This is a genomic window from Lentisphaera araneosa HTCC2155 (assembly GCF_000170755.1).
Lineage (GTDB): Bacteria > Verrucomicrobiota > Lentisphaeria > Lentisphaerales > Lentisphaeraceae > Lentisphaera > Lentisphaera araneosa.
The window spans coordinates 1-50350 of sequence record NZ_ABCK01000035.1; the positions used below are offsets into that span (position 1 = coordinate 1).

Below are 50350 nucleotides of genomic sequence, written 5' to 3' on the forward strand. Positions count from 1 at the left end.
GCGCCACAATCACATAATTGAGTTTGGATACCTTTCCAAGCGTAAGATGCTTTGCGCTGACGCTTTTTCATCTTTGATGTCTTTCTTTTTGGCTGTGCCATGTTGTGTTCCTTGTCTTAACTTTAAAAAATTAGTCAAAATTTAGATTATCTAAAATATTGTCAAAAGAGCCACCATTATCCGGTTTTGAGCATTGGCAACTCTCTTTATTGAGGTTCGCGCCACATCCTGAGCATAGTCCTTGGCAGTCATCACTGCACAGGTAGTGTTGCGGAAAAGTGAGGAGTATATCCTCACGTATGTATTCTGTCAAATCAATAATGTCAGGACAGTTTTCAATATGATGACAAATTTCTTCTGACTCGAGAAGATGAGTGAAGTCTGAGTTGCAACGATCGCAATTGCATTGCATATCCACACTTACATGGCCCCTTATTAATAAGGTGTCCATTTGATCGAGTAAACTCACGTCCAACTTAGCTTGCATTGGGCCGTAAGATTTTTCACGATAAGAAGTGGGGAGTCCCATGATAGACGAATCGATTTCGTCTTCGATTTTCATCCCGAATTCGGGGATGTGAAACTTATTTATCTGTAGAGGGTGAAGGGGCATGGTATTTCTCCTTTAAAGCATCAGCGATAATTGGCGGAACAAATTTGGCGATGTCTCCACCCAGGCGAGCGATTTCGCGAATCATTCGAGAGGAAACAAAAGATGTTTCGGGGCTCGGCATTAAGAAAACGGTTTCGCATTTTGGATTGAGGTCGCGATTCATCATCGCCATGTGGATTTCATATTCGAAATCGGAAATTGAGCGTAAGCCACGAACGACGGCACAGGCATCAAAGTTGTTGAGTGCTTCAACGAGGAGACCGCTAATTGAATGGACTTCGATGTTGGGAATATGCTGACATATATCAATAATGTGACCGCGTCTTTCATCTAAGCTGAAGTGAGCTTGTTTTGAGGCATTGACAGCCACGAGTACAATGAGTTTATCGAAAAGCTTGGCGGCTCTTTCGATAACATCCAAATGCCCAAAGGTCAAAGGATCGAAAGATCCTGGGTAGATGGCTACTTTTTCTTCGGACATTTTAGGTGATTCCAAATTGTTTGAGTCGACGGTGCAGGGTGCGTCGGCTCATGCCAAGTCGTTCCGCTGCAAGGGTGCGATTATTGTTAGATTCTTTGAGGGCCTTCAAAATAAGTACTTTTTCGTTTTCTGCCACATCAAGTGCTTTGTCTTTGTCTTCTATTTTTGCAGTCTCGCTCAATTGTTGTTCACCGAGTAAAACGTGATCCGGTAGATTGGGGAGGTCAAGGTATTCTTGCTGAGATAAAACGGCCATGCGCTCCACGACATTGCGGAGTTCGCGAACATTACCAGGCCAATCATAAGTGCACAGGCGTGCCATCGCATCCGCGGTGAAGCCTTTGACATTCAATTGATTCTCAGTAACTGAAGAAATGAGCCAGTGTTGGAGTAGGGCAGGGATATCTTCTCGGCGATCACGCAGAGGTGGCAGTTCAAGGTTGATGACATCGAGGCGATAATAGAGGTCTTCTCGGAACTCGCCAGCTTGAACCATTTTGCGAAGGTCGCGATTGGTTGCGGCAATGAGTCGCGCATCTGAATAGAGTGTTTCGTTTCCGCCGACGCGTTCAAAGGAGCGGCTCTCGAGAATGCGCAGGAGTTTAACTTGGGTTGCGGCATCAATTTCACCAATTTCGTCGAGGAAAAGTGTGCCACCATCAGCGGCTTCGAAGCGACCAATGCGTTTTTCATTGGCGCCAGTGAAGGAGCCCTTTTCGTGGCCGAAGAGTTCACTCTCAAAGAGGTTGGCATTGAGAGCGGCACAATGAACGGCAATGAAAGCTTTTTTGGAACGAGTGCTCGCGGCGTGAATGGCTTTGGCAATGACCTCTTTACCCGTACCAGTTTCACCAGTGATTAATACTGAGGAACGTGCAGGCGCAATTTGCTGAACAGTACGCAGAACGTTTTCCATAGCCACAGATTGATAAATGATCTGTGGAGAATTCTTGGAGCCTTTTGCGGTTTGCGCAATTGCAGGTAGCTGAGCTGAAGTTGCTTTTTTGGTGCTCGGTAATTGAAAACTTGGGCTTGCTTGGACGGCAGTTTTTAAAACTCCGTCCAGGTCATCGAGACGAAAGGGTTTTGTGATGAAATCGTAAGCGCCTGCTTTGACGGCGTCGACCACTGTCTCCGTTTCGTTATAGGCACTCATGACAATCGCTGGAGTTTCAGGGCGAATGTTTTTGAGCTGACGTAAAAGCTCAATGCCATTCATTCCAGGCATTTTGACATCGGTTAAAATGATGTCGACTGGGTTGTCTTCAAAAATTTTAATCGCTTCTTTGCCATTGGACGCCGTAAAAGTTTCCCATTCATATTTGAGTGCGCGGGCTAAGCCTTGGCAGGTGTGGATCTCATCGTCAACAATTAGTATTTTCTTTTTATTCATCTGAAATCTCTTGATTTGTGTTGGTGCTAATCATGCGAATGCGTTTCCCCAAGCGTGGAAGGGAGATGGTGAGGATGGTACCTTTTTCTTCTGCGGAGCTTATATCGAGGCGCCCACCGTGTTCGCGGATAATTTTTTCTACAATAAAGATGCCGAGGCCTGTGCCACTATGGCGATCACTTTTGTAGGAATTAAAGATTTTCCCAATTTTATTGAGGTCAATACCTCCACCTGTATCGGCAAAGCTGATGTTAATGAAATCGTCGTCACCCGTGCAAAGTAGGGCAAGTTTACCTCCCTGAGGCATGGCTTGGATGGCGTTTTTCATGATGTTGAAAAAGGCTTGCTTGAGTTGAGTTTCGTCCCCTTCGATAGGAGGTGTTCTTTCCGGGATCGAGATTTCGAGCTCAATATTGCGATCTTCAATTTCTTTGGTCATGAACTGCAGCGCTTCTCGTAAAATGGAGGTGAGCTCAATGGCTTTCATTTCAGGCTTGTCGGAGCGAAGAGCACCTAAGAATTGACGAATAATGGTGTCGAGTCGCTCGATTTCTCCCGAAGCAACGCCGAGTAATTCCCGAGCTTCATCGCCCTCGTCGCCTTCGATCTGTTTCATGAGGCGGTTGAGCAGTTGTAGGTGAATATTTAAGCTATTGAGTGGATTCCCCAATTCGTGGGCGACTCCCGCAGCCAACATGGTGAGCAGGCGAAGTTGTTCGCTCTCGTTCTGTGATTGACTTTGATTGTGGAGATCTGTGTTGTCGTGAATGACGATGATGTAGCCGTCGATTTCATCTTGTTTAACAATGGTACAGATGAGGTGGCGAAATTCTGGATAAGAAATTTCGAGTTCCTGACGCTTGAAGCCATTCTCTGAGGGGATCATCTCATTGACTTTGAGTTCAGGGACAAATTTTGTGAGAGCTTGGCCCTTAGCATCATTGGTTAGTCCAAGCAATTCTTGGGCGGCTTGATTATGGTAAGTGATGTCGTAAGCTTCATCGAGAACGACAATGCCCTCGCGAATGGTATTAAAAATGGTATCGAGGGAGCTTTTTTCGCGCACGAGGTGAAGTAAGAAGGATTGTTCCTCTCCTAATTCTGAGTGCTTGAGTCTTTCGCTCAGTCGATCTATAATATCCGCTTTCATTTTTTATCCATAAAATTAGTTTTTTTACCTTAGCACATTTATTACAAATGCCCAAAAAATCTTTTATTTGTATTCGAAAGACTAGGAATTATACTTTTAAAAACCACTAATTTGGAGCCTATTTATCCATGACGACATATATACGACCTTTTGTAATTGTGTGCTTAAGCTTTTTGATTGCGCATAATACGACAACATCTTGTGGTATTTATACGACGCATGAACATGAAGAAGAGCACGAAGATGAAGAGTTCGAAAAACTGGCGGAAGAATGAAAAAATACTTTAGGCCGCTGTTTATCATTTGCTTAACTTTCCTCTTTGTGAGTACGACTTCGTGCTCATGCAAGATGTACACCTTTAGTGAAGAAGAGGAAGAAGAGCGCAAAAACGAGATAGAAGAGTATGAGCGCCTGGCCGAAGAGTAGTTTTTATTGACGTAACTCATTGAATATTAATATATCAATATTGATTTCGAAGGTTTTCTATTGTACCCTTAGTGAATAATTCAGTGGAGAGTGCAATGAAAAATAAATATTTTAGGCCCCTTTTTATTATAGGATTGGCTTTTTTATTCGTTAGTTCAACTTCTTGTGACTGGCACAGTTATGAGGAAGAAGAGGTAGAGTCTGAGATAGAAGAATACGAGAATGACCGCGAAGAAGAGTAAGCTCTCCCCCCTTTATTACCTTCCTGTTTTGATTTTAGTTATTGTGGCGGTTTTTCAACTGGCCATGAGTAACTTTAGTGACTTGAGCCCATGGAAAGGCGGTGGCTTTGGCATGTTCTCGAGTCTGAAGAACCCCGGCATGAGAAGGGTTCATGTCCGCCTCAATTTTGCCGATGGACAAGAAAAATTAGTCTCATCAAAACAATTTTCGAAAATGGCTGTTTATGATCAGCTTAGATCTTTCCCGAAAGAAGCCAAGTTACTTGAGTTTCTTGAAGAGATTAAACTCTTAAAGTGGAAACATCGTCATGGCGACAGTGATGAGTATTTACGTATTAATTCCTTAGGGCAAAGTGCCGTTGAAATCGAAGTTGATATAAATGAACTCATCTATGAAAAAGGTAGAGTGCGAGCCGAAAAAATCCTTAGCCATAAGTGGCGTGCCAAATGACTATGTTATTGCGAATGTCCTTATTATTAGCCCTTCTGGCGACCGCACCTAGAGGTCACGTTGCAGCTGCGTTCCATTGCTTGGTCTTACTGGCGCTATTTTTCCCAAAGTTTGGTAAGCACCAAGATTTCTGGCTCGCCCTAACATCTTTGCAGGGCTTCGCAATTTTTTATAGTTGGGGAAGTAGCGATAATCATAAATATCTAATTGCCTATTGGTTTTTTACTTTGTACTTGGCCTTATTGGCGACCAAGCAAAATAAAGACTTATTCAAAGATTTTTGTGCCCAGTCCGCACGTTATCTTATTGCCGGATCGATGCTTTTTGCGGTCTTAGCAAAAGCCATTCACCCTGAGTATATGAATGGAGACTTTTTTCGTTTCACCCTGTTGATGGACGGGCGCTTTAAAGTTTTTACCATACTTCTAACTGAAGTCGATAAATCAGTCTTAGAAGCTAATGCCGCCGCCATGAAACTGATGCGAGATTCGCAACAAAGTGAAATGCTTTTACAAGGACTTGCAGAAGTGAATGCCTTGGCACTGTTTTTGACTTGGTGGACAATTTTAATCGAAGCCATCATTGGAGTTTTATTTCTATGCAACAAAAAGCCACTGTTCAGTCACCTATGTTTGATGGTGTTTATGATCACCACTTATTCAGTTGCGACTGTAACTGGTTTCTCCCTCGTTCTTTGTTGCTTAGGCTACGCCCATGCCCAGCGACAAGATTTACCGGACAAGATAAAATTGTTCTACCCTTGCTTTTTTGCCTTCACCTTTGTTTTAGGCCTATCCTTCGGAGAAATAATTTAACTTGGCAGGTGCCCCGTTTTTACGAGGATCAAAGTTTCCTTTTCGACGCGTGGGAAGTGCTGACTATTATGCGGACTTCGCAACCAAGTGTATTTGGGGTAAGAGCCATGTTCATCAATGAACTCTCCACTAATGACAAAAATTTCTTCGCCTCCCATATGGCGATGTGGCTGAAAAACTTCATTAGCAGGCCATTTGACCAGGGCCGTATTATGCCCTAAAAAATTATGGAGGGGCATGACTTGTAGATTTCCTGCGCCTTGATGCCAGTCAGCTTTATGGGTGTCAACCCGTAGTGATTCACTATCGTCGGGGTTGAATTGATTGAGCTTTACGAAAATAATACAACCCTCTTTACTGAAGGGTTTATGCTTACTGCCGGGTGGGTTACGAATGTATGTCCCGGGTCCGAAGTTGCCCGTTTCATCCGAAAAAGTCCCTTCGAGAACAAAAATCTCTTCTCCCAGGGGGTGGAGGTGCTCATTGAAATAGGAGTTCGCTTCGTATTTCACGATGCTCGTCACATGACCGTGTTCAGCGGCTTCGCGCTCGAGTGCTTTGCGCCAAACACCTGCTAAGGGGCTTGCGAGCCAATCTTGCTCGTCCCAGTGAATGACACATTGTTTACTGAAGTCCATATTGAGCATAGGAAGGGAACCTTTTGTTTTTGCTTTGAAAAATGTATGGAACTTAAGGTTTTTCAAGTTTGTTTATTGAAGCGCAGTCAAGCTGAACTACACTTTAGCTACTCGAGTTTGTGTTAATGCTTCATATGAGAATGAGATGAGAAAAAATATAGAGAAAGATTTCCAAGATTTAGTTTCTTGGTCAAAAGATAATTATTCTCATTTGCCTTGGCGCAGTGAAGTACGTGATCTCTATCGTGTGCTCGTCTCGGAAGTGATGTTGCAGCAAACAACCGTGGCAACAGTTTTGCCGCGCTACGAAAGCTTTTTTGAAAAATTCCCTGACCTCGCGAGCCTCGCAAATGCCGACGAAAATGATCTAGCTTTAGCTTGGAAAGGCTTGGGTTATTATCGCCGAGCTCAAAATTTGTATAAGGCGGTAACGATGATTCATCAGTCTGGGGGCGAATTCCCCGATGGTGAAGAAGAACTCCAGAAAGTTCCTGGAGTCGGCCCATATACAGCGGCCGCCCTCACGGCGATTGGCAGAAATCAATTAGCGCTCGCGGTGGATGGAAACCTGCAGCGCGTCTTAAGTCGTTATTTTTTCATTGAAGTCGAGCAGGGACCCAAACTTCAGAAAGCAGTTCACTCTTTGATTCAAAATAAAACTTTTGCCAAGACGCTTGAGCTTTGCGGACCACGCAAATTTAATGAAGCGCTAATGGATTTGGGTCGAGCCATTTGTAAACCTCGCAATCCTAAGTGTGGTGAATGTCCTTTACAGAATTCCTGCGAAGCTCGGCTTAAGCATAAAGTTGAACTTGTTCCCGTGAAAAAAGAAAAGCAAAAAGTGGCGATTTCGGAACTCAAATTAGTGCGATTCTTAGTGAAGAATTCACAAGGTGAAATGCTCTTTTATAAAAAACGACAGGGAGAATGGCTCAAGGATCAATGGGAGTTACCCACCGCAATTGTGGAATCCGAAGATCAAAAGATTAAACAGTACCCTTTTGCGAATGTCGCAAATTATTCGGATGAGCAGATTACGACGGCGATTACCCGTTACCGCATTCGCAATTATTGGAAAGAAATGGAGGAACTCGACTTTCGTGACTTAGGAATTCTCAATGATCGCGACTTCGCTTTCCTGCCATGGGGTAAAACCCAAGAACATATTTCAAGCGCCAGTGAGAAAGTGCTAACGCTAATAAATGGTCGTAGTCAATGAATTCCTTAACTGAATCACTAAAAGAAAAATTTGGTTTTGGGCAATTTCGCGAAGGCCAAGAACAGACGATTAGTCAATTGCTTCAGGGGCAAAGTAGCTTGGCTATCTTTCCCACGGGCTCAGGCAAATCACTTTGTTATCAACTCGCGGCGTTGCACTTGCCCAAGCTCACCTTGGTGGTGTCTCCCTTGCTGGCTTTGATTAAAGACCAGGTGGATTTTCTTCATTCTAAAGGTATTGCGGCGTCGAGTATAGATTCGACTCAGAGTTTTGAGCAACAGCGTATGACTCAAGAAGGTATTCGACGAGGCGAAATTAAGATACTTATGGTGTCAGTCGAACGCTTCAAGAATGAGCGTTTTCGAAATTTTATTGAAGGCATTGAGCTCTCGATGCTCGTGGTCGATGAAGCACATTGTATATCGGAATGGGGACATAATTTTCGTCCAGATTATCTCAAGCTTCCCGATTACAGGAATCAGTTTCAGATTCCCTTAGTGCTTTTGCTGACGGCGACGGCAACGCGAAAAGTGAAAGAAGATATGTGTCGGAAGTTTTCGATTGATCCTCAGAATATTGTTCAGACAGGTTTTTATCGCAGCAATTTAGATTTGAGTATTTTGCCAACAGCGCAAAATGAGAAATTAAATAAGCTCGGCGAAATCTTGCAGGCGCAGAGTGGTTCGGGCATTGTTTATGTGACTTTGCAGAACAGTGCAGAAGAAGTGGCGAGTTTTCTCGCTCAGCGAGGGCTCAATGCCGTGGCTTATCACGCCGGTTTAGGCAATGATAAGCGTCAAATGATTCAGTCCCAATTTATGGAAAGTCAGGATCAAATTATTGTGGCCACTATTGCCTTTGGTATGGGGATTGATAAGTCCGATATACGCTTTGTGATTCATTTTGATTTACCGAAATCCATCGAGAATTACAGCCAAGAAATTGGTCGTGCAGGGCGTGATGGCTTGAAGTCCCAATGTTTAACCTTGGCGAATTTGGATGGTTTAACCACGGTTGAGAATTTTGTTTATGGTGATACACCTGAGCCCAGTGGCGTCGCTCATGTGATTAATGCGATTCAAAAGGAAAGTCTGCAGGGACGCTGGGAAGTTCAGCTCAACACACTCTCAAGTGCGAGTAATATTCGTCAATTGCCGCTAAAAACACTTTTGGTCCAACTTGAGTTGTTAGGTGTTATTAAATCACTCTTTTCTTACTACGCTGATTTCCGCTTTAAATTTAATTTAGAGGAAAATGAAATCCTTCAAAAATTTAAGGGTGAACGCCAAGAGTATTTGAGTAAGATCTTTCAATCATCGTCGCGAAAACGCGTTTGGTGTGAGCCTAATTTCCAACAAGTGAGCGGGGAGCGCAATCGCATGGTGACCGCGCTTGAATACTTACATGAAAAGAACTGGATTATCCTTGAGAGTAAAAAGATTACTGACGTCTATCAAGTGAATGAAACCGAACTCAATGATTCATCTTTAGTGGATTCCCTGTCGCAATACTTTTTGCAAAAAGAAGCGAGCGAAATCAAACGCATTGCGAATTTGGTGAAATTTTTTGAATCGCAGAAATGTCTGAGTTGTGGACTAGCCAAATACTTTGATGATCAAGATGCGGTGACTCAATGTGGGCATTGTTCTGTCTGTCGAGGTCAGTTAGCTAAGTTAAGTTATTCCCAAGCAGTTTCTTTGCCTAGCCAAGAGCAAGTGCAGCAATACCTAGAGGACTTCAAACAAAAGTTACCAAGTGGGAGTCAATACCAAATGAGTTCAGAGCTCTTTTGTCGCTTCTTGGCAGGGATTAAAGTCCCAGCCTTTAGCCGCAATAAAGTTCAGTCCCTAGAAGGATTTGCCGCCTGTGAAAAAGTGCCCTTTGCAAAGATTCGAGAGCTTATTGCCCTAGCTTTTTGATGTCGATTAAGCATTGAGTTATAGGGGCGATAGCTAGATTTTTTGCCATTTAAATGGAAGCGCATTGGGAATGCATATCGCTTGTTTGAGATAAAAACGCCAGAGCCTTTCGGCACCAGGGAAGTGCTTTTCTTTTGGCGTATCAAGGAAAAGTTCAGCCTTTCCAGTCATACTAATCAAGGTGGCATTTTCAAAATCTATGAATAAAAGCCCTGCGCGAGGGTTGATTAAGAAATTCCCCAGTGTGTTGAAGTGTCCATTTCCTGAGTAATCTGGAATGCAGAGCGTGGTATCATTTTCAATTTGGATGAAACCTGGATCTCCACCTCGGTGAGAAACATCCGCTCCGGATGATTTTTGGTCGTTGTGAGTTCCTGAACTACTTGCGACAAAGAAAGTGTCGGCTTGCTTAATTAACTTGCGCATAGATGAAGTGAAGAAATTGCTTTGGGTAGATTTTTCTTGTGGTGAATGATTTTTATTGCTAAGTAATCTTCTTTTGCTAATAAATTTTGGGCAATTACCAAAACTCTGTTTGACGCGGATTTGTAGCTGATCCTTATTGGCAGAGCTAATACGAGCGGACAGGCGGTTTCTGCGTCGATTCTCCAAATTAATTCCCAAGAGCCCGACATCGACTAAGCCTTGTTCGATTGATTTTGATAGTGGGTCTTCTTCATGGATTAGGTTTTTAATGGCTAATTCATTTTCATTAGGAGAACTTATGAAGTTTGTTTGGGAAGATAAAACGGATGCCCATAAATCTCCTTGTGGGTCTTGATGACCTAAAAAAATATAGGGCAGTTCACAATAAAATTTCCGATGTTGATCAGGCATGAAATCGCGAATGACTTTGCGCCCAAATGTGTCCATGCGTTGATCAATGCCTAGGCTTTTTTGTAAACTTATTTCGCCTTCATGAAATGGTGAGTTCATAGATGATCCTTAAAGACCTCTCCCCATAAATCAGGGGGAAGTCCAGTAGTTGATAGTTTATGCGGCGCTCGATGGGCGTTGACTGACTTCTTGATGCCAACGAGAAAGCTTGGGGTAGTCATTGAGAGTGAGCAAGTTTAAATGAAGTGCAAAGTCTAAAGAGCAAAGTAGGGTGATGTCTGCAATGGAATAGATTTCTCCAGCTAAGAAGGGATTATGCTGTAACTGTTTCTCCATGATCGCTAAATGCAGGAGTAGTTGACTTTGCTGATGAAGCCCCCACTCGTTGTTACGGTAACGATCGTCCCCAATGCCTTGGGTGGCATGATGAAAATATTGGCCAGTGGAGAATAAAACCCCCAATTCAGCGCGGCGTTGCCACATATCAATGGTCGCTTGCTCTTTTGCAGTTTCTCCAAATAGTTTTATGCCTGAGCTTAAACTTTCAAAATAGCGGGAAATTGAATGCGATTCAGTGATAAAACTCCCGTCATCAAGTTCTAGAACAGGAACAGTAGCATAGGGGTTTTTTGCTAAAAAATCAGCTGATTTATGTTCGCCGTCACCCAATTTCACCGTAATGAGTTCGAGATTTTCGAGGAGACCTTTTTCGGCAATAAAAATTCTGGCACGACGAGCGTTGGGGGCAATTTGTGTGTGATAAAGTTTCATGAGTTTTCCTTATTTTAATAACTTATCTATCAGTAGATAGATTAGCTACCTAGTGATAGATAATGCGAGTGTTGACTAAAAACAACTACAAATATCAAAAAAAGTAGATTTTTATCTATCTAGTGATAGATTTATAAAAAGTAGAGGTTTAAAATGAGCAAAAAAGAAGAAATTATTTTAGAGGCATGCCGAGCCTTGCAAGAAGGTGGAGTTAATGGCTTTAGCTTTCGTGACTTAGCCGACACAGTTGGAGTCAAGTCCTCCAGTGTGCATTATTATTTCAAAAATAAAAATGATTTATTTATTGCGGTTTTAGAAGCTTTTACAGAAGAGTTTACTCAAAATTTACAGTCAATTCTAGATGAAAGTTCGAGTCTACAAGATGTCATTGATGGAATCATTGATCAATTTATTGAAATTGCTCAAGAGCAGAAATTTTGTGTTTGTGGGATGTTGGCGATAGATCAAAAGCATTTGAGTGAAGAAATGATAAGTCGAGTGAATGAGACTTTTTGCGCTTTACGCAAATGGCTAAGCGAAGTAATCGCTCAGTATCCTCAGGAGAAGTTTTCGAACGAAGAGCTCTCTTCTATATTTATTAGTGCCTTAGAGGGTGCTTTAATGATGGACCGTCTCAGTAAAACGACGGAGTCACTAGAAAGCCTACGAAGCTTTATGCACCGCTTGGTATAAGGGCTTCTTTTAAACAAGCTTAGTTAGGCATAAGAATGGAGATGAATTCGCTTCATTATTAAGAGTTTAGTTAAGTCATGATATGTATCCTTAGGTTTGAGTCATTAAACCACAAACAAAAGGACATAAAATGAAAAGCAAATTTGATCACTTCTACAATTTAATGAAAAGCGCCTTGTTTTTACAAGGTAAAGCTCACAGGACAAGAGATTCCTACCTACGAGCTTTACGCCGAATCAATAAAATGCTTACTTTGGAATTAGATGAGATCACAGAAGAAGATCTTAAAAAATATTTTTTGAAGCTTTTGAGAACGTATGCGGTACCAACCGTAAAGAGTGATCGTTGTGGCTTAGCATTTTTTTATAAATATGTGCTCTCTCGAGAATTTAACTGGGGCAAGATTATACGAATTCAGACCGTTCATAAATTACCAAGTGTTTTGACACAAAAAGAAATCGCCCACGTGTTGAGTTACGTGAAACGGTGGCGCCATCGTGTCTGCTTGACGGCAATATATAGTATGGGGCTTCGGGTTAGTGAGGCATTAAAAATGAGGCCTAGTGATATTTGCGTTGAGCGCAAAATTCTTCATATTCGTAATAGTAAAGGTTGCCGGGATCGCTTGGTACCTTTGCCGGACTTAAGTTTGCAGATGATAAATGATTTTTGGCTCAGCCATCGAAGCCCCAATTATATTTTTCCTCAGATTAGGGATAAATCTAATATGGTTAATATAGATAAGCACATGTATATCGGCGCAGTTCAGGGAGCTTTTCGTATGGCGGTTTTGGAGAGTGGAATCATGAAGCGCGTAAGTGTGCATAATTTGAGGCATAGCTATGCGACTCATATGATGGAGAAAGGCGTTCCGATCATGGCCATACAAGAAATACTTGGGCATCGGGATATTAAGACGACGATGATCTATGCGCGGCTAACGGAATTAATCTATGAAAATAGACATGATCAAATTCGCAAGTTGATGTCGCCTTTGGAGTTTTTAAATAATTCATCAAATGAATCCTTGCATATATCATCTTATAGCTTGGAGGAAATTAATAGCTTATGTTTACAAAAGCTGAGCATAAATAATGAAAATAGTCACAAGATGTGATTATTTTTGCGAATGGAGTTATAAGATTGCTTTGGGCTCTGTTCTATAGGTGTTGAGATAGTTCGGTGTCGAATTAGTATAAAGAAAATTTTAGGAGCCATAAATGAAAAAACTGATTGTCTTATTTTTACTCATCAATTGTGCGGTGTACGCAAAACCGATGAACTTTGTGTTTATTCTTGCAGATGATTTGGGGATAAAAGATATTGGTGCTGAGGGGAGCATTTTTCATGAGACTCCTAACTTAGATGCTTTAGCAAAGAGCTCGGCGCGCTTTACGGATGGTTATTCCACTTGCCAAGTTTGCAGTCCTTCTAGAGCGAGTATCATGCTCGGTCAGTTTCCGGCGACACATGGCATTACTGAGTATATTGGAGCGCCTTCGGGCTTGCGTTGGAAACGCAATACAAAAGTTATGCCAGCGGAATATGTTCGAGCTTTACCTGCAGAAGATATGACGATTGCGGAAGCGATGAAAACTGCGGGCTATAAAACATTTTTCACGGGCAAATGGCATTTGGGCGGTGAGGGTTCCTATCCAGAAGATCACGGTTTCGACATTAATGTGGGTGGTTATGAAAGAGGTGGCCCTTACGGCAATGGTAAAGAAGCAGGTTTTTTCTCACCCTATGGCAATCCAAAAATGAAAGATGGGCCAGACGGGGAAAGTTTGAGTGTGCGTTTAGGCATGGAAACGGCGAAGTTTATTGAAGCGAATAAGGATGAGAAATTTTTTGCTTTCATGTCTTTTTATGCGGTTCACGCACCGATTCAAACGACGCGTTCATTATGGGAGAAGTACCGCGCGAAAGCCGAAAAAATGGGCTTGGTGGAAAACGATAAGCGTTTCATCTTTGATCGTACACAAGCGGTGCGCCAAGTCCAAGATAATCCGGTTTATGCAGGCATGATGGAGAGTATGGATGAAGGTGTGGGCGTGGTGCTTAAAAAATTAAAAGAATTAGGCTTAGATAAAAATACCGTAGTGATTTTCACTTCAGATAATGGTGGCGTTTCGTCAGGCGATGCCTACGCAACAGCTTGTTTACCTCTACGTGGTGGCAAGGGGCGTCAGTGGGAAGGGGGGATTCGTCAGCCTTTTTATATTCACGTTCCAGGAATTGCTGATGAGGAGAAGTTTATTGGAGTGCCAGCAACAGGCGCTGACTTTTACCCTACTATTCTCGACCTCGCGGGTTTAGAACTCAAGCCCGCGCAACATGTGGATGGCCTTAGTTTAAAGGCAGCGATGCAGGGCAAGGAAATGCCTAAGCGTGATTTGTTTTGGCATTACCCACATTACGGTAATCAGGGTGGTGAGCCTTCTTCCATTATTCGCTCAGGCCAGTGGAAGCTCATCCATTACTATGAAGATGGTCGCAAGGAACTCTACAAGATTTCTGATGATATTGGTGAGCAAAATGATTTGGCATCGAGTCATCCAGAGAAAGCTCAAGAGCTCGCTAAAAAATTAAAATCTTGGCTCGAAGAGAAGCAGGCAAAATTTCCAGAAAAAGACAAGCGTTATAATGCGCAAAAAGCTGCAGTAAGCCTCAAAAATAAAGAGCAAGGACAGATGAAAAGCTTAGAGAAGTCGCATGCGAATTACCTCAATAAAGATTATAAAGGTAATCCAAAACAGCGTTCGAATGGTTATTTAGAACCGCGTTAATCTTTAGGAACAATCGCTAAGCGAAAACCTAAGTTATATAAACGGCCATCAGCTGAGTACCAATCGCGTTTGGCGGAGTAGCAGTCGCCAGCGCCTTCGTGCCAACTAGCTCCACGCGAGGAGCGGACTTTCCCTGTTTCGGGACCCTTTGGATCGATAAGTTCATTGGCGTCATAGTGATCGTAGCGGTCTGAACACCATTCCCAAACGTTACCGTACATATCGTGCAGTCCCCAGCGATTGGCGTTCTTTTTTCCTACGGGGTGAGCTTGTTCATCTGAATTGCCATCAAACCAAGCAATCGTACTTAAATCCATAAGGGGTTTTGGACTGTAGTTGGCCTGGCAAGCGTATTCCCATTGGGCTTCCGTGGGCAAGGCAATTTTATATCCACTCGGAATTTCTTTGGCGTAATAACGATTGAGTTTGGCAATGAGTTCTTGGCATTCATTCCAAGAAACATAATAGATAGGGTGATGTGGGCCTACTCCGCGCAATGACCAATCGGGATTCGCTAAGTCACGTTGTTCTTGGATTGACTTATTCATGTAGCCCAGCCATTGCGCTTGAGTGAATTCAAATTTGGCGAGCCAAAAGTCTTGTGAAATAGTGATTTCTCTTACGGGTTGTTGATCGCTACTGCCTTTTGCAGTGCCCATGTCAAATTCACCCTTTGGGATATGTTTAAACTCCATTGAGGCGAGTTGTAGGTCTGGCTGCTGCAGACTTGTGCAACTGAAGAACAAGCTGATAAATACAAAAATGATGATGACGCGTTTCATAAATTCTCCTATTTTTTCTCTTTCGCATTGCGGAATGCAGCGTATTTATTTGAAATTTTGATGGCTTTTTGACGATCTGCTTCGCTATAATCCCAAAACTCATTAATGACTTGGTTAGCGATAAATTTTTCATGGTCAGCACCATTTTCTTGCCTCATTTGAGCGAATTGATCTTTTAGCTTCGCAATCAAGTCGGGGCTGGCTAGTTCATAGATATTATTTAATTCTTGGGGGTCTTTTTCGAGGTCATATAATTCCCAGGCTGGGGGAGTTTCAGGCTGAGAATCTTCGGGTTTGGCTCCGTAATAAAGGATGAGTTTATATTTTTTTGTGCGCATGCCAATGTGAGCGGGATTATCGTGATGAGCCATGTGCATCCAGTACTGATAATAAGCGGCTCGTTTCCAGTTTTTTGGTTCTTGCTTTGTTTCAAGAATTGATCTGAAGCTTCGTCCCTGCATGTAAGTAGGCGTTTTGACACCGGCATAATCGAGCATCATGGCGGGGTAATCAATATTTTCGATAATTGCATCAGATTTTGAACCCGCTTTAATCGCCTTTGGGTAGCGTACAATGAAAGGCATACGCATGGTTTCTTCATAGGCCCAGCGCTTGTCTTGGTAATCGTGCTCGCCGAGCATGAAACCTTGGTCACCAGTGTAGATGATGATGGTGTTGTCGTAGATCTTTTCTTGTTTGAGGTAATCCACCAAACGTTTCATGTTATCATCGATGCCCTTGACACAGCGCAAGTATTTTTTGAGGTAGGTTTGATAAGCTGTTCTTTTTGCTGTAGTAGGATCGCTAATGCCTTTCGCCCAAGTTTTAGCGTAATTACGTCGCGTATTGCGCATGCCAATAGAAGTTCCGATATGATGAATGAGTTCATCCTTGTGGCCTTTTGTCGCTAGTGAACCATTATTTTTGTTGTCCCAAAGACTGCTTGGCTCAGGGATTTTGACATCGGCCAGATAGCTTTCATAGCGTGGTGCATAGTGAAAGAAATCATGGGGAGCTTTAAAATGAAACTTGAGAAAGAAAGCTTGATTTTTGTGACGTTTGTTACTGAGCCAATCAATAGCTGAATCAGTGAGACAATCTGAGGAATGCCCTTTCATAACGACGGGTGAACCCTTTTCATCTCCCAAGCTGCCCTCGAAGAAATTGGGGTCAAAATATTTTCCTTGACCGGGTAAAACTTTGTAGTAATCAAAGGCTGCAGGACGCTTCTTTAAATGCCACTTACCAATCATTGCGGTTTGATAGCCCGCCTTACGCATTTCATGAGCGAGGTATTGTTGGTCAGAGGCAATGCTACCTTTGAGGTCAAGAACTCCGTTGATGTGAGCATATTGTCCGGTCATTATCGAGGCGCGACTGGGAGTGCAGATGGAATTTGAGCAGAAGGCGTTGGTCATGATGATGCCATCACGAGCAATTTTATCGATGTTGGGTGTAGGGTTGAGTGGAGCTAAACGTCCACCATAGGCCCCGATGGCCTGTGCAGTGTGGTCATCAGACATGATGAAAAGGATGTTGGGTTTTTCCACCGCAAATAAATGGAGGCAGGAAAGTATGAGCAAACAATATTTCATTGATGGATTCCTAGTTTATTTTTTCTTCTTTTTGAGAGGGGCTTTATAGTTTTTATAAGCATGAGAAAGTTCAATTGCCTTTTGTCGATCTTCACTGCTGTAGTCCCAAAATTCGTCAATTACTTTATTGCAGGCGAATTTAGGATCATCTTCTTTATATTTATGGCGCAAGTCTTTGAGTTCAGCTTTGAGCTTATTAATAATTTCTTGATACTCTGGATTGTCGTAGAGATTATTGCTCTCTTTAGGATCTTTACTGAGGTCGTAAAGTTCCCAGGCGGGTGGCGTCTGTGCCTGGTCGCTGTCTGTTTTCGCCCCATAGAAAAGGATGAGTTTGTAGCGTTTGGTGCGAATCGCAATGTGGGCAGGGTTATCGTGATGTGCCATGTGCATCCAATAGTGGTAATAGGCGGCTTTTTTCCAGTTTTCACTTTCGACGCCGGACTCAAGAATGGATCGAAAGCTATAGCCTTGCATGTACTTCGGTCGTGCCACGCCAGCATAGTCCAGCATGGTTAAAGGGTAGTCGACATTTTCAATAATGGCGTCGGATGCGCTTCCAGCTGGAATAGTTTTTGGGTAACGTACAATAAAAGGCATGCGCATAGATTCCTCATAAGCCCAACGTTTATCTTGGTAGTCATGTTCACCCAGCATAAAACCCTGATCACCTGTATAAATAATGACGGTATTGTCGTAGAGACCCTCTGCTTTGAGGTAATCAATGACACGCTTGAGGTTGTCGTCGACGCCTTTGACACAGCGTAAGTATGCTTTTAGGTAGCTTTGGTAAGCTTGTGATTTAGCTTGCTTGTTACTTAAATCAGGATCTTTTGCCCATTTTTTAGCGTAGTTACGGCGGTGGTTTCTACGACCAATAGAAGTTCCGATTTTGTTGATTAATTCATCTTGATATCCGCGTGTGGCAATGGAACCATTATTTTTATTATCCCAAAGGCTCGCTGGTTCCGGAATATGTGTGTCCGCTAAGTAAGATTCATAACGAGGAGCATATTCAAACATATCATGGGGTGCTTTGAAGTGAAATTTGAGGAAAAAGGCTTGGTCTTTTTTGCGGATGTTTTTAAACCAATGAAGTGTTGAATCCGCAACACAATCAGAAGAGTGACCTTCCATTTTTACTTTCTCACCTTTAGTGTCGCCAAGTTTACCTTCGTAGAATTCAGGGTTGAAGTACTTGCCCTGGCCTGGAAGAACTTTGTAGTAGTCAAAAGCGGCAGGGCGGTGTTTGAGGTGCCACTTACCGATGACAGCCGTTTGGTAGCCAGCTTTTTTCATTTCATTAGCTAGGTATTGATGTTCAGAATCTAGCTTGCCACCCAAAGTGGTGACGCCGTTCACCGCACTGTATTGCCCCGTCATAATGGCAGCTCGACTTGGAGTGCAGATGGCATTATTACAAAAGGCATTGGTCATAATTATACCCTCTTGGGCGATGGAGTCGATTGTTGGTGTGGGATTTAATTTTGCGAGACGACTATTGTAAACACCCACAGCTTGGGAGGTGTGGTCGTCAGACATGATGAAAAGGATGTTGGGTTTTTGTTCTGCAAGTAATGGCAGGCAAAGGAGGAAAAACAAAACTGACTTCATGAAACTACCTTGGTTAATTAATTGAATTATAAGTAAAATAAATTAACTTAGTTCAATTTTCAAGCTCAGGTCTTATTTAATTTTTAGAGCTCTGCTTGAAAATATGTGGATAGAAGGTTTTTTATAAGTTCAATAATTTAACTATGGGCAATGATGAAAAATTTAAGCGGAACTCTACCTAAGGCATTAGTTATTCTGAAATTCATAGCGAATCAGCAGGGTGAAGTGAGTTTTCAGCAGATCAAAAATCATTCATCTCTGAGTTCTAATGTGCTGTCGCGCATTTTAAAAACTTACCTCGAATGGGATTTTTTTGTAAAAAACTCTGAAACAGGGCTCTATAGTTTAGGAAGCGAAAGCATCAACTTGGCAAAAACCATACTGCAAGAAAATGCTCTCCATGATATTGCGGCGGAAGCCGTCAAGATTTTAGCAAATGGTACGCAAGAATCAGCAGCCTTTTTTGAGTTCGACGGAGATTTGATTAAGTTGATAGCTAAAAAAGAAATGGCGAATTCCTACCACTATTTAAAATTGATGAGCAGTGAAATACACTCGCCGAATAATGCCTTTATTTATTGCATTCTACCCTTTTTGAGTGAGGTCAAGAGCCAAGGTTTTATGGATAAAAGTGACGAAGCTTTTAATTTTGAAAAAACAAAAGTCGAGGATGATTTTTGCGAGATTCGCAAAAATAAGTTTTTGCTTCGCAAAGAACGCTATCAGCGCGCAGAAATAAGTCGGATTTGCGTCCCTGTATTTGCCGGTGAAAAGATTATTGGCAGCATTGGTGTGACGATTAATAGTCACAAACTTAAAGCAAGTGATAGTCAAGAAATCCTGCAGCAGTGTATGACTGCTGCAAGATCTATTGAGGCTAAGCTCTAATCCAGTAAAGGGGCACTGCGTTTTGATTCGCGGTACTTCGTCAAGAGGGCTTTGAGCTCTTTAACGATTTCAGGGTTTTGATCATAAAGATTGTTCTTCTGTGCGAGGTCATCTTTGAGATTGTAGAGCAAGCCAGGAGCCTTTTTATTGATGGGGTGAAAGCCATGCTTTGCCAAGTAATCGGCACTGACCCGACTGCGGTGTCCCGTGTTGGCATCAATGAAAAGCCAGTCGCCGCGACGGATAGCAAATTGATTCTCAAAAGTGTTTTGAACTGTGGCTTCACGAACAGCGTTTTGTGCTTTCTCTCCCATGAGGATGTTGAGCATGTTATAGCTATCCACAGCTTCATTTTCTTTGAGTGAAGCGCCAGTGATTTTGGCGATAGTTGCCATGAGGTCAACTTGACTGATTGTTTCATTCGTAGTAGCAGCTTTAATTTTATTGGGCCAAGAAATAAAAAAGGGAACGCGGTGGCCGCCTTCGTAAACATCGCGTTTGAGCCCACGAAGTTTTCCAGGGCTGTAATGCTTGAATTTTGTCGCTCTTGTATAGGCGTAGTGCTCGGGGCCATTATCGGCAGTAAAGATAAGTAGTGTGTTTTCGTAAAGACCTTTTTCTTTGAGTTTGTTAACAACTTGGCCGGTGATCCAGTCAATTTGATACACAAAATCGCCATAGGGACCTGCTTGTGATTTCCCAATAAATTCTTTGTTCGGAATGATCGGCGCATGGGGACCAGGAAGAGCAAAGTAAAGGAAAAAAGCTTCATCCTTTTTTTGCTGGTCTAAGTAGTCGAGAGTTTTGTCCGTGAGTGTCGGCAGAACGGCGTAGTGATCCCAGTCTTTTACAGCAGGACCTGGACGGCATTCCCAACCACCTTCGGGTGGTTTGGTTCCTTTGAGGTCGAGCATGACGGTCGGGGTTTCTGTCACACGATCATTTTCGATCCAGCAATAAGGAGGGAAATTAATCACGCCATCACCGAAATAATAATCAAAACCAATGCTTAAAGGCCCTCCAGGAATGGGCTTAGACCAGTCGAAAGCTTTGGGAGAGTAAGCGCTCTTTTTTCCTGATTTTACTTTGGCTTTTGGATCAATCATAATCGCTTTCCAATCAAAGCCCAAATGCCATTTACCGATACAGGCGGTTTTGTAGCCTTGTTGTTTAAGCATGCGGGGAAGAGTCATTTCATTTTTCTCAAAGACAGATGCGCCAAAAGAATTCACAATGCCGTGCATGCGTCTCCAGTGATAATTACCTGTGAGTAAAGCGTAGCGACTTGGAGTGCAGATGCCCGAAGAACTGTGACCATCATCAAAGCGCAAGGCTGTCGTTGCAAGTTTATCGAGATGGGGCGTTGGGATTTTACTGTCGGGATTCATCACGGATATGTCACCATGTCCCATGTCATCAGCATAAATAATAATGATATTTGGTTTTTCAGCCGCCAAGCCTCCGAGGCCTAAGAAACTGAGCATAAGCAGTAGTAATTTTTTCATCATATGAACTTCCTGTTTTTATTGGTTACAATGACTAAATACGGGGAAAGCTAAAATCATTGACTCGTAAAAATTCTATTTTAATTTTATTTCAAGGATGTATAAATTTCGAGTATGCTATAGCTAAAATGGGAAGGAGCAATGAGCGTACTTATAATATGTAAGTACAAAAAAAAGCAATTACCGAAGTAATTGCTTTGATATGTAAAAGGTGGCGAAGATTGACTTACTCTTCGTTACCTGGGAAAAGGTTAACAGTGGATTGGTGAGATTTTTCACCATTTGTGAGTAGAGCGATTTCTTTATCGAAGAAATAGAGGCTGTTCCCGCTTGTTCCAATCATTTCGAGTTTGTCGAGGATTGATTTAAAGAGTTTCTCTTCTTCGTGTTGTTCACCAACGTACCACTGGAGGAAATTAAAGGTAGAGTAATCTTTTTCGCTAAAAGCGGCGTGGGCGAGATCATTGATTTGCGCTGTGATGAATTGTTCATGAGCATAAATATCTTTAAAAAGCTCGATGATATCTTCAAAATCAGATTTAGGGGAGTCAATCGCACCAATTTTAGCGAGTGCACCTGTGTCGGCAACGTATTTGAAGAGGCGGTTCATGTGAGTCATTTCTTCTTCAGCGTGAAGACGTAAGAACTCCGCACAGCTCTCGAGTGCTTTGTATTCACACCAGGCACTCATCTGAAGGTAGAGGTTGGAAGAATAGAATTCTAAGTTGATTTGATTGTTAAGTAAACCAATCATTTTGTCGCTAAGCATAATGTTTTCCTTTATTTAATTTGCTCTAAACCTAAGTCGATTTAAAGGGAAAACAATGCCTATGATGAAATAGAAAACTAGACTAAATCTTAATAAAAAATTAGATTTCGATGCTTTTGCACAAATTGCGTTTTTTGTTGGCTGCACGACCACATTTGGCACAGAGGTATTGAGGACTAGAAACAATGGAAGCTAGTTCTTCTAGCTTGTCTCTTAGGTCACTCTTGCTGAGCTTGCAAATGGGTTTTTTCATAATGTCTATCACGTGCTTTTCGTTAGTCTATATTAAGATATAATCTCAATACGAGTATTTTTCAAGTGATAGTATTAAAAATTTGTTAAGTGTTGTGAGTCATGAGTCAGTTGTTGTTTTTCTTAATTGTTTGATTCGCACTAAGATGAAAAAAAGACTGTACAACTTGAAAATGTTGCTGAAGTTCTATAATATAAATATATGAGTACCCTCGATTACAGAGGCAAGTTTTACATTAAAATAGGAGAGAGATATGGGTTTATGGGATAAACTTACGGGCGAATTTGTCGATATCATTGAATGGACCAATGATGATCGCGAAACTTTAGCATGGCGTTTCGAGCGTTATGGCAATGAAATTAAATACGGCGCAAAGCTCACCGTACGACCTGGTCAGGCGGCAGTCTTTGTGAATGAAGGCCAAATTGCCGATGTTTTTGAACCGGGTATGTATGAACTTCAGACCAGTAACTTGCCGATTCTTTCGACACTGAAAGGCTGGAAGTATGGCTTTGAAAGTCCTTTTAAAGCTGAAGTTATTTTTGTTACAACTACACAGATAGTGGATCGTAAATGGGGAACGAAAAATCCGATTATGATGCGCGATCCAGAATTTGGACCGATTCGCTTAAGAGCCTTCGGGACTTATGCAATTAAAGTCGTTAATCCTAGTGCGTTCATTACAACATTAGTGGGAACTGACGGTGTTTTTGAAGCGGATGAAATTACGGATCAACTTAGAAATATTATTGTCTCACGTTTTACCGACAAATTAGGTGAAGCTAAAGTTCCAGCTTTGGACTTAGCGTCAAATTATGATGAAATCGCTGATATTATTCACGACAAAATTGAGCCCGAATTCAAAGAATATGGAGTTGAGCTCCCTAAGTTTTTAATCGAAAATATTGCCTTACCACCGGAAGTTGAAGAAGCTTTAGACAAGCGTTCTAGCATGGGGATATTGGGTAATATGAATCAATACTCACAGTTTCAAGCTGCGAATGCGATGGAAGCTGCTGCTAATAATCCTGGTGAAGCAGGAGGAGCCATGGGCGGTGGTATGGGCATGGGCATGGGTTTTGCCATGGCCAATCAAATGGGCAACGCCATGGGCGGAGGTCAAGCAGCTCCCCAAGCGAGTTCGGCTCCACCCCCACCTCCAGGTCATAGTGCGGCTAATGTTGAGTTTCATGTGAGTGTTAACGGCCAATCCTATGGTCCCTATGATATGAATGCTTTTGCTCAACACGTTCAAGCGGGTCAGATCACTGGTGAAAGCATGGTTTGGAAACAAGGCATGGCGAACTGGTTACCTGCAGCACAAGTTGCGGAGTTAGCTAATTTGTTTGGACCTCCGAGTCCACCGCCAGTTCCTGGTGGGTCAGTACCTCCACCGCCACCAATGTAGAGCGGTATTTATGGCTAAACGACAATTTCCCTGCAACTCCTGTGGAGCAGATTTATTATTTCTACCCGGTTCCAACAAAATGGAGTGCCCCTATTGCGGTAGCGCTAATGAATTAGAGGTGCCAGCTGAAGCGGTAGTCGAACACGATTACTTGGCGAAGATGCGCGAACTTGAGGAGTGCCCTCAAGACGCGGACCTGGTTGAAATTAAAGAAGTGGACTGTGGCTCCTGTGGGGCAAAAACCACTTTGGGAAAGGAAGTTCAAGCGGGATCTTGTCCCTTTTGTGATACGCCTTTTGTAACCGAGCCTCACAGCGAAAAAGTGATTAAGCCCCATGCTTTATTACCTTTCAAGATTGATTCTAAACAAGGTATGAAGCAGTTCGAATCTTGGGTTTCGAGTCGTTGGTTTGCGCCGAATAAACTCAAAGAGTACGCTAGACGTTCTGAAAAGCTCCAAGGGATTTATTTAGCCCACTGGACTTACGATACGAGTACATCGACAGATTATAGTGGCTCGCGCGGGCAACATTATTATGTGACAGAGTCTTATACAGACTCAGAAGGTAATAGCAAAACTCGTCAGGTGCGCAAGACGCGTTGGTATCCGGTGTGTGGTCATGTTTACAATGTGTTTGATGATATTTTAATTGTGGCGAATGATTCTTTACCGCGCAAATACACCAAGGAACTCGAGCCCTGGGACCTCCAGGAACTCGTTCCTTTTGCGGATGAATACTTGAGTGGTTTTAAGTCTGAACATTACTCGGTGAGTTTGCGTCAGGGTTTTGATATGGCAAAAGAAGAAGCGAGCCCTGAGATTCGTCAGTCGATTAAACGCGATATTGGCGGTGATGAGCAAAGAATCCATAACTTCTATACGGATTGGAATGAAGTCAGTTTTAAGCACATTTTGCTTCCTGTTTGGGTATCGGCCTATCGTTTTCATGATAAAGTCTACCGAGTTGTGATCAATGCGCGTACGGGTGAAGTTCAAGGTGAACGTCCTTATAGCTGGGTGAAAATTACTTTAGCCGTATTGGCGGTTCTTGCGCTTATCGCAATTGTTGTTGTCTTATTTAATAAGTGATGCTTGTAAATTACTTGCGTTTAAAGTTTATGTTTAAGCGAGCTTCTTTATGTCAGAATTAAAGTACTTAAATGGTTATCCAGAAGATTTAATTCAGCAGATTCAGACTTTGATTGATCAAGATAAACTTGCGGCCTACCTTTTGAATAAATACCCAGTCAGTCACGATATTAAATCTGATAAAGCTCTTTATGAGCTAGCCATGGGCTTTAAAAATTCTTATCTCAAGAAGTCGGGTCCTTTGAGTAAAGTGATCTTTGATAGTAAAATTTCTCTTAAGCAACAGGCTCTTGGTTTACATAGTTATATTTCGCGTGTACAAGGGAAAAAATTAAAGGCTAAAAATGAAATTCGCATTGCGAGTGTGTTGAAAAATGTACCGAAAGAATTCTTGCTAGTGATTTTAGTTCATGAGCTCGCGCACCTAAAAGAAAAAGAACACAATAAAGCTTTTTATAAATTGTGTAAGCACATGGAAGCGCAGTATTTTCAGCTTGAGTTTGATTTGAGGGTGTACCTAACTCATTACGATAGTCATGGAAGTTTATATTAGGCAAAAAGAAAGCCCTGAAAAAATCAGGGCTTCAATGAGCCGAGGCTCAATATGTATCCTTTCAACCAGTCGGTCATCACTCAATTGACCTTTTGACTCACTCGTGAGTCCATCCTATTTTGAAAATCTGTCTTATAAATTATCGGATAAACAGGGTGGAGTAAAGACTTGAAGTGAACTTTTGAGCTTTTTTTTAAGACTTTAAACAAAAAATGTAGCTTTTTATGTTAAAACTCCGTTTATTGCTGCGATTTAAGTGCAGGTTGACAAAAATTGAGCTCGGATTATAGGAGAGCAAGTAAAAAAGGATTTCACAATGTATAGAGCAGGTCAACGCTATTTTTCTGAATCTGAGCCAGAGTTGGGCTTAGGTGTCGTTTTAAAACATGAGTTTGGTAATCTAGAGATATTATTTCCCGCAACTGAAACGCGTCGACTTTACGTGAGCGAAAGTGCCCCAGTGAAGCGAGTTGCTTTGCGAATCGGGCAAAGTTTTGACGCTGAAGGTGAAGACTTTAAAATCACTGAAATTCGTGAAGAAGATGGAAATTTTCTCTATATAAATGCCAAAGGCCAAGAAGTTCGTGAATTTCAATTGCCAAACCACTTGAGCCTCAGTGGCCCCGAAGATCGCCTAATGATGGGCAGCTTCGATGATCCCCATTTATTTGATTTGAGACGTCGTACACTGATGCATCAGAGTGAACAATTAAGTTCAGAGATTTACGGTTTTCAGGGTGCGCGCTTGGATTTATTACCGCACCAGTTTTATGTGGCAGATGAAGTGAGCTCGATGGCGAAACCTCGCGTTTTATTAGCCGATGAAGTTGGGCTAGGGAAAACTATTGAAGCGGGCTTGATCTTACATAGATTGCTTTTACGTGGGGATGTGACGCGAGTTTTGATCTTGTTGCCGGATGCATTACAAAACCAATGGTTTGTGGAAATGTACCGTAAATTCAATCTCTGGTTTTCGCTTATCGATGATGAGCGTTTTAAAGCCGTTGAAGCGAATCCAGATAATGATAATCCCTTTTTGGATGATCCACTCATTATATGTAGTACTGAATATGCTGCGGCCTCCGCAAAAGTTTCTGAAGCCATTGTTCAAGGTGAGTGGGATCTGATTATTGTGGATGAAGCGCATCACATATCGTGGAGGCCCGAAACAGTTTCAAATGAGTATCTCTTAGTGGAAGAGCTCGCAAAGAAAGTGGAGCGCCTCGTGTTGCTTACGGCAACGCCAGATCAGCTTGGAGAAGAGTCTCATTTTGCACGCTTACGTTTATTGGATCCGGATCGCTTTTATGATCTTGACGTTTTTAAAAATGAGCAATCGCAATACCGCGACAAAGTTAAGGGCCTCGACAAGTTATTAGAGGCTGAAAAGCTCGATGCCAAAGCAATGAAACTCTGTGAGAAGTTATTGGGCGATCAGCATCCTCTTTTAGAACGTTTAAAAAAAGAAGTTTTAGAAGGCCAATTACGTCACGAATTATTGAGAGAGCTGATTGATCGTCACGGGACTTCACGGGTGATTTTTCGAAATACGCGAAAAGTCATGGAAAACTTCCCCGTTCGTTGCCCACGCCCGATTGGACTCGAAGCTGCAGATTTGGATTTCGTGGGAAAAGAAGCCTCACAAATTTTAGAAGAAAGTGATTTAGACCTTTTTGTTTGTCCCGAGAAAAACGTCAAAGTGCAATGGATCTGCGAGACTTTAAAAGAAAAAGTGGATGAGAAGTTCTTACTGATTTGCTCGAGTCGCGAAAAAGTTGAGGCGATTGAGCAAGGAATTCGCCAACACATGGAATTAAAAATGGCGGTGTTTCATGAGGGTTTGAGTTTAAATCAACGCGATCGCAATGCTGTTTTCTTTTCTCAAGATACTGGGGCACGTTTATTGATTTGTTCGGAAATTGGTTCCGAGGGTAGAAACTTTCAGTTTTGCCAAAACTTAATTCTCTTTGACCTACCGATGAATCCAGGCTTGCTGGAGCAACGAATTGGTCGCTTAGATCGCATTGGACAAACAGCAGATATACAGATCTTTTACCCTTATAGAAAGTCGAGTGTCGAATCGGTTTTAGCTGACTTTTATAGTTTGGGTTTAGATGCCTTTGCACGTCCTTTACACGGGGGTGAAAAAATGACTCAAGAATTAAAGCCCTACTTAGAAGAAGTAATTGTTCAGTGGGCGGAAAAGATTGAGGGTGCTTCAGAAGCTTTAGCGGAGCTCTTGAAAGTCTCTTCTAAATTGGCCACTGAAACCAAGTGCCAACTCGAAGAGGGACGCGATCATTTACTCGAACTTTACTCATTTGATCCTGAGCGAGGCTATGAGATTTGTCAGAGTTTGCGTAAGACCGATAATGAAGGGGCCTTATTTAAATATTTAGAAGACTTGTTTGATTATCTAGGCGTGGACTGTCGCGATGTGGAAGATGCCGTTTATAAAATCGAGCCAGGCCAAAATTTACTTTGTGATTTACCTGGTTTGAGTCGAGAAGGTAATTTAATCGCCACACAACGTGCCGAAACCTTACAGAGAGAAGATGTGGCATTGATGACTTGGGAACACCCACTCTTGCGTTCTGGCATGGATATTTTATCTTCAGGTGAGTCGGGGAACAATTGTTTTGCGATATGTGTCGATCCCTCAAGTCGAAGTATTATTTTGGAAGCTGTTTTAGTCTTGGAGTGTTTACTCCCGGCGAAGAGTGGGGTGAATCGCTTCTTGCCACCGACCCCAATTTTTGTGCGAGTCGATCATAGGGGACGTAATTTAAGTACAGAAATTGTTTACGAAGAATGTGATTTAGAGCTGGGCGATCCCATGCGTTTGATGGATAAGTCCGCAGTGAAAGAGCAATTGTTGCCTGAAATGTTGCGAATTACGCAAAAACTCGCACAAGAAAAATCAGTAAAAATCATCGATGAAGCTCAAGTAAAAGTAAAAGCTTATTTCGCTAGTGAAATGGCGCGTTTAAAAGATTTACAAGAAAAAAATAGCTTCATCAAAGATGAAGAGATCAATGATTTGAATAATGCTTTTGAACTCTTGATGACCGAGATTCCTAAATCGCGAATTCGTCAAGATGCCCTGCGTTTAGTATGGAAGGGATCAGAAAACTATTTGGATGGCTAGCTCGAATGTGAAAAGCTCGGTAGAATGCTATGGAGCTAGAGACTTGTGCACTTGCAAAGGGAAGCTAATGAAATTAGAGTGTGAGTCTCTCAAAAATGGTGTGTTTAAATGAATAAAGTTGCGAAAAGTAGAAAAGATCGATATGTCGCCAAAGGTAATGACCTTGTGGAGGCAAAGCGCAGTATGCATTTGACTACTCGAGAGCGCAAACTTGTGGCCTATATGGTTTCCTGTATCAGCCCTTACGATGATGACTTTAAAGAGTACCGTTTTCCCATAGAAGATTTCATTCAGTTCTTTTCGATTAAAGATAAAAATGCTCCCAAAGAGTATGAAAGAATTGCCCATGGGATCATGTCCAAGCCCTTTACGGTCGAAAACGATGTGGAACGCTTTACAGCGACGTGGTTGAGTGAGGCTAAGTACCATAAAAAACAGAAGATTTTCACCTTTCGCTTCACGCCATCTCTTAAACGTTACTTAATTCAGCTGAAGAAATTTTATACGCGCTACAAGATGATTAACCTGATTCATATGGAGAACTGTTACTCAGAATCCGTTTATGAATTGCTTAAGCAATATGAGACGATTGGCAAGCGCAGTGTTAGTATGGAAAAGATGCGTACAATGCTGGGCTTGGAGCGTAAATATCCACTTTATTCAAACTTTCGAGTCAAGGTCTTAGAACCTGCAGTCGAGGAAATTAACAAGTACTCAGATATCAATATTGCCTACCAAGAAGTGAAAGAGGGGCGTAAGATTAGTGGTCTAAATTTTGAGATTAAACCGGACCCGAATAATGAATTCATTAAAGAAGGTTTAGAGAAATATAATTACTTGGGATCAAGTGAAGACTTTGCCAATCAATCTGACTCTGACAAAGAAAAATCACTCAATCAGCATGAATTGCCCGACGAAATCCCTGATGATCTCAAAGCAATTTTCCAACGCTTAGTCGAAGAGTTTCAATTTGAGCGAGAAGAAGCTCATGTCTTAGCCGTGAAATATGATGAATCCTATTTGGAAGCTAATCTTAAGCTTACTTTAGAGCGTGTGCTCAAAAATCGTAAGCGTGGGATTCAGACGGATATTACACGTTATGCTAGATCCGCAATTATGCGCAATTACGCCGGTGATAATGAAGAACTTAGTGCCGCAACACCTTCGGAAGTTGCATCTGCCCAAGGTGATCGTCGTCGTGCCATAGAAAGCTTTGTGGAACGAGCTCATCAAGCTTGGTATAAAAAAGCCGTGGATAAATTCATTCAATCCGAGGGCTCGAAGCACTTGAAAGCCTTCTCAAAATACTTAATGACTCAAGCGGAGCAGGGGATTTATGCCCCCATTAATGAACTCCTTCTCACGAATGGTTTAAAGCATCCCCAAGTGAAAGCGTATTTCCATAGCTGGATTGTCGAGAAAGAGAATCTCAAGGACCTCTTCAACAAAAAAATGTTCATGGATGAACAGGGCTATGTCATCGAAAATGAGGGTGACATTAAAGCACGCCTAATGAGACGTGGCCGCTTAATGGAAGTATAAAAAAAATGAGTGATGCGAAGCATCACTCATAATAGAAAAGTTGAATAAGAATTTAGAGGTTCTTTTTCATGTAGTTACCTGTGTTTTTCGCCCATTTATCAAGCGTCTTCTTGATGTCATCCATCGTGATTTGATTCTCTTCATCGATATTTGATCCAAAGTCTTTTCTCACAACAGCAATTTGTGCTTCGTTAGTGATGGAGTCAACGAGCTCCGCTTCAACATTAAGAACAGTTGCTTTGTCTCTAAAACCTGTTAATTCACCAGCTGATGTGACGACAAAAGTAATGGGAATATAGGAGTACCATTTATAATCTTGGATGGTTTTATCTATAGAAGTAATGGCAATTCTTAATCGAGCTACACCTTGACCAGGAGAATCAGCTAATTTAACCGTTTTAGATAGTTCTGATTTGAGAGCCTTATTAAAATGATCAAGCATGACTTTAGTTGTTTGCTTAGACATGTCATCATCAGAAGGTAAGTCAGGGTAGAGGGCAACGGGCTCGAGTAATATGGAGTGATACTTACCTTTTTTGAAGGCATCACTTGTCCAGGCTAGTACATCGACTCCATCAGAAGCTTCGGTCTCTTTTAAATGTTTATAGCTTTTTAAGAATCCGGAGTATTCTTTCTCGTCTACAGTTTTACTCGCACAGCCTAAAAATAGGGCTGAGAGAAGAAGGGTGAGGATAGTTTTTTTCATAGAGTTATACCTTGAGCTTTTAGAGTAAGTGAACTTAACAGTTGCTTTTATTAAGTTTGTTAAAGAAGAGATCAATTTTTTGTGAAGATTTAATGCCTGGTGAAGTTTCGACTCCAGAAGAAAGGTCTAGGCCTTGTGCTTCAGTAATATTTAGGGCTTCAGCAAAGTTTTCTAGCTTAATGCCACCAGCAATGAGTACGGGCTTTGTAGATCTATCTACAAATGCCTTACTTAGCTTCCAATCGCCAAGTTCTCCAGTACCTCCAGGTAAAGAAGCGTTTTTAGGTGCGGCATCAAGGACAAATTTTGAGCATGGGAATTCGAGCTCTCGCTCAATTTGAGCTTCATCTTTTAAGCGCACGGCTCTCCATACATCACAAGTGAAAGATTTTGCGAACTCCGCATTTTCATCCCCATGAAATTGAAGCGTATCAATGCCGGCGTCAAGATAAGCTTGGATATCCTCTTTATTCATGTTAACAACAACCAAGACTCGGGCAATATTTGCGGGAATTATTTTGCACAGTTCGCGAACTTGCTCAGGAGTGACGTAGCGCGGTGAGGGAGGGTAAGCGACAAAGCCAATGGCGTCAGTTTTACGCTCAATTAATTTGGCGATGTGTTCTTCTTTGCTAATGCCGCAAATTTTTATGTAGGGGCTCATTTCATGTTCTTTATTATTTCTGTTTCGCATTCCTCTAGAGCTTCTTGCATTTCTTCTGCATCATGAGCTTCGCGAAGGCGTTGGGCAAAATCAGTAGATTGGAATAGTAGAGCAATTCTTGAAAGCATATAGAGGTGGTGGCGATCATCTACGGTGCAGGGCATTACAAATATATCGGTCAACTTATGGTCAGACGAACCAAAGGGAATACCGTTAGCCGACTTGCCGATTATAATCATATTCTCTAAATAGAGATAAGGACTATGGATTCGCGTGTGAGGGATAGCAATACCGCCGGCAATGCCCGTCGGACAAAGTTCTTCTCGTTCTTCAAGTAGGCGCAAGATTTCTTCTTCATCAGTCGCATATCCCGTGTCAAAAGTAGCTTTTGCCAGAGCTTGAAGAGTTTTTTTACGTGTGCGACCAGGGAGGTCGGGGATCATGCAGCCTGGGAAGACGCATTGAGAGAGAAAGGCTTGATTATCATCGGGGGTATCAAAAAGATGAGAATCGATGCGTTTGTGGGTGGCGGTGATGGTTTTTTTGCAGGACTCAAGCATTCCTTGATTGGACCAGTCACGCAATTCAATTTTGCGAAAGACCACTTGACCACGTAAATAGTCGAAAGGTACGGAGCGTTTACGGACTAGTTTTTCTAGTTCGTTTAGGCTTAAGTGCAGGTAGTCTGCAGCTTCGTTCATGTTTAACATTGAGTAAGGCATGATAAAGAGGGCTTAAATTTTTAATTTCTTTGAGTTGCAATTAGTAAGGTAAAGCTATATTGGAATTTATATCGCTTTTTTAATTTTGTGCAGGTTAATTTATGAAAATCAAATCATTCGCTTTATTTGTTGCCGTTTTGGCAGTGCATTTAATCGTTGGTGGCGTGACTTGGGTCGTAACTCGTCAAGCTGGAGAACATGCGGCAGGTGAAGCTCAAGATGTTGAGCAAGTTCAAGGACAAGAAGCAGAGCCAGGTTCAAACGAAGTGCCAAAAACTGTTAACCCAGTGAAAAAACCAAAGCCTATCGTGCCGAGTTCGAATCCAAAATCAAAAACCTACACAGTTAAAAGTGGTGATCGCTTATCAGTTATAGCGGGTCGCCATGGCGTGAGCGTTAAGAAGTTGATGGAAACGAACAAAATCAAAGACCAAAACCGCATTTTTATCGGTCAAAAACTAACAATTCCTTTAGATTAATAGAGAACTCAAAAAAACTTAATTTTCTTTAAAGGACTGTGTTTGACAAAGAATGAAGTGGAGATATTATCTGTGCACACTCAAGCGGAAGAGTGGTCGAGTGGTTTAAGGCGTCGGTCTTGAAAACCGAAGAGGGTGCAAGTCCTCCGTGAGTTCGAATCTCACCTCTTCCGCCATTTATTTTCTTAAGGGCAGCAAGTAATTGCTGCCCTTATTTTTTGTCATAGCGCTCCTAGCGGGTTTTGTTTTTCAATTGTGATGAACTACAGTCATTTCGAATGAATTTAGGAGAACCAAGTGCAGTTAAGTTCACGCCGCCATTTAAAGCAGCTGATGGGAGTTTATCAGAAGCACCCCTATCGCGATACGATAAAGCTCTTTATTATTACTGGAATTAGTATGTTATTGGCTTTCTATCCTATTTATGGGGGGATGCCCATACCTGAGCGCAGAGCCCTGTTTATTTTAATTCTTGCTGCAAGTTTGTGGATGACTGAGGCGCTTCCTGCCTTTGCGGTGGGCTTCCTAGTGATTGGGCTCTCAATATTTTTACTTTCCCCAGAGAAAGGTGGGGAGATACCCTGGCAAACTTTTACTGAGACTTGGTCGAGCCCGATTATCTGGTTGTTCTTAGGTGGTTTAGTCTTGGCGCGAGCGGCAGAAAAGACGGGAGTTAATAAGCGCGTTTCGTCAATCTTGTTGACGAAGCTGGGCTCATCTCATTCCATGCTTTTGTTTGGTATCATGTTTTTGAGTTTTATTTTCTCCAACTTTATGAGTAATACAGCGACTGCGGCGATGATGTTGGGATTGATGGGGCCAGTTTTAGCGGGGTTCGCAAAAGGTGATAAGCGCAAGAAGGCTTATATAATGGCAGTGCCCTTAGGTGCTAATATTGGTGGTATGGGTAGTATTATTGGGACGCCCCCTAATGCCGTGGCAGCCGCTCTGCTCGATGGCAGAGGTGAGGGGGTGGATTTTTTAACCTGGATGTGGTACGGCATGCCACCCGCCTTGGTGTGTTTATTTGTTTTATGGTTTTACTTGAGAACCACTTATTCATGCAAAGGTAAGAACGAAACTAAATTTGATTTTGAGCTTACGCCGATGAATAAAGACTCGGTGTTCGTTATGGTGGTTTTTTTGTTGACAATCATTTTGTGGTGTACAGGTAGTTTACATGGTGTGCCGGCATCAGTGGTGGCCTTTGTTCCGATTGTTCTTCTTCCGATCAATGGAGTGATAGAAGCTGATGATATGCGAAGTTTGCCTTGGGACGTTTTGATTTTATTGGCAGGTGGCTTGACTCTGGGAGTAGCAGTCGAGAAAAGTGGTTTGGCTTACACTTTGGTGGAAGCGATGCCGAGTGCAGGAGAAAATATGTTTATCCTTGTCATTATGATGGCTTTTATGGCCTGTATAGTCTCGAATTTCATGAGTAATACCGCTGCCGCTAATATTATCATGCCTATTGCTGCCGCGATGGCTGTGGGCTATGAGAAGCCCATGTTAGTTGTGATTGCGCTCGCTTCATCCACGGCCATGTGCATGCCTGTTTCGACGCCACCGAATGCTTTAGCTTCATCGTCTGGTTTGCTAAAGGCGAGTGACTTTTTAGTTACGGGTATCATAGCGGCTATTGTGGGAGTGATTTCCTCACTCGTATGGATTCGCTTTATTCTTTGGTAAAACTAAAGTCTAGAGAAATCCCAAAGCTTTGAGTCGAGCAATTGTGAAGGTCGAATCTTTGCTTGAGCATTTTGCATCACGGCGCCAATAGCATAGATACAAAGTTGGTGGGGGATTATCGCCGGTACTCATTTGTAAACAAAGACCTTCACGAAACTATTATAGTTAAAATGAAGTAGTTATCTAAGGTTCACGTAATTTTCAGCATCAATGACTTTTGTGATATAAAAGAATTCAGCAGGCTTCTTTTGTGCATCGCTAATATTATTGCCAGATGAGTTCATAACTGTAGCGAGATAGCCCTCTGCATAAATGACATCTTTGTTTTTGAACTGCTTGAATGAAGTAAGTATTTGTTGATTTTGTGGAATCACTGGTAAGTGCATATAATCCTTCTCAAAATCGTAACCATTCAAATTTTTTTCACAAAATACAATTCTACCTGGTTCACACTGGAATTTATTTAGGAATTTTGGATTAGACATTTTGTTCCAACCAATAAACATGCTTGCTGGACTAAACGCTTTCATGAACCCTTGATTGTCATAGCTTGAAATTATCATACCTTTTAAAGAGATTTTTTTACGTGCCGTAAGGTAGAAATTACTTACTTTAGTTTTCTTTGGCTTTTTTAATGGTACGATTTTTGGTTTTGATTGCACAAAGACCTTATCAATCATATCTCTTTCCGTTAAAACAGTACTTGAGCCATCTAGATTTTTCCTTCTTACTTCTTGGCTTGTATTGATTTCAAAACTATCTGTTTTAATAGATATTTTTTTTGAGGTTAACAGGTTAAAAGCTCCGATTAAGCAGAGTAAAATAATAAAATATTTCATAGTGGTTACTTGATTTTTAATACCGTTTTTGTGAAATATTCTTGGACTTCAGTATTTAGAGACTTTTCAGATAAAGCAGCTAATTGACTCTTTAAGAGACTTTTTTCTTCTGGAGTGTAAAAATACGAGAACTTTCTAATATTTTTATAGAGCATTTTTGCCATTAATAGTCGACATTCATCTGTGTAATTATCCCTATCACATTCTTTGATTAATTTCACACCAACATGATGTAAATGATCTTTGATTTGATTGACAAGTTTGTTGTGCGCAACTTTATCCTTGGTGCGGTGTTTTTTTGAATGTTCTATAAATGTACTGACAACAGCTAATTGCGCCTCGCCATAAAAAAGGTTCATTTTAACCACAGATAGCTGTAAGTCTCTTCTTTTTTCTTCATTATAGGCTTTGACGTATTGCTTCATAAGAAAAAAAGCTTCTTTAGCTATTTGTTCCCCGACTTCTATTCGTTTCCTAGTAGTTATTTTGCTAGAGCGCATAAAAGCTAGGTTTCTTAGATCTACAACTTGATCAAATAGCTTGCCCGAGCCTTCAGAATCCGCAACTGGCAGTTCTATTTTTTTATTTTTAATAGCTTCCGTAAATTGTTTATATTTCTGTATGCTCCAAGGTTTAAAATCGGCCGCAATTAGTGATTGAAAACTTAATGATATGACAATGATTGTAATGATGAATCGTGATAAATTCATTTTAACTCCTCCAAGATTTATATGTAAAAAAAATGGTAAGTATTTTGCTCTGATATTCAAGTAGAAGTTAATGTTTTTTAAATGAAAAATCATAGGAATCCTACTAAGGTTTCAGCAGATCATAATTCTATTTTACCATGAAAGCTTAACAAGTTGGGCAAGGTTTATTCATGAGTAGTTTCGTATAACTAATGATATGGAACTTAAGCAGAAGGATACAGGTTTCTGGTATATCTAGAAAGCTCGTGTGGATTCGCATTATTCTTTGGTAAGACTAAAGCCTAGAGAAATCCCAAAGCTTTGAGTCGAGCAATTGTGAAGGTCGAATATTCTCTTGCGGATGGAGTTACTTAGCTTGCTCATCTTTAACGTAAGTGTGCATCACGGGCTCATCAAAAAAGACTTCTCCGCTTTCTTGATAAATTGTTATACGTCTGGCTTCAATTTTGTTTTCATTCATGTAAATGACGGGCTTGCGAATGAGGATGATTTTCTTTTCTTTAGGTGAGTAGGCTACTTTTTCGGAAGTTGATTTTTTATCTTCCTCAGTAATAATCACGTCGCCTTCGGCAATGATTAAATGAATTTCATTTTTTGCATTGAGGTAGCAAGTCATCTTTTTTGCGGTCATGATCATCTTGCCACGAGTGACGTGAACATTATGTTCGAAGATAGCCATGCGCTTTTTGTCTTGGTTAAAGAAATCCAGTGTGTCAGAAGTTATGATGACTTCTTCAACATTGGCTTTCTTATCCTCAAGTTTTTCTTTCGAGTCTTGATTAGGCTCGGCTAAGAGGGTGAAGCTTAAAAGTAGAGCAAGAAAGAATTTAGTCATTAGTTCTTTTTTCAGGGCGTTGGCCACGGAGTACTGAGTTGCCTTGGAAAAGTAAACTTTGGTCAAATTCTAATTCAGTTTCTAATTCTGCTTTCGTGAAAACACCAGACTTTTCAAAGAGCGCAATGGGATTATCCCACATAACTTTTTGGATGATTTCATCCTCGAAGCCTTGGTCTTTCATGAGGCCAGCAGTGACAGGGACTGCTAGAGGATTAGAGATTCCCCAGTCTGCGGAACTATTCACTAAAATCCGATCAGAGCCGTATTGTTGAATGAGGTCAACCATGCGATCGGCATCCATTTTTGAGTGAGGGTAGATGGTGTGGCCTGCCCAGCAATTTGTCTCGAGCACATAGGGGAGGGTTTCTTCATTGTTGTGATCGATGACAACTAAAGTTTCGTCAATACCTACTTCACGAATGAGGTCAATAGTGGCTTTGACGCCATTGATCTTATCTCGGTGAGGCGTGTGAACAATAACTGGTAAGTCGCGTTCTTTGGCCATCTCGAGCTGAACTTTGAAGAGCTTGTGTTCGTGGTCAGTCATATCGTCGTAGCCAATTTCACCAACGCCCACGACATTATCTTTTTCAAGGTAGCGTGGGAGGAGTTCTAAGATTTCATCGGCGTATTCGGGGTTGTTAGCTTCTTTAGCATTAAGGCAAATAGTACAGAAGTGACGAATACCAAATTGTGAAGCGCGGAAGCGTTCCCAGCCAGTGATGGATTGGAAATAATCATCGAAGGAGCCTGCGTGAGTACGAGGTTGACCGAGCCAGAAAGCAGGTTCGATAACGGCGCGAATTCCAGCTTTATACATGGCCATGTAATCATCTGTAGTACGAGAAGTCATGTGAATATGTGGGTCAAAGAATTTCATAGAGCATTTTTCTCCTTAAGAAAATTAATACAAATATCGGGAACAGTTCGTTTTGCGGCAGTGCGTTCCGTGTAAAAGAATAAGACAGCTTCAATAAGCTTGTCGTTACAACGTTGTTCTAAGCCATATATTTTATCAAATGGCATTCCCATAAATAGAACTTTTAAGGTGAGTTGAATAAACTCGGCCTCGGTAAAATGGTTAGCTGGGTAGGGGTTGTTGAGTGCTAAAGCTTTGTAGGTGTCAAGGGAGTTTGTACGGCAAACATTAACCACATCCAAGTGGAGCTCTTTGCTATCTTCGCGAAAGTTAAGTGCGAGTAAACAGGTGGCCTTTTCAAAGTCATCGCCACGAAGTAGGAGTTCTTGGATGTCTTCTGTGCGCGCTTTTGTAGAAGCAAGTAAGACGCGTCCTAGGTTGCCAATGCTTAGTAAGGCTAAGGCAGGCGCGAGTTGGTCGAGTTGTTGAATTTCCTCTTCAGTATACTGAGGGATTTGACGTCCTAATTTTCTGGGGACGCCCGCAAATTGAATGAGAAAGTCTTTTGAGCTCGCCTCGGAGGAATTTAAGAAATCATAAAAAGCCGTGGCACGACCCTGCTTTGGGGCGTATTTCAGAAGGATTGTTTTTATGGTATCAGTATTCATAATGTTAAGATGGCGCAAGACTTTCCTCTTTTCAAATAAAATTGTTTAAGCGTTCTTTAAGAATGTCCACGCCAGGGTTGCCTGGGGCACCTAAATGTGTTTTGCGCTTGACGTTTTCGTAGGGATCTTCGAGCTCAACCGTATCTAAAGACTTTTTCACTTCAATATAGGCATCGCGGAAGGTTTTTCCTTCAATGACCTGGCGATTAACGAGGTCAGTCGCATAGATGTCCTTTGAGAAGAAGCTTAGTAGACGTTCTTCTTTAATGTCGGTGTTTGAAATGACAATGCCCATGGCTTCTAGAGATTCTTCGACTAAAGTAAGGCCTTCCATGAAAACGCCTTTGGTTTCTTGGTAGTCGCTATTATAGCCTGAGAAAAGGTTGGAAATAACGCCTTGAGCTTGGCTAATTTGTCCAGTGAAGAGGTGGTAGCGACTGCGGATGATTTCGCAGGGGTCGAGATTCTTTTTGTTAGGCATGATACTTGAACCCGTGGTACAAGATTTTCCCACATCTAAGAAGTCAAATTCAGCACTTGTCATCCAAACCATATCGTTGGCTAAGCGGTTGATGACAAACATTGTGCCCCAGAGAGATTGGAGTGTCTGACATTCTACTTGGCCGCGGCTGAGCTGGCAGGAGAGTGAGTTGACTTGTGTTCTTGCAAGTCCTAGATCTTTTGTGACAAACTCTCTGTCAATAGGGAAGTCAGTGCCATATCCTGCAGCGGAGCCTAAGACATTGACGTCGTTAAGAGAGATAGCTGCGTCAATTGTTTCTTTTTGATTGATGAGAATCTCGGCAAAAGATGATGCCCAAAGACCGATAGAAGAAGGCATCGCTCGTTGAGTATGGGTGTAGCCAGGCATGGGAGTCGTTTCGTATTTACTGGCTAAGTTGAGGAGCTCTTCTATAAATGATTTGAGAGTGTGCTTAATTTTAATGAGTTTATCTTTACCAAATAGACGAGTCGCAGATACCACTTGGTCATTGCGGCTACGTGCCATGTAAAGTTGTTTGCCAGCATCGCCTGCACGTTTGATGAGTTCATCTTCGATCAAGGAGTGACAGTCTTCAATTTCAGGAAGCATTTTAAGTGTGCCATCGAGGGCTTCTTGTTTCATCTCTTGTAAATGAGTCTCTATGAGTTCTGCATCGCTTGCAGAAATGAGTTCACATTTTGCCAACATACGTCCATGAGAAATAAGTGCGATAATGTCCCATGGAAGAAGTTTATTATCGTAGTCTAGATTAGTTTTAAAGCATATTTCGTGAAGGCGTGAATTGAAGCCTTCGTCGTTGGCAGAAGTTGACCAGATAGCCATTTTGATTCTCCTAATGTAAAGTGATTTTTTGAATTAAGCTTAAAGCCTTTAATATGCAAGTAGATGTCATCTTTGCAGAGACTTATTTTACGGCTTTAGCATTTTGAAATTCAATGAGTGCGGGTATGGATCGATAAAAGAAAATAAAGTGCAGTGCGGTGGGGATTAGTGTGGAGAAAAAGGAGGTGTTTTCATAGAAAAGGAAAACTGCGAGACTCAAAGAAAAGGGAAGTGAAGCCAATACACTGATTTTGAAAAAGTTCATAAAGGGAGCTCTAACCATTCTGCGATGAAGAAAATAGAAGAGTCCAGCTAAGAAAGCGCATTGGATGATATTTGTGAAAAACATAGAACGCATGGTAGCAAAGAGCTGATGGATTTGGACACTTCTAATGAAGTCAGAGTCACTCTTTAGGAACTCTTTCAAGGGGATTTGTTCACGAGCTTCTTTCTTGTGGAAGAAGCTTTGTGTCGATTCCAAATGAGTGAAAGTTTCGAGTGGGAGTATTTGGGTGAAATCAGTGTGAAGAATGGCGAGCTTGTCTTCGGTTATTTGTATAGGAACCTTAGAGTTAAGATCGATTTCTTTATCAAGCTTGATGATGGTTTTATTATCGTTATCAAGAGACTTTATTTCTAGGTCTTGCTCGATTGTGACCTTGTCATTTTCTATGTACAATTCAGGTACTTGGTCGAGAATAGGGCTGACTTGTGTTGAGTAAAATTGCGTAAAATTAGCCTTTGCAGTCCACCATGGAAGGATGGCTGAATAGGCAGAGAGCAATAGTAAATAGAGCAAGCCGTTACGCCACTTTATGAGGGCGTTTAGTTGTTGCTCTCTTTGATAAAAGTTAGTATAAAACTTAAAGAAGGCAGCAATTTTCTGCATTAGAGCGAGTTAGGGTCCATTAAGATTCTAAGGCTCGACATAAAGGCGTCTTCGATTGAGCTTTCAAATTTTGCAGGGATGAGCGCATCTACTTGTACGTCAACCGCCGCTGGATAAAGAATAATAGGATTGAAGTATGCTGAGCTTTTATCTTTGTTGACTGCAGCAATTGTGATCAGCTCCCCGTCAGAATTTATAGAGATGAGAGGAGTAATGTTTTCATTTTCTCTAACTGTGTATCCCAATGGGAGCATTTTATTGAATTGTGCAGGTGACCTTAACATATCAATAGAGCCATCTTCCTCAGAAGCATTTAAGATTTTATGAATGTGAATTTCATCATCGCCATCAAGGCTGATGTTCAGATCATTTGTGGCATTTTGTAGGTTGCGTGAGATTTCACCTAGAAAGTTAACGCTATGAGATGAGACCCACATAATCCGTCCACCTTGGTTTTGATATTCTCTAATGCGTTTATTAAGTTCGCTTTGCAAGTACCATCCAGATCGAGCAGAAAATTTAATGCAAGGGATGATGATAACAGGCATCGACTTAGCTGTAGGGAAGTCACTGCGTAAAATAGAATCTAAATTCAAGACGGTGTATTCAATCTTCCTTTTGGCTAGAGAAGAACTGATTTGAGAAGATAAAACAAGTGCTTGCTTACCAAGAAGGGAGCCCTGCTTAGTAGATAGTGGTTCAACGAGTAAACCCACGCTGCCTTCTTTGCTCTGCGTTTTAATAGCCTCTTTAAGGAAAAGGCTTGTTTCAAGAGGGATTGCTTGATCGATTTTACTCGAGCTTACTGTAATGCTTTTACTATCGGGGGCTTTATACTTTATCTTAAGTTTGGCAAATTCTACGGCAGTTCTTAGTATGGATGCAGTTGTTTGAATACTACCTACAGATGATTTTAAAACGGCCAGGTTGCCATTGTAGGTTGTTTTGTCTTTGGTAAGGGCGGCGCGTTGTAGATTGAGTGCGAGTTTATTAGCATGCATTTGTGAATTCTTCAAAATTGAAGCGGGACGTTGTAATAGGAAGTTAGTTATGTACTCACTGTTCGTTGTGATGACTTGAGGTTTAATATTACTGATCAGTTTTTCATATATGTCTTGGCTATAATCAGTTTTGAAAGCATCATTGAAAGAGGGGGTCGCAGCTCCTCGCATAGAAATAGCTTGACCTTCTGAGTTTTTGAGGTCGGGGGCTAAGGCAGGTATGTATTCTGATAAATAGTTAATTTCTGCGAGGTTACTTAGGTTGCTGTAGTTCGCGATGTTGTTATTTAAACAAGCTGTCCAAAAGCCAATTTGCATGGAGTCATCTGAGGCGATGGCGTTTGTGAGCATTTCGAAAATGATCGGGAGTGAGTTGGGTTCAAGTAAGCGTGTCGTGTTATAGATCATCATTTCTTTTAGGCGAGTGATGTCTTTGTTGTCAAGCGGGCTTAGTGGTATGGCGCTAATGCCGAGGGCCTGTTTGTTTGTGATTGTTGGTACAAATGAATTAATGCTGTTGTTGAGGCTGGAGCTCGGTAAGACTTCTTCAAATTCAGGATAGATTTCGATAGTTTTTCTTAGTAGTGCTTGATAGTCTTCTGTAGATCTTGCAAACAAGGGTGTATAAACGGCCAGGAATAGCAAGAAAAACTTATTATAGGAGATGACTTTCATGTTTCGCCTCAGTGTATTTTAAATTCAATAACAAATAGGATACTTCTAAAATTCTACTGAGCAAGCAGAAAAAGTACCCGTAAGTTTATCATGTTGAAAATTTCTTAAATTATGTTATAATTCTTGACTTTTTATATATTTAGAGACCTAATTACCAGATTTTGGATGGATGAATGATTGATTTTTTTAGACTCGTTAAAGATGAGAAACTTGCAGATATTTATAGGGCTTTGCAAGACCCTAATTTTGAAGTAAACCAAAAAGATTTACATGGTAAAGTGGCTTTGCACTACGCTTTGAATCTACAGATTATTAGGATTTTAGTGGCGAGTGGTGCGAATGTTAATGTTCGCGATAAAAAAGGTTTAACTCCTTTAGATTACGCTCCAAATGATAAAGTTGAGCAGACTTTGCTCGAATTTGAAGCCGTACATGGTGAGCCTATTATTCTTAAAGAAGATGTTGACTTTCAAAGACGTCAAAAAATCAAAGATGAAGAGAAGAAAGCTGAGCTTGAAGAGAAGAAGAGGCTAGAAGCTGAGAAAGAAGCTGCACACAAAGCTGAGATCTTGAAAAGACGTGAAGCTCGAAAAGCTGAAACAGCTAAAAGGAACGCAGAGAAGAAAGCCCAAGCAAAAGCTGAACGTGAGTTAAAAGCAAAGCGCCAGGCGATGTTAAAGAAAAAGAGCGAAAGCTAAAATACTTATAAAAGTGAGTTTAATAACTCACTTTTTTTTATCTCTCATCATCTGATTTAAAGATATTGAAGAACCGAGATGGGGTTCCGTTGATTGATTTTTTAAAGTTATCCATACTGTTTATCGTCCATTCATAGCCATTTTTGTCTCCTCGGACTTCGGCTTTTACTAATACGGAAAGTGGGCTGAATAGTCCCTTTAAGATATCAACATTTAGCGGTTTTGGTAGTGTGAGTATGCCTTTGAGGTAGTGTGTGTTTATATTAAAAAGATACATTGTTTGTCTCCAGTCAAACCAGCCTTCTCCGGAGAGGGCTATGAGTTTTCCGTCACTGAAGAAGTTTTCAATGTTGACCTGTTGATCGAAAAATTTAAGTTGAGCAGACATTTCTTTTACTTTGGCGGCAGAAACAAAAGGGAGGATTGATTCTAGGCGATTGAAGAAGGTAGAAAGGAAGGGGATCTCTAAGAATAAGCCATCGTAAATATGAACAAAACCCTCGCCGAGAATGCTTTGGATTTCACCATTTTTACTTTTTAGTGCAATGTCTGCACCGAAGTTGACTCGTCCCGCTGCTGTGGTTAGTGAGTCTTTTTGCAATTCTGATATGAGTCCGGCAAGGTCGATGTTAGTTGCATTTATTTTTAAGGCTTGTTGATTGAGTTCAAGGTTATCTTGGTAAACGAAGTGCATGTTGCCTGAATAGAAATCAGCTTTTCTTGATGCGATCATGATTTTTTTATCGCGCATATTAAAAGTGATTTTTGGAGATTCGATTTTAAGGTTATTAAAGGTGAATTCAGGAAGTTCAATGTAGGCTTCGCTTCTTGCGTTTAGAGCCTCGTCTAGGTTGAGGTGTCCGGTTAAACGTGCGTAGCTATTGTTGGGTAAGCCGAGTGAGTCGAGGAGGCCTTTCCATTCACCATTGGCAATTCTTAGGGTTTGAGGGATTGATATGGTTGAATAGAATTGATAATCGATTGTGCAGTCATTTGTTACATTTTTAAATCCCAGGTGGCCTCGTGCATGAGTATCGGTCGTATCAACTTGGATGTTGTGTACGAGTATTTGTTCGGGGAACTGCATGTAAACTTTTGCAGATAGTTTTTGTGTGTTAACGCCATTAATGGAGGCGCCGTCTGCTTTGAATTCTCCGTCAAAAGTCATGAGGTCTTCGTTTCTGATGGGGTCATAGCGATAGTCGAAATACCCAGACCAGGTAGGAATGGCCGTGCGGCCCCAAGAAAATCTTTCCCAAACATTTAAATAGTTTCTACGTCCGCTGTCACTGAATATAAAATGGCTTATATGGCGCGGGTCGCCGGAGGCGTCTGCATAGAGTGATACTTTGCTGTTTAAGAAATTATAACGTACTTGGACTTTACCGTTGATTTGAGGCCCCGCTAGTTTAAGGGTCTCTGACTGGAAGTTGAGGTTTTTAAATTTTATGGGGCCTTCCACGAGGTCGACGTATAAACCTTGGACTTGGAAGTTGGATGCTTTTATGGTTCCCTGAGCTTCCCATTGTTTATAGTCGTCTATATTTGGGTTGTTGATATAGAGGTTGAAGCTGGGTGGAGTTTCGTTGAACTTAACAAAATCTACATGCTTGATGAGTTTAGGTGCAAAGATCTTCAGGTACTTAAAAGGGAAGACTTGGCCCTTTAGTTGTGCGGAGAGTTTTTTGCTTTTAAGTTCGTATTCTATGTGGCCTGAGAGGGTCTCGTTATTGTCGGCGTTGATCTCAAACTGGGGGATAGTGAGTGCGTCTTTTTTTAATTGTAAACGGATCTTTGTACTTTTGACTAGTGAGCCTAAGTAAAGAAATTCCGGAAGGGAGAGGTCTATTTGAGCGGTACTCTTTTCGGGTTGTAATACATCGACAAAAAAATTGATTTTGACCGACGTTTTTTCGGTGATGTTAAGGAGTTGAGCTACATCATTTACGTTGATGATAGCCTCTTTGATGTGGTCTGGAATGAGCTTGTTTAATTCGGTTGCTGATAGGAGTTTGGTGGAAGCTTCGTCTTTCTTTTCAGTTTGCACCCAATTGGTGAGTTCGCCTTGTATTTGAAGATTTAGGTTTTGAGTGTTGCACTCAAAGTAGTTGATTTTAAGAGTTTTATGATCGAGTAGCTTGGCGTTGAGGTTGACTTGGTTGACGAGTAGGTACTCTTCTTCGTTGCCATGTTTAAGTTTTAAGTTGAAATTTGCGTTTCTTACTTGCAATGACTCTGGTGTAAATAAGCCTTGAGACAGGTCCGCTAGATTAAATGAGACTTGTATCTTTTCTGCTTGATAAATGGCTTTTTCTTGGGAGTCGTCTTTTACAGAAATGTTGTTGATTTTGATTCCGCTAATGGGCCCCACATGAACTTCGTCTATAGAGAAGTTCAGGTGGGGTGAGTCAAGTTCTTGCCTTAGACCTAGGATTAAATTTTTAGGTAAACCTTTGATTTCTAAGATCAGAATAAGAATACAAAGAGTCATTCCTGCTAAAGAAAAGACTCCCCTAAAAATATGCCAGGTTTTTAAAAGCATTAATCACTCATTTTTAGATAAAGGACTGAGAGTGGAGGTAAGTTAGCTGTTATGCTATGACTTTTGTTGTGTGCTACTTGTGGAGAGGATTGATAAACTTCGGTAGGCGAGTAATTACTTCCGCCGAACTCAGTGTCGTCTGAGTTAAGTAATACTTTATATCGACCTGCGGAGGGTACTCCTATGGTGTAGTTGTCTCGTGGAACCGGTGTTAAATTCATAATGCATAAGACTTGTTCATTGTTTGAATTTTTTCTCATGAACGATAGGACGCTTTGTTCGCTATCTTGTGCATCGATCCATTCAAAACCATCGTGACTAAAATCTATTTCCCATAAGCAGTTTTCGTGCTTGTAAATCTCGTTGAGTTTTTTGCTGAATTTTTGAATGCCTAGGTGATTGCCGTTGTTTAGGGTTGCCCAGTCAAGGTTCTTAGATTCGCTCCATTCATGCCATTGAGCGATTTCGCAACCCATGAAAAATATTTTCTTGCCTGGGTGAGCATACATGTAGGCGTAGAGACACCTGAGGTTCGCAAATTTCTGCCAAGTGTCGCCAGGCATTTTTTGGATTAACGAGCCTTTACCATGCACGACTTCGTCATGGCTTAGGGGTAGTACAAAGTTTTCGTTAAAAGCATAAACCAGAGAAAAAGTGAGTTGGTTTTGGTGGTATTTTCTGTGGATGGGTTCTGTTGAAAAATAAGTTAAGGTGTCGTGCATCCAGCCCATATTCCATTTCATTGTGAATCCTAGGCCACCATCGTAAATAGGGCGAGACACTTTTGGAAAAGCGGTGGATTCTTCAGCAATGACCATCGATCCAGGACAATGTTCGTGGGCTAGTGTATTAAGCTGTTTTAGGAATTCAATGGCTTCGTAGTTTTCTCTGCCGCCATCTTTGTTTGGACGCCATTCGCCTTCGTTACGTGAGTAATCTCGATAAAGCATGGAGGCTACAGCATCAACTCTTAAGCCATCGATGTGGAATTCCTTGAGCCAGTAAAGTGCGGATGAAATTAAGAAGTTAGCGACTTCATTTCTTCCAAAGTTGAAGATGAAGGTGTTCCAGTCAGGGTGATATCCTTCGTCGGGATTGTCATGCTCGTAAAGTGAGCTGCCGTCGAATTGACCCAGGGCGTGTCGGTCAGTTGGGAAGTGAGCTGGTACCCAGTCAATTAATACGCCAATGTTGAGTTTGTGTAAGTGGTTGACGAAATAGGCAAAGTCGGCCGGGGTTCCAAAACGAGAGCTCGGAGCGAAATACCCAGTGGCTTGATAGCCCCATGAAGGGTCATATGGAAATTCGGTTATAGGTAAAAGTTCAATATGAGTGTAACCCATTTCGGAGATGTATTTGCCGAGGGTGTGGGCTATGTCGCGATAGTTAGCAAACTCGCCGTCTTTTTTAAGTTCAGGGTGGTTCCATGATCCGATATGAATTTCGTAAATGCTGAGAGGTGCGTTCATGGGATCAGTTTTTTCTCTTTGTGCGAGCCATTGGTCATCGGACCAGCTTATTTGGCTGTTATCCCAAACAACACTTGCAGTTCCTGGTCTCAGTTCACAAAATTTTCCAAGGGGGTCTTGTTTTTCCAGTATCTCGTTGCTTTGAGTTTTTATTGCAAATTTATAGTATTCGCCTTGAGCCATCTCAGGCATGAAAATCTCCCAGATTCCGTTGCTGCCGATGAGTTTTCTCATGGGGTTTATAGCACGGTTCCAGCCGTTGAAGTTACCGATTAAAGAGACACCTCTAGCGTCAGGGGCCCAAACTTTGAAGCTGATGCCAGGGATTGAGTTAGATGTTGTTGCTTGGCTTCCCAGTACTTTGTAGAGCTCTAAGTGAGTGCCCTCGTGCATTAAATGGACATCTAAGTCTCCAAGTGTTGGGAGGAAGGCGTAGGGGTCGTATTTTGATGATTGATTATCGACAGAATAATGGACGTTAACTTTATATGGTTTTTTAGGAGCTGATTTGATTGTAGTGGTAAAAAAACCATCGTCATGTCGAGTAGCTTTATGAGTCTTGCCTGCGATAGAAATGCTAAGTTTTTCTGCAAATGGCTCGTAGTTTCTGATAATCCATTTCTCATCGAGTTTGTGAAGTCCGAGATAGTTGTGGGGGGATTCGTGGTGTAGCTCACAGATAGCGCGTTGTTGCTCAATGGAAATCATGTAGTCCTCAAAATTGTTTTGCTCCTAATTGTGTATGAGTGAAGTATAGGGTTAGATTGATAGTATTCAAATATATAAAACCTTAAGAACGTGTCAGTAAAATACGTTTTTTTTAAACTGAGATATTAAGGACTTGTATCATTTGAATGCTCATGTATTTTTGGCAGACCTATAGTAGATAATTTTTTAAATTGAAGGTCCAAAAATAATGATAGTAAATGAAAAAGTTGACGAGCTCATGCAATCGACAAAATTGCAGGGTTTGACTTTCGATGATGTGACATTGGTCACACAGTATGCAGATTTTCTTCCAGAAGAAACCAGTATTAAATCAAAATTCAGTAGAAATATTGGTTTAAATATCCCCTTCGTGAGTGCTGCTATGGATACCGTTACTGGCCCGTCGATGGCAATTGCAATAGCGCGGCTTGGTGGCATCGGTGTCATACATAAAAATATGGATATTGCTCTTCACGCGGAAGCTGTAAAAAAAGTTAAATTGCACTCTAATGGTTTGATTCAAGACCCCGTGAGTTTTCAGGAGTCGCAAACAGTTGAAGAGCTCTTAAATTATAAAGATGAGAAGCGCCTTCCTTTTTCGGGTTTTCCAATTGTCGATGCTAACGGTCGAGTCGCGGGCATCTTAACTGCTAAGGACTTGAAGTTTTGTAACGATAGTCGTTTGAAGCTTAAAGATGTAATGACGAGTTCGATTCTGACTGCTAATGAAGGGACTACTTTAGAAGACGCGTACAAAATCATGATTGATAAAAAGATAGGTAAATTACCGCTTTTGTGTGAGAATGGTTCTTTGGCAGGTCTTTATAGTTTTCATGATGTGAATGCCTTAATTACGGGTACATCTAAACTTGAAAACTTGGATTCAAAGTACCAGCTGCGTTGTGCCGCCGCAATTAGCCCATATGATTTTGGTAGAGCAGAAGCTCTGATTAACGCGGGTGTGGATGCTATTGTTATTGATACAGCTCACGGGCACTCAAAAGGTGTGATTGAGACAGTTAAAGAACTGAAGGCTGGTATGGGTAGTTCGGTTGATGTTATTGCGGGTAATGTAGGGACAGCTGTTGGTGCAAAAGCTCTTGCCGATGCAGGTGCCGATGCGGTGAAAGTAGGTATTGGTCCGGGTTCTATATGTACAACTCGTGTTGTTTGTGGTGTTGGTGTTCCTCAGATCACAGCAGTTTATGAAGCTTCAAGAGCAGTTCCTTCAGATGTGCCGATCATTGCAGATGGTGGTATTAAGCAGTCTGGAGATGTCCCAAAGGCGATTACTTCAGGTGCAAGTAGCGTGATGATGGGTGGTTTGCTCGCAGCGACTGAAGAAAGTCCTGGTGAAAAGATTATGATGCAAGGTCGTCGCTTCGTTGTTTACAGAGGTATGGGTAGCTTGGAAGCCATGAAAAGTGGAAAAGGTAGTCGTGAACGTTACTCACAAGGTGATGTGGAGGATTCCAGCCAGCTAATTCCTCAAGGTGTTGAGGGACGTGTGCCTTATAGAGGTACTGCAGGAAGTGTATTGCATCAATTTGCTGGAAGTTTGAAATTTTCTTTAGGATACTGTGGAGCTAAAACAGTTCCTGAATTGCAACAAAAAGGTATTTTATACCGCGTGACCCCGTCAGGTTTGCGAGAAGCGCATCCACATGATATCCAAATGGTAAAAGACGCACCTAATTACCGCACTGTGTAATATGTATATAATTTTAACATTAGGAATTTTAGTATTACTTTTACTAGTTTTTTTAGTGTTAATTAACGTAGGTGCCTACGTTAAGGTGAAATCGAACGGTATTGACTTAAGTTTTGTCAATATCGTTTTTTCGCGTTTGCGTGGGTTGAACCCAGATAAATTGGTTGATGCATATATCACTCTATTACGCGCTGGGGTCAGTATAGAATATACTAGAATCGAAAGTCACGCCTTGTGTGGAGGTGATGTTTTGTCAGTGGTGGATGCTTCAGTATCTGCTTTGAAATCTTCTATAGATATGGATTTCGAGCAATTATGTAAGCTTGACTTAGCAGGTAGAGATGTGGTTTCTGCAGTGGATAGTTATGTTCACCCCGTTGTGATTAATTGCCCAAGTAATAAACAGCCCGGTTATATTGTGACGGTAGCAAAAGATGGAATACGTTTAGGTATAAGTGTGAAGTTAACTGTGCGATCGGACTTAAAAAGCTTGATCGGAGGGGCTGGGGTTTTAACAGTTGAAGCTAGGGTTCAGGAGAAAGTGTTGGGGGCAGTTGGTGCAGCAGAGTCACATAAGGATGTTTTGAATAATCCTTCCATATTGGTTGAGCATTTACAGAAAGAATCTAACGCTTTAGAGGGGACGTACTTCACCTTGGTTTCAGTAGATGTCTCAGGGATAAAAGTTTTGGATAATCTCAAGGCTAAGTTGGATTCAATTCAGTCTGAAGCCGATAAAAAAGTTGCTGAGTCACGAGCCGAGGCGCAAAAAGCTGATGCGAAAGCAAGACAGCAAGAGATGAAGGCTAAGTTGCAAGAAATGAATGCGAATGTGGTTTCTGCGAGAGTGGTTTTGCCGGATGCTATAAAAAGCGGAATTGACGACGGGGTGCTGGGAACACGAGAATCTAAGGTAAAAAACGTATCTCAATGGCGTTCGCAGGCGCTTTAAGTACTTGACTCCTTGTTAACACAAACTAGCTTTTTTACTGATGTGTTATTATTTTTTTGAAAAATTAAAGGATTCAATAAGGAAAATCTATGAAAAAAATCGCTTCGTTTTTAGTGTTGGCGTTAATCTTTGGAGCCTCCTCCAGTGTGGTTGCGCAAAGTGGTCCTTCTGTAATTAAAATTTTGAAAGTTGACGTGAATAATAAGTTGGCACCGCCAATTACAGTCAATAATATTGTCAAGAGTTCGTCGCCCAGTTCAGGTGAATGGACGGCTATTACTGTGCGATTTAAAGTTGAGGGAGTCTCAAAAAAACCTAACGCTTTAGATGATGGCACTTGGTTAGATAAAGTTAGTATTTCATGGAAAGGCTTGTTTAAGGCGAGAGATGGCAAGTATAAGAAAACTCAAAAAGCTGTTAAGTACGAAAGTTTAACAAACGGTGAGTATTATGCGACAATTCTTGTAGATCCATCCTCGGTTAATCGCTATTTGGGTGGCGTAAAAGGCGCTAAAGATTTGAGTGTTTATGCGGTATTTAAAGTTGATGGTAAAACTCAATTAGATACTAAAATTTATGTACAAAACGGGAAAAGACAGAAAGCTTTAGCTACTGGGTT

At 41.5% G+C, this 50350-nt stretch carries 49 protein-coding genes and 1 tRNA gene; 23 read left to right on the top strand and 27 right to left on the bottom strand.

Annotated elements, in window-relative coordinates; translation table 11 throughout:
• The 5 genes from rpmF to LNTAR_RS22180 all read right to left on the bottom strand — a co-directional run.
• On the bottom strand, nucleotides 1–101 hold a 101-nt coding region (rpmF, locus tag LNTAR_RS28495; RefSeq protein ID WP_007281006.1), incomplete at its 3' end, for a 50S ribosomal protein L32.
• A gap of 29 nt (nucleotides 102–130) precedes the next feature.
• Nucleotides 131–613, bottom strand: coding sequence for a YceD family protein (locus tag LNTAR_RS22165; RefSeq protein ID WP_007281007.1), 483 nt, complete (start codon nucleotides 611–613; stop codon nucleotides 131–133).
• Nucleotides 585–1094 (bottom strand): pantetheine-phosphate adenylyltransferase, encoded by a 510-nt coding sequence (gene coaD, locus LNTAR_RS22170; protein ID WP_007281008.1) that lies wholly within the window; start codon nucleotides 1092–1094, stop codon nucleotides 585–587. The genes LNTAR_RS22165 and coaD overlap by 29 nt, the downstream gene beginning before the upstream one ends.
• 1 nt (nucleotide 1095) lies before the next feature.
• Entirely contained in the window at nucleotides 1096–2487 is a 1392-nt protein-coding gene (locus LNTAR_RS22175) for a sigma-54-dependent transcriptional regulator (RefSeq protein ID WP_007281009.1), read from the bottom strand.
• On the bottom strand, nucleotides 2480–3637 hold the full coding sequence (locus LNTAR_RS22180) for a two-component system sensor histidine kinase NtrB (RefSeq protein WP_007281010.1): 1158 nt from the start codon (nucleotides 3635–3637) through the stop codon (nucleotides 2480–2482). Before LNTAR_RS22180 ends, LNTAR_RS22175 begins: the two co-directional genes overlap by 8 nt.
• 128 nt (nucleotides 3638–3765) lie before the next feature.
• Here LNTAR_RS22180 and LNTAR_RS27420 point away from each other — a divergent pair, with 128 nt between their 5' ends.
• The 5 genes from LNTAR_RS27420 (at nucleotide 3766) to LNTAR_RS22190 (ending at nucleotide 5572) form a co-directional block, all read left to right on the top strand.
• A complete protein-coding gene (locus tag LNTAR_RS27420; protein WP_007281011.1) occupies nucleotides 3766–3912 on the top strand; it encodes a hypothetical protein in 147 nt (48 codons plus the stop codon).
• Nucleotides 3909–4064: a hypothetical protein gene (locus LNTAR_RS27425; RefSeq protein WP_007281012.1), complete on the top strand. Its 156-nt coding sequence runs from the start codon at nucleotides 3909–3911 to the stop codon at nucleotides 4062–4064. The genes LNTAR_RS27420 and LNTAR_RS27425 overlap by 4 nt, the downstream gene beginning before the upstream one ends.
• 95 nt (nucleotides 4065–4159) lie before the next feature.
• Nucleotides 4160–4306 carry a hypothetical protein gene (locus LNTAR_RS27430; RefSeq protein ID WP_157473790.1) on the top strand — a complete coding sequence of 49 codons (147 nt, stop codon included), beginning with the start codon at nucleotides 4160–4162 and terminating at the stop codon, nucleotides 4304–4306.
• Complete coding sequence (locus LNTAR_RS22185; protein WP_007281013.1) at nucleotides 4287–4757, top strand: hypothetical protein; 471 nt, start codon at nucleotides 4287–4289, stop codon at nucleotides 4755–4757. Before LNTAR_RS27430 ends, LNTAR_RS22185 begins: the two co-directional genes overlap by 20 nt.
• Nucleotides 4754–5572, top strand: a complete 819-nt coding sequence (locus LNTAR_RS22190) for a hypothetical protein (RefSeq protein ID WP_007281014.1) — start codon at nucleotides 4754–4756, stop codon at nucleotides 5570–5572. Before LNTAR_RS22185 ends, LNTAR_RS22190 begins: the two co-directional genes overlap by 4 nt.
• Here the strand turns inward: LNTAR_RS22190 and LNTAR_RS22195 are convergent.
• Nucleotides 5569–6219: a cupin domain-containing protein gene (locus LNTAR_RS22195; protein WP_007281015.1), complete on the bottom strand. Its 651-nt coding sequence runs from the start codon at nucleotides 6217–6219 to the stop codon at nucleotides 5569–5571. The genes LNTAR_RS22190 and LNTAR_RS22195 overlap by 4 nt on opposite strands.
• Nucleotides 6220–6355: 136 nt before the next feature.
• On the opposite strand from LNTAR_RS22195, the gene LNTAR_RS22200 reads away from it, so the two are divergent.
• Nucleotides 6356–7429: an A/G-specific adenine glycosylase gene (locus LNTAR_RS22200; RefSeq protein ID WP_007281016.1), complete on the top strand. Its 1074-nt coding sequence runs from the start codon at nucleotides 6356–6358 to the stop codon at nucleotides 7427–7429.
• Nucleotides 7426–9348: a RecQ family ATP-dependent DNA helicase gene (locus LNTAR_RS22205; RefSeq protein ID WP_007281017.1), complete on the top strand. Its 1923-nt coding sequence runs from the start codon at nucleotides 7426–7428 to the stop codon at nucleotides 9346–9348. The genes LNTAR_RS22200 and LNTAR_RS22205 overlap by 4 nt, the downstream gene beginning before the upstream one ends.
• A 33-nt stretch (nucleotides 9349–9381) precedes the next feature.
• Here the strand turns inward: LNTAR_RS22205 and LNTAR_RS22210 are convergent, their stop codons facing one another.
• Nucleotides 9382–10284: a pyridoxamine 5'-phosphate oxidase family protein gene (locus LNTAR_RS22210; protein WP_007281018.1), complete on the bottom strand. Its 903-nt coding sequence runs from the start codon at nucleotides 10282–10284 to the stop codon at nucleotides 9382–9384.
• Between the two features lie 57 nt (nucleotides 10285–10341).
• The gene (locus tag LNTAR_RS22215; RefSeq protein WP_007281019.1) at nucleotides 10342–10956 is read right to left on the bottom strand and encodes a glutathione S-transferase family protein; all 615 of its coding nucleotides are present in this window, start codon (nucleotides 10954–10956) and stop codon (nucleotides 10342–10344) included.
• A 153-nt stretch (nucleotides 10957–11109) separates the two neighbouring features.
• On the opposite strand from LNTAR_RS22215, the gene LNTAR_RS22220 reads away from it, so the two are divergent.
• From LNTAR_RS22220 to LNTAR_RS22230, 3 genes are all read left to right on the top strand, one after another.
• Nucleotides 11110–11649, top strand: coding sequence for a TetR/AcrR family transcriptional regulator (locus LNTAR_RS22220; protein ID WP_007281020.1), 540 nt, complete (start codon nucleotides 11110–11112; stop codon nucleotides 11647–11649).
• A 130-nt stretch (nucleotides 11650–11779) separates the two neighbouring features.
• Nucleotides 11780–12766: a tyrosine-type recombinase/integrase gene (locus tag LNTAR_RS22225; RefSeq protein WP_007281021.1), complete on the top strand. Its 987-nt coding sequence runs from the start codon at nucleotides 11780–11782 to the stop codon at nucleotides 12764–12766.
• A 103-nt stretch (nucleotides 12767–12869) separates the two neighbouring features.
• Complete coding sequence (locus LNTAR_RS22230) at nucleotides 12870–14438, top strand: sulfatase (protein ID WP_007281022.1); 1569 nt, start codon at nucleotides 12870–12872, stop codon at nucleotides 14436–14438.
• Here the strand turns inward: LNTAR_RS22230 and LNTAR_RS22235 are convergent.
• The 3 genes from LNTAR_RS22235 to LNTAR_RS22245 are packed head-to-tail and all read right to left on the bottom strand — an operon-like array spanning nucleotide 14435 to nucleotide 18429.
• Nucleotides 14435–15220 carry a formylglycine-generating enzyme family protein gene (locus LNTAR_RS22235; protein WP_007281023.1) on the bottom strand — a complete coding sequence of 262 codons (786 nt, stop codon included), beginning with the start codon at nucleotides 15218–15220 and terminating at the stop codon, nucleotides 14435–14437. The genes LNTAR_RS22230 and LNTAR_RS22235 overlap by 4 nt on opposite strands.
• Before the next feature lie 8 nt (nucleotides 15221–15228).
• Nucleotides 15229–16815, bottom strand: a complete 1587-nt coding sequence (locus LNTAR_RS22240; protein WP_007281024.1) for a sulfatase family protein — start codon at nucleotides 16813–16815, stop codon at nucleotides 15229–15231.
• A gap of 15 nt (nucleotides 16816–16830) precedes the next feature.
• Entirely contained in the window at nucleotides 16831–18429 is a 1599-nt protein-coding gene (locus tag LNTAR_RS22245; RefSeq protein ID WP_007281025.1) for a sulfatase family protein, read from the bottom strand.
• A 150-nt stretch (nucleotides 18430–18579) separates the two neighbouring features.
• Here LNTAR_RS22245 and LNTAR_RS22250 point away from each other — a divergent pair, with 150 nt between their 5' ends.
• Nucleotides 18580–19317 (top strand): IclR family transcriptional regulator, encoded by a 738-nt coding sequence (locus LNTAR_RS22250; protein ID WP_157473792.1) that lies wholly within the window; start codon nucleotides 18580–18582, stop codon nucleotides 19315–19317.
• On the opposite strand, the gene LNTAR_RS22255 is transcribed toward LNTAR_RS22250, so the two are convergent.
• The 3 genes from LNTAR_RS22255 to LNTAR_RS27675 form a co-directional block, all read right to left on the bottom strand.
• Complete coding sequence (locus tag LNTAR_RS22255) at nucleotides 19314–20825, bottom strand: sulfatase family protein (protein WP_007281027.1); 1512 nt, start codon at nucleotides 20823–20825, stop codon at nucleotides 19314–19316. The two genes, LNTAR_RS22250 and LNTAR_RS22255, sit on opposite strands and share 4 nt — an antisense overlap.
• Nucleotides 20826–21048: 223 nt before the next feature.
• Nucleotides 21049–21591, bottom strand: a complete 543-nt coding sequence (ftnA, locus tag LNTAR_RS22260) for a non-heme ferritin (protein ID WP_007281028.1) — start codon at nucleotides 21589–21591, stop codon at nucleotides 21049–21051.
• 100 nt (nucleotides 21592–21691) lie between these two features.
• The gene (locus LNTAR_RS27675) at nucleotides 21692–21844 is read right to left on the bottom strand and encodes a hypothetical protein (protein ID WP_193363971.1); all 153 of its coding nucleotides are present in this window, start codon (nucleotides 21842–21844) and stop codon (nucleotides 21692–21694) included.
• Nucleotides 21845–22097: 253 nt separating this feature from the next.
• Between LNTAR_RS27675 and LNTAR_RS22265 the strand changes: the two genes are divergently transcribed.
• The 5 genes from LNTAR_RS22265 (at nucleotide 22098) to LNTAR_RS22285 (ending at nucleotide 29585) form a co-directional block, all read left to right on the top strand.
• The gene (locus tag LNTAR_RS22265; RefSeq protein WP_007281030.1) at nucleotides 22098–23252 is read left to right on the top strand and encodes an SPFH domain-containing protein; all 1155 of its coding nucleotides are present in this window, start codon (nucleotides 22098–22100) and stop codon (nucleotides 23250–23252) included.
• A gap of 10 nt (nucleotides 23253–23262) precedes the next feature.
• Nucleotides 23263–24342, top strand: a complete 1080-nt coding sequence (locus LNTAR_RS22270; protein ID WP_007281031.1) for a TFIIB-type zinc ribbon-containing protein — start codon at nucleotides 23263–23265, stop codon at nucleotides 24340–24342.
• A 49-nt stretch (nucleotides 24343–24391) separates the two neighbouring features.
• Nucleotides 24392–24895 (top strand): YgjP-like metallopeptidase domain-containing protein, encoded by a 504-nt coding sequence (locus tag LNTAR_RS22275; protein ID WP_007281032.1) that lies wholly within the window; start codon nucleotides 24392–24394, stop codon nucleotides 24893–24895.
• A 316-nt stretch (nucleotides 24896–25211) separates the two neighbouring features.
• Entirely contained in the window at nucleotides 25212–28043 is a 2832-nt protein-coding gene (gene rapA, locus LNTAR_RS22280; protein ID WP_007281033.1) for an RNA polymerase-associated protein RapA, read from the top strand.
• 108 nt (nucleotides 28044–28151) lie between these two features.
• Nucleotides 28152–29585: a replication initiation protein gene (locus LNTAR_RS22285; protein WP_007281034.1), complete on the top strand. Its 1434-nt coding sequence runs from the start codon at nucleotides 28152–28154 to the stop codon at nucleotides 29583–29585.
• 52 nt (nucleotides 29586–29637) lie between these two features.
• Here LNTAR_RS22285 and LNTAR_RS22290 read toward each other — a convergent pair whose 3' ends face one another.
• The 3 genes from LNTAR_RS22290 to LNTAR_RS26285 are packed head-to-tail and all read right to left on the bottom strand — an operon-like array spanning nucleotide 29638 to nucleotide 31665.
• Nucleotides 29638–30291, bottom strand: coding sequence for a DUF3313 domain-containing protein (locus LNTAR_RS22290; protein ID WP_007281035.1), 654 nt, complete (start codon nucleotides 30289–30291; stop codon nucleotides 29638–29640).
• 34 nt (nucleotides 30292–30325) lie between these two features.
• A complete protein-coding gene (locus LNTAR_RS22295; protein WP_007281036.1) occupies nucleotides 30326–30955 on the bottom strand; it encodes a phosphoribosylanthranilate isomerase in 630 nt (209 codons plus the stop codon).
• The gene (locus LNTAR_RS26285) at nucleotides 30952–31665 is read right to left on the bottom strand and encodes a PTS sugar transporter subunit IIA (protein WP_007281037.1); all 714 of its coding nucleotides are present in this window, start codon (nucleotides 31663–31665) and stop codon (nucleotides 30952–30954) included. Before LNTAR_RS26285 ends, LNTAR_RS22295 begins: the two co-directional genes overlap by 4 nt.
• A gap of 113 nt (nucleotides 31666–31778) precedes the next feature.
• Here LNTAR_RS26285 and LNTAR_RS22305 point away from each other — a divergent pair, with 113 nt between their 5' ends.
• The 3 genes from LNTAR_RS22305 (at nucleotide 31779) to LNTAR_RS22315 (ending at nucleotide 33845) form a co-directional block, all read left to right on the top strand.
• The gene (locus LNTAR_RS22305; RefSeq protein WP_007281038.1) at nucleotides 31779–32156 is read left to right on the top strand and encodes a LysM peptidoglycan-binding domain-containing protein; all 378 of its coding nucleotides are present in this window, start codon (nucleotides 31779–31781) and stop codon (nucleotides 32154–32156) included.
• 86 nt (nucleotides 32157–32242) lie between these two features.
• Nucleotides 32243–32332, top strand: a tRNA-Ser gene (locus LNTAR_RS22310).
• Between the two features lie 121 nt (nucleotides 32333–32453).
• Entirely contained in the window at nucleotides 32454–33845 is a 1392-nt protein-coding gene (locus tag LNTAR_RS22315; RefSeq protein ID WP_040915595.1) for an SLC13 family permease, read from the top strand.
• A 179-nt stretch (nucleotides 33846–34024) separates the two neighbouring features.
• Here LNTAR_RS22315 and LNTAR_RS22320 read toward each other — a convergent pair whose 3' ends face one another.
• From LNTAR_RS22320 to LNTAR_RS22355, 8 genes are all read right to left on the bottom strand, one after another.
• Nucleotides 34025–34684, bottom strand: a complete 660-nt coding sequence (locus LNTAR_RS22320) for a hypothetical protein (RefSeq protein WP_007281040.1) — start codon at nucleotides 34682–34684, stop codon at nucleotides 34025–34027.
• Between the two features lie 5 nt (nucleotides 34685–34689).
• The gene (locus LNTAR_RS22325) at nucleotides 34690–35487 is read right to left on the bottom strand and encodes a hypothetical protein (protein WP_007281041.1); all 798 of its coding nucleotides are present in this window, start codon (nucleotides 35485–35487) and stop codon (nucleotides 34690–34692) included.
• A 253-nt stretch (nucleotides 35488–35740) separates the two neighbouring features.
• Nucleotides 35741–36229 carry an LptA/OstA family protein gene (locus tag LNTAR_RS22330; protein ID WP_007281042.1) on the bottom strand — a complete coding sequence of 163 codons (489 nt, stop codon included), beginning with the start codon at nucleotides 36227–36229 and terminating at the stop codon, nucleotides 35741–35743.
• On the bottom strand, nucleotides 36222–37112 hold the full coding sequence (locus LNTAR_RS22335) for a TatD family hydrolase (protein WP_007281043.1): 891 nt from the start codon (nucleotides 37110–37112) through the stop codon (nucleotides 36222–36224). The genes LNTAR_RS22330 and LNTAR_RS22335 overlap by 8 nt, the downstream gene beginning before the upstream one ends.
• Nucleotides 37109–37759, bottom strand: coding sequence for an EboA domain-containing protein (locus LNTAR_RS26290; RefSeq protein WP_007281044.1), 651 nt, complete (start codon nucleotides 37757–37759; stop codon nucleotides 37109–37111). Before LNTAR_RS26290 ends, LNTAR_RS22335 begins: the two co-directional genes overlap by 4 nt.
• Before the next feature lie 31 nt (nucleotides 37760–37790).
• Nucleotides 37791–39086 (bottom strand): lyase family protein, encoded by a 1296-nt coding sequence (locus LNTAR_RS22345; RefSeq protein WP_007281045.1) that lies wholly within the window; start codon nucleotides 39084–39086, stop codon nucleotides 37791–37793.
• Nucleotides 39087–39168: 82 nt separating this feature from the next.
• Complete coding sequence (locus LNTAR_RS22350) at nucleotides 39169–39975, bottom strand: DUF1189 family protein (protein ID WP_007281046.1); 807 nt, start codon at nucleotides 39973–39975, stop codon at nucleotides 39169–39171.
• Nucleotides 39975–41651 (bottom strand): hypothetical protein, encoded by a 1677-nt coding sequence (locus tag LNTAR_RS22355; RefSeq protein WP_007281047.1) that lies wholly within the window; start codon nucleotides 41649–41651, stop codon nucleotides 39975–39977. Before LNTAR_RS22355 ends, LNTAR_RS22350 begins: the two co-directional genes overlap by 1 nt.
• A 173-nt stretch (nucleotides 41652–41824) precedes the next feature.
• Here LNTAR_RS22355 and LNTAR_RS22360 point away from each other — a divergent pair, with 173 nt between their 5' ends.
• The gene (locus LNTAR_RS22360; protein ID WP_007281048.1) at nucleotides 41825–42349 is read left to right on the top strand and encodes an ankyrin repeat domain-containing protein; all 525 of its coding nucleotides are present in this window, start codon (nucleotides 41825–41827) and stop codon (nucleotides 42347–42349) included.
• A gap of 37 nt (nucleotides 42350–42386) precedes the next feature.
• Here the strand turns inward: LNTAR_RS22360 and LNTAR_RS22365 are convergent, their stop codons facing one another.
• Both LNTAR_RS22365 and glgB read right to left on the bottom strand, forming a co-directional pair.
• The gene (locus LNTAR_RS22365) at nucleotides 42387–44891 is read right to left on the bottom strand and encodes a translocation/assembly module TamB domain-containing protein (protein WP_007281049.1); all 2505 of its coding nucleotides are present in this window, start codon (nucleotides 44889–44891) and stop codon (nucleotides 42387–42389) included.
• Nucleotides 44891–47068 carry a 1,4-alpha-glucan branching protein GlgB gene (gene glgB / locus LNTAR_RS22370; protein WP_007281050.1) on the bottom strand — a complete coding sequence of 726 codons (2178 nt, stop codon included), beginning with the start codon at nucleotides 47066–47068 and terminating at the stop codon, nucleotides 44891–44893. The genes LNTAR_RS22365 and glgB overlap by 1 nt, the downstream gene beginning before the upstream one ends.
• Nucleotides 47069–47276: 208 nt before the next feature.
• Here glgB and guaB point away from each other — a divergent pair, with 208 nt between their 5' ends.
• From guaB to LNTAR_RS22385, 3 genes are all read left to right on the top strand, one after another.
• The gene (gene guaB, locus LNTAR_RS22375; RefSeq protein ID WP_007281051.1) at nucleotides 47277–48779 is read left to right on the top strand and encodes an IMP dehydrogenase; all 1503 of its coding nucleotides are present in this window, start codon (nucleotides 47277–47279) and stop codon (nucleotides 48777–48779) included.
• Nucleotide 48780: 1 nt separating this feature from the next.
• Nucleotides 48781–49731, top strand: a complete 951-nt coding sequence (locus LNTAR_RS22380; protein WP_007281052.1) for a flotillin-like FloA family protein — start codon at nucleotides 48781–48783, stop codon at nucleotides 49729–49731.
• An 89-nt stretch (nucleotides 49732–49820) separates the two neighbouring features.
• Nucleotides 49821–50350, top strand: a 530-nt coding sequence (locus tag LNTAR_RS22385) for a hypothetical protein (RefSeq protein ID WP_007281053.1), incomplete at its 3' end; no start/stop codon positions are given.

What these genes read in the sequence shown, in the direction of transcription:
- LNTAR_RS22165 (WP_007281007.1), bottom strand. Translation starts at nt 613, where the DNA reads ATGCCCCTTCACCCTCTACAGATAAATAAGTTTCACATCCCCGAATTC.
- coaD (WP_007281008.1), bottom strand. Translation starts at nt 1,094, where the DNA reads ATGTCCGAAGAAAAAGTAGCCATCTACCCAGGATCTTTCGATCCTTTG.
- LNTAR_RS22175 (WP_007281009.1), bottom strand. Translation starts at nt 2,487, where the DNA reads ATGAATAAAAAGAAAATACTAATTGTTGACGATGAGATCCACACCTGC.
- LNTAR_RS22180 (WP_007281010.1), bottom strand. Translation starts at nt 3,637, where the DNA reads ATGAAAGCGGATATTATAGATCGACTGAGCGAAAGACTCAAGCACTCA.
- LNTAR_RS27420 (WP_007281011.1), top strand. Translation starts at nt 3,766, where the DNA reads ATGACGACATATATACGACCTTTTGTAATTGTGTGCTTAAGCTTTTTG.
- LNTAR_RS27425 (WP_007281012.1), top strand. Translation starts at nt 3,909, where the DNA reads ATGAAAAAATACTTTAGGCCGCTGTTTATCATTTGCTTAACTTTCCTC.
- LNTAR_RS27430 (WP_157473790.1), top strand. Translation starts at nt 4,160, where the DNA reads ATGAAAAATAAATATTTTAGGCCCCTTTTTATTATAGGATTGGCTTTT.
- LNTAR_RS22185 (WP_007281013.1), top strand. Translation starts at nt 4,287, where the DNA reads ATGACCGCGAAGAAGAGTAAGCTCTCCCCCCTTTATTACCTTCCTGTT.
- LNTAR_RS22190 (WP_007281014.1), top strand. Translation starts at nt 4,754, where the DNA reads ATGACTATGTTATTGCGAATGTCCTTATTATTAGCCCTTCTGGCGACC.
- LNTAR_RS22195 (WP_007281015.1), bottom strand. Translation starts at nt 6,219, where the DNA reads ATGCTCAATATGGACTTCAGTAAACAATGTGTCATTCACTGGGACGAG.
- LNTAR_RS22200 (WP_007281016.1), top strand. Translation starts at nt 6,356, where the DNA reads ATGAGAAAAAATATAGAGAAAGATTTCCAAGATTTAGTTTCTTGGTCA.
- LNTAR_RS22205 (WP_007281017.1), top strand. Translation starts at nt 7,426, where the DNA reads ATGAATTCCTTAACTGAATCACTAAAAGAAAAATTTGGTTTTGGGCAA.
- LNTAR_RS22210 (WP_007281018.1), bottom strand. Translation starts at nt 10,284, where the DNA reads ATGAACTCACCATTTCATGAAGGCGAAATAAGTTTACAAAAAAGCCTA.
- LNTAR_RS22215 (WP_007281019.1), bottom strand. Translation starts at nt 10,956, where the DNA reads ATGAAACTTTATCACACACAAATTGCCCCCAACGCTCGTCGTGCCAGA.
- LNTAR_RS22220 (WP_007281020.1), top strand. Translation starts at nt 11,110, where the DNA reads ATGAGCAAAAAAGAAGAAATTATTTTAGAGGCATGCCGAGCCTTGCAA.
- LNTAR_RS22225 (WP_007281021.1), top strand. Translation starts at nt 11,780, where the DNA reads ATGAAAAGCAAATTTGATCACTTCTACAATTTAATGAAAAGCGCCTTG.
- LNTAR_RS22230 (WP_007281022.1), top strand. Translation starts at nt 12,870, where the DNA reads ATGAAAAAACTGATTGTCTTATTTTTACTCATCAATTGTGCGGTGTAC.
- LNTAR_RS22235 (WP_007281023.1), bottom strand. Translation starts at nt 15,220, where the DNA reads ATGAAACGCGTCATCATCATTTTTGTATTTATCAGCTTGTTCTTCAGT.
- LNTAR_RS22240 (WP_007281024.1), bottom strand. Translation starts at nt 16,815, where the DNA reads ATGAAATATTGTTTGCTCATACTTTCCTGCCTCCATTTATTTGCGGTG.
- LNTAR_RS22245 (WP_007281025.1), bottom strand. Translation starts at nt 18,429, where the DNA reads ATGAAGTCAGTTTTGTTTTTCCTCCTTTGCCTGCCATTACTTGCAGAA.
- LNTAR_RS22250 (WP_157473792.1), top strand. Translation starts at nt 18,580, where the DNA reads ATGATGAAAAATTTAAGCGGAACTCTACCTAAGGCATTAGTTATTCTG.
- LNTAR_RS22255 (WP_007281027.1), bottom strand. Translation starts at nt 20,825, where the DNA reads ATGATGAAAAAATTACTACTGCTTATGCTCAGTTTCTTAGGCCTCGGA.
- ftnA (WP_007281028.1), bottom strand. Translation starts at nt 21,591, where the DNA reads ATGCTTAGCGACAAAATGATTGGTTTACTTAACAATCAAATCAACTTA.
- LNTAR_RS27675 (WP_193363971.1), bottom strand. Translation starts at nt 21,844, where the DNA reads ATGAAAAAACCCATTTGCAAGCTCAGCAAGAGTGACCTAAGAGACAAG.
- LNTAR_RS22265 (WP_007281030.1), top strand. Translation starts at nt 22,098, where the DNA reads ATGGGTTTATGGGATAAACTTACGGGCGAATTTGTCGATATCATTGAA.
- LNTAR_RS22270 (WP_007281031.1), top strand. Translation starts at nt 23,263, where the DNA reads ATGGCTAAACGACAATTTCCCTGCAACTCCTGTGGAGCAGATTTATTA.
- LNTAR_RS22275 (WP_007281032.1), top strand. Translation starts at nt 24,392, where the DNA reads ATGTCAGAATTAAAGTACTTAAATGGTTATCCAGAAGATTTAATTCAG.
- rapA (WP_007281033.1), top strand. Translation starts at nt 25,212, where the DNA reads ATGTATAGAGCAGGTCAACGCTATTTTTCTGAATCTGAGCCAGAGTTG.
- LNTAR_RS22285 (WP_007281034.1), top strand. Translation starts at nt 28,152, where the DNA reads ATGAATAAAGTTGCGAAAAGTAGAAAAGATCGATATGTCGCCAAAGGT.
- LNTAR_RS22290 (WP_007281035.1), bottom strand. Translation starts at nt 30,291, where the DNA reads ATGAAAAAAACTATCCTCACCCTTCTTCTCTCAGCCCTATTTTTAGGC.
- LNTAR_RS22295 (WP_007281036.1), bottom strand. Translation starts at nt 30,955, where the DNA reads ATGAGCCCCTACATAAAAATTTGCGGCATTAGCAAAGAAGAACACATC.
- LNTAR_RS26285 (WP_007281037.1), bottom strand. Translation starts at nt 31,665, where the DNA reads ATGTTAAACATGAACGAAGCTGCAGACTACCTGCACTTAAGCCTAAAC.
- LNTAR_RS22305 (WP_007281038.1), top strand. Translation starts at nt 31,779, where the DNA reads ATGAAAATCAAATCATTCGCTTTATTTGTTGCCGTTTTGGCAGTGCAT.
- LNTAR_RS22320 (WP_007281040.1), bottom strand. Translation starts at nt 34,684, where the DNA reads ATGAAATATTTTATTATTTTACTCTGCTTAATCGGAGCTTTTAACCTG.
- LNTAR_RS22325 (WP_007281041.1), bottom strand. Translation starts at nt 35,487, where the DNA reads ATGATTTTTCATTTAAAAAACATTAACTTCTACTTGAATATCAGAGCA.
- LNTAR_RS22330 (WP_007281042.1), bottom strand. Translation starts at nt 36,229, where the DNA reads ATGACTAAATTCTTTCTTGCTCTACTTTTAAGCTTCACCCTCTTAGCC.
- LNTAR_RS22335 (WP_007281043.1), bottom strand. Translation starts at nt 37,112, where the DNA reads ATGAAATTCTTTGACCCACATATTCACATGACTTCTCGTACTACAGAT.
- LNTAR_RS26290 (WP_007281044.1), bottom strand. Translation starts at nt 37,759, where the DNA reads ATGAATACTGATACCATAAAAACAATCCTTCTGAAATACGCCCCAAAG.
- LNTAR_RS22345 (WP_007281045.1), bottom strand. Translation starts at nt 39,086, where the DNA reads ATGGCTATCTGGTCAACTTCTGCCAACGACGAAGGCTTCAATTCACGC.
- LNTAR_RS22350 (WP_007281046.1), bottom strand. Translation starts at nt 39,975, where the DNA reads ATGCAGAAAATTGCTGCCTTCTTTAAGTTTTATACTAACTTTTATCAA.
- LNTAR_RS22355 (WP_007281047.1), bottom strand. Translation starts at nt 41,651, where the DNA reads ATGAAAGTCATCTCCTATAATAAGTTTTTCTTGCTATTCCTGGCCGTT.
- LNTAR_RS22360 (WP_007281048.1), top strand. Translation starts at nt 41,825, where the DNA reads ATGATTGATTTTTTTAGACTCGTTAAAGATGAGAAACTTGCAGATATT.
- LNTAR_RS22365 (WP_007281049.1), bottom strand. Translation starts at nt 44,891, where the DNA reads ATGCTTTTAAAAACCTGGCATATTTTTAGGGGAGTCTTTTCTTTAGCA.
- glgB (WP_007281050.1), bottom strand. Translation starts at nt 47,068, where the DNA reads ATGATTTCCATTGAGCAACAACGCGCTATCTGTGAGCTACACCACGAA.
- guaB (WP_007281051.1), top strand. Translation starts at nt 47,277, where the DNA reads ATGATAGTAAATGAAAAAGTTGACGAGCTCATGCAATCGACAAAATTG.
- LNTAR_RS22380 (WP_007281052.1), top strand. Translation starts at nt 48,781, where the DNA reads ATGTATATAATTTTAACATTAGGAATTTTAGTATTACTTTTACTAGTT.